Consider the following 56,709-nt stretch of genomic DNA (forward strand, 5'->3'; position numbering starts at 1 on the left):
AAAGAGAAAAGGCGCATACTCAACAATCCACGAGATGAAAACAAGGAGATAACATCCTATATATCAACAACAAAAATGCCAAAAAGTCAATTTTGTCAACGCTTTCCCTTAGGATGAGGGGCGCAGGGAAGGGGGCTGAAGGATCAACGTTTGTGGTTGGGGCAGTAGACGCAAAAAAACCAAAAAATAAGGACACACCTGTGTTTTTAAGGGGGGAAGAGGGGTGCGCGCCGGGGTGAACTAGAAAGGGCGCCGGGGCGTTTTTCTCATCATGTCCACGTAAGGGTGGCCCCAGCAAGGATTGTTGTTCTGTCAAGATGAAAAACGGGAAAAAAGAAAAATTTTTGGGCTTTTCTTCGGGGGAAAAGGGGCTAGTATCAAAGGTGATAAGGCGAGGTTGGGGATGTGTGTATGCGGGCCAGTGCAGAGGTTTCCTGTGCGTCGCCTATTGTGTTGACGCCTGATCCAGAGGCGGATGCACGCCTGACAGACTTTGGGAAAAAAACCCTCAAAAATCGCTATTTACTTCAGGGCGAATCCTATCAAGATCTTTTCATGCGTGTGGCCAGAACCTATGGTGATGATCAGGCCCATGCAGAGCGTCTTTATGGCTATATGGCTCGTCAGTGGTTTATGCCTGCCACGCCGGTGTTGGCCAATGGTGGGGCAGGGCGTGGGTTGCCCATTTCTTGTTTTTTGAATGAATCGTCTGATAGCCTGAGCGGTATTGTAGATTTATGGACAGAAAATGTGTGGCTGGCCTCTAAAGGCGGCGGCATTGGCAGTTATTGGGGCAATGTACGCTCTATTGGGGAAAAAATCCGGGGCTGTGGCGAAACGTCAGGGTTTATGCCGTTTATCAAGGTAATGGACATGCTGACGCTGGCCATTTCTCAAGGGGATTTGCGCCGCGGCTCAGGGGCGGCCTATGCGCCGATTTGGCATCCTGAGATTGAAGAGTTTATGGAAATGCGCAAGCCTTCGGGGGGGGATCACAACCGCAAGGCTCTCAACCTGCACCATGGGGTGGTGATTACGGATGCGTTTATGGAAGCGGTGGCCCAAGATGCCATGTTCCCCCTTAGAAGCCCCAAGGATGGGCGTGTGATTTCCAAGGTGTCGGCGCGCACGCTGTGGTCGCGTTTGTTGTCGGCGCGCGTTGAGACGGGTGAGCCCTATATTCTCTATATTGATACGGTGAATCGTGCGATTCCTGAGGCGCGCAAGGCGTTGGGGTTGTCAGTCAAAACCTCGAATTTGTGCAGTGAAATCACCCTGCCCACCGGGGTGGATCAATGGGGTGAGGAGCGCACGGCGGTGTGTTGTCTTTCGTCGCTCAATGTGGAGCATTTTTTGTCGTGGGAAAAGGATGATCGCATCATAGAAGATTGTTTGCGTTTTCTCGACAACGTCTTAGAAGATTTTATTGCGCGTGCTCCGGCGTCGATGTCGCGGGCTGTGTATGCGGCAAAGCGGGAGCGCTCTGTGGGGCTGGGCGTCATGGGCTTTCATGCTTTTTTGCAGGGGCAGAGTGTGCCTTTTGAAAGCGTGGTGGCCAAGGTGTGGAACAAACGTATTTTTAAGCACATTCGCACGCGCGCTGACAAAGCTTCCCTTGTGTTGGGGGCCGAGCGGGGGCCGTGTCCTGACCAAAAGGCGTGCGGCAGCCAAGAGCGCTTTTCTAATAAGTTGGCCATTGCGCCCACGGCCTCGATTTCTATCATTTGTGGTGGCACATCCCCCGGCATTGAGCCTATCGTGAGCAATGCCTATACGCATAAAACCTTAAATGGGTCTTTCCGGGTGCGTAATAAGCATTTGATGAAGGTTCTGGAAGAAAAGGGCAAAAATACCAGCAAAGTGTGGACGTCGATTGCGCAACATGAGGGCTCGGTGCAGCATCTTGATTTTCTGACTCATCATGAAAAGCATGTGTTTAAAACGGCTTTTGAGTTGGATCAAAAATGGTTGATTGAGTTGGCCAGTGACCGGCAGCCCTTTGTGTGTCAGGCGCAATCGTTGAATATTTTTCTCCCTAGTGATGTGCATAAGGCCGAGCTGCACCAGATTCATTGGTCTGCGTGGAAAAAGGGGGTCAAAAGCCTTTATTACCTCAGATCTAAAACCATTCAGCGTTCAGAGAATCACACATCCTCGCGCCGGGCACCCCCGGCTCAACTTCAGCCCGAACCCCCTTTGCCGTTAAAATATGATGAGTGCCTTTCATGTCAGTGAAGTTATAAGGGCATCAAGAGAACCTGGCGGGGTGGGGAAGATCCAGGCATGGAGAGCAGTTGTGTGCCGTTGTCCATAAGATGCGGGTGAGTTAAGGCATCTTTGTGCAAGATTTTGAAAATCAGAGTACAGGTCTAGCGTTGCATAATGCTATCCACAAGGTGGGTCACAAAAAAGGGGGCCTTGCTTTGACCCCCTCCTTTATCAGATATAGAGTGCTAGGGTTAGTTACATTTTTGTTTTATGTACTGGAATTTTGTCAGGCTCTCTTTATAAGGCGTTTTGTCTTTCATATACTTTTTTGCCAGTTCTTTTTTATCCCCTGCGTCGCGCCATTCAATGCACAGCGGGTCTTCTCGTCTTACATCGGGTTTTTCTTTGGGTGGTTCAGGGCTTGGTTGCGTGCCAGCAGCTGATGAAGCGGCCCCTGCCGCCCCTCCTGCGGCTGCACCAGCCGAGGCATGGCTCGAAGGCTCTTTTTTCGGTGGCGCAGAGCGAGCCTGCGCGCCAGCATGTTTCTCATGTTTGATGGGAAGGGGGACCGTGCCTTCGAGGTCCAAAGGGGCGGTATAGCGGGCAATTTGCTCTTTGCTGTGTTGCTTTTTGATATATTTCTTAACGCGCTTACGCTCTTCTAGACTGAGCTTGTTCCAAAAGCGGAGATAGGCCTCTTCTCCCTGATTCCATTTCTGTTGATATTTCCTTTCAAGATCCTTTTTTGTTTGTTTCTTCTGCTTTTGTTTGGCTGTGAGTGCAAACCTTTTAGTTTTCTTAATCTTAATTTCATGCCATTGTTTGGCTGCCTCTCTGGCCACAAGGGGTGCACAAAAGGCGGTGAACAGCATTAAGCAAATCATATGGCTAAGAGTGTACTTTTTGCTCATGATCCTAGGTTCCTTTTGTGCGTCTCTATGAAAAGTTTCCCAATCTTATTTTTTAGTAGGTGGATTGCTGTCATAGTACTGTTTGATGGCTTGGGTGATAGGGGCATCTGGGCCATGATGTTTTTGTGCATGGTCGAGAATAGCTTTTCTGTTTTTTTCTGATTTGATGGTGCCAAGATACTGGTTGAGGTTAGCTAGTCCTTTGTTCCAATGTTCTTGATACGCTTTGATCATATGGCGGTGTTTTCTTCCATAAAGCCGGCTTTTCTTTCCCTTAACCGTGCCCTTTTTGCTTTGCTTGACCTCTACTTTATGGTGCGTTCCATAGGGAACCACAGCACCACTGTGGCCGCTATGGGGTACCACGGGGCCACTGTGACCATGATGTTGTTGACTCACCTGGCTGTCAGCATGCGTTGCAACAGCGGTGCTGCCACTTTCAATCCCTTCTCCTTCAGCGTAAAGGGTGGGGCTTGCCAGGGTGAGGGATAAAAAGAGAAATCGGACAGTATGTTTCATGAAAAAACTCCGGGAGTTGTTTTCTCATGAGTATGGTCAAAAATGCTTTAGGTTTTATAAAAAAGATGTCTTTTCTAAGTTGGCTTGAATGCCTGTTATTTTGACAGTTTTTTATTGTGTCAAATATGCGATGAAAACGATGTGTTCTGGGCAAAGTCCATCAAAAAAGCAGGATCTAAACACGCCTTGCCCACCAGCACGCCGTCTATGGAAGGAAGTGCAAGGATGCTTTGTGCATTCGCAGAAGATACAGAGCCGCCATAAAGCACAAAGGTATCTTGGTGATGCGCGTGTATGCATTGTTGTAAAAAGTGGGTGACGCCGTGAATCTCTTGCAAGGTAGGCGTTTTGCCAGAGCCAATGGCCCACAAGGGTTCATATGCCAGCCCCATGGGTTTGTGAGGGGTTGCGGGTAAAATATGGCGGAGTTCATCGGCTAAAAAATCATGGGTTTTCCCTTGTTGATACACGTCATAGGGTTCACCCACGCACAGGATCGGGGTGAGGTCGTGATGCAAGGCTTGGTTTATTTTTTGTTGCAGGTGCGTGTATGACTCATGATGATGGGTTCTGCGTTCGCTGTGTCCAATCAACACATGGGATACTCCCATATCTACAAGCATGGCCGGCGTAACATCGCCCGTCACCACCGTTGTATTGTCATGCGGGCTGATATCTTGGGCGCCTAGTAAAAAATCTTTCGGCAACGCGTCACGGAAGAGGGAAAGGTAAGGCGCAGGGGGGCACAGAATGAGGGTGTAGGGTGTAGGCCCTAGAGGACTTAACACAGATAAATAGTGTGCAAAAAAGTCAACACGACCATGGGTTTTAAAGTTAGCTACAATGCGCTTGTGTTGGCTCATGCGCCCGCATGCTGTTTTTGCTGATGGTAGGCGGTGCACGCGCGTACAAAATGCTGAAAAATCTTTTTGTCTGCGTCTGACACCATATACTCTGGATGCCATTGAACACCCAAACAGAAGGGGTGGTCGCTCAGCTCAATGCCTTCAATGACTCCATCAGAAGCTTTGGCATTGACCACAACACCTGGGCCCACATCACGCACAGCCTGGTGATGGTGGCTGTTTACGGGGAAGGATTCAGTTTTCACGATGGCCTCAAGCTTTGTCCCAGACACCACGTCCACCACATGGCTAGATTCGGTTGGGGGCGCACTTTGCTCATGGGCCAGAGGGTGATCAATGTCATCAGGAATGTGTTGAAACAGTGTGCCTCCCAAGGCCACATTTAAGACTTGCTCTCCCCCACAAATGCCAAAGAGGGGCATCTTGAGGATCAGGGCGCTGCGTACGATGGCCAGCTCAAAAGAGGTGCGCGTGTGCTTCATCTGCACCGAAGGATGCACGTCGTCTTGGCCGTATAACTTAGGGGAGACGTCACAATCACCGCCCGAAATAATCAACCCGTCAACGTGCTCGAGGTAGGCACCAATCAGATGACTTTGGTGGGGCAGGGCGACGGGCAGCCCCCCCGCTTCTGTCAAGGCTTTTATATACGCACTGCACAGGGCATACCAAGGAAATTGGGAATAGGATTTCTTCTCTTGTAAATCGAGTGTAATGCCAACCAGGGGGTGCGTCATTGTTTCATGCGGTCCAAAAGGGTGTAGAGCGCTTCCTTTTCACTGGGCACCTGCCAATTTTGAAACCCTTCTCTCTTTTCAAGAATACGATTTTTCTTGTCAAGAAACAGAATGGTGGGTGTGCCCGTAACCTTCAGTGCTGAAAAAACGTTGCCTTCCATATCATAATAGGGAGTGAGATGCGGAAAAAGCACTTGCCACGTGGGTTGGGTGTATGTGTTTTTCTGAATTAACCGCGCAAGATAAACCACCGCATGCCCCCACAACACCTGCGGGCTGCTCACGTTATGGCTAATAAGAATGGGGATGATATCGATGCCCTTTTCTTTGAAGTCCATGGCCATTTTGTTGCATATCATTAAGAATTTAAGGCAGGGTACACACCCTAATGTCCACAAAATAACAATCTTGGGCTTCTTAAAGGAAGAGAGACGCACCAATGTATCTGAGGATTCCTTTTTTCCAAAATCATGACGTGCTATGGTGATGTCGAAATGGGGCGATGGGCGCAAAAGAGATTGACTGCCCACCCACACAGCCACAAGTGTGCCTAGCACAACAAGACTGAGGGCTGTATACTTCACAAAAGGAGAAGAGAGAAAATGTCGTTTCACAGACGCCGTGTGCAGGAAAAAGCCTTGATCGCAGACTATCGTAAACGTCTGCTTTTTGCAAGGATTCCCTGCGCCTCTTTTATCGGTATGTTGTTGGTTTTGTTTCTTCTGTGTGCATGTGGCCGAGAAGGGCCGCCCTCTGCGCCTGAAGGCAGCACGTTTCCAAGGCGTTATCCAAACATATCTCGATCTTAAGAGAAGGGAGCACCCACGCACCCTGTTATCACAAACACAGCTTGTGGCTGAGGTCCACGAAGAAGTAGGCCGCCGCAAGTTGGATGCGCAAAGGGTGCCCTTATGCCAAGAGGCTCAGAACACAAAGGAACACGCGCGCCATATTGCCAACGTGCAGGAAAAAGGGAAGGGTGCTCACGAAAGGATAAGCCCCCCGCATCTGCCAGCACATGCAAAAGGGGCTGTCCCCATCCCGATCAATGATGTTTTACGGTAAGGAAAAAGCGAAAGGCGGCCTAACCCTTATGACGGTCAAGCTTTTTTTCGCTCATCTTTTTTTCGATAATTTTGACGGCATCATCAAGGGTTTTGATGTTCTCAACCTCATCATCAAGGATACGGATGCCAAACATCGTTTCCATTTCCAGCGTAATTTCAGCCAAAGCCAAGCTATCTGCGTTAAGATCATCAACAAACCTTGAGTCAGGCTTGATGTCATCTTCACTGCAGTTTAAATTATTAGCTAAGATGCTTTTGATCTGATCTTGCATATCCATAAGTTAACCCTATTCATCGTTTTCCCAATTTTTTTAGTTTACAAGTTCAAAGTCAAGAGATTTGTTATTCTCGTGTGATGAGTTGTTCCGATTGGAGATCCAGTAAATACCAATCAAGGCACTCAAGCAGAGAAAGATAAGATAAAAAGCTGGCGCAATAGGCGAACCGATCAACCCTGTTAACTGGTTAGCGATGGCGGGCGTTGTACCTCCTAAGATGGCGGTACCCAATGTCGTGCTGAAGGCCACAGCCGAATAGCGGCAATTGGTGGGGAAGAACGTAGAAATGTAGGGCATCGTACACGCCACCACAAGCGTGTTGCCTGTGGAGATCATCAACATAAACGCATAGATGGCATAGATAGATTGATAATGAGACACCAGATAAAAACTTGGAATGGCTATCACCGACATCCATGTGCAACCCCAGATAATCTGACGTTTAAAGCCCGTACGATCGGCCAAGCGCCCATAGATAACAATCATTATACTGTCAAAAATCAAGGTGCTCATATTCAGTAAAAGACTTTCTGAAGAGGTGTAGCCAAAGGTTTTAAACATTTGGTTGCCAAACACGGTGACAAGATAAAGGGGTACATAGTTAAGGCTGCTGATCAAAAGGGCCGTGAGCATTTCCCCGCGATAGCGCCACAACGCCAAGGTGGGCATGCTGGAAATTTGCTTCTTCTTCTTAGCTTCTTGGAAGTGCTCTGTTTCCTGCATATAGCGCCTGAAGAGAAAAATCAAAAACGCCGCCACGCCACCAAAAATAAAGGGAATGCGCCACGCCTGGGCGGGCATGCCTTGCATGGTGAGAAAAGCGCCCATACCGGTGGCAAGAACGGCGCCCATGCTGCCTGAGGCCACCAAGATCCCCATTTTCTTGCCTAGCGTGTTGCTTTTGGTGTTGTTCTCATAGGTGTAAACCGTTACACCTGAAAATTCAGCGCCATAGAAAAAGCCTTGTGCCAGGCGGCACATAATCAGCGTGACGGTTGCCCACATGCCAATTTCTGAATAAGTTGGCAGTACACCAATCACAAGGGTTGGCACACCCACCAAGGCCATAGAGGCCAGCAGAGGTTTTTTACGACCAAAACGGTCACCGAGAAAGCCAAAAAAAATGGCCCCAAGAGGCCGTACAACAAATCCAGCTGCAAAAGCTAAGAACGACTGAGTTACCTGAGAAAAGGAAGGAGGAAAAAAGTAAGGAGCTAAAATAACAGCATAAAAACCATAGATGGTGGCGTCGAAACATTCGACCACATGACCGGCAATTAATGCATAATTAAGCTGCTTCTTCCTCATTTTTAACCTCTATCCCTATATTTCTTAAATGATTCACAAAAAAGTTATTAAATACTTGCACATTTCTTTCGAGTTTTCTACTTAAACCTTTTTTTGTTGAAAAGTGTATTTTAACTTCGGGTCCATTAATTTGGGGCAACACGCGCACCAACTTTCCGTTATAAAAAATGTTGGCTTCCGTGGCGCTTGAGCAAATACCAATGCTTTCAATGGCGGCTCTGTAAAGAGAGAGCGTGGAGTTAATGGTAACCTTAGGATGTAGCTTGGGAAACCCAGGCCAGCGACCCTTAAGATGCCAGTCAATTTCAGGGCAATAGCTGAACACATGTTCCCCGTACCCAATCATGGAATGATTGACCAAATCTTCGGGCGTTTCTGGGACCCCGTGGTTCTCAAGATAATCTGGGCTGGCAAAAAGCCCCAGACAATAAGAGAGATGCCAATGGCGAAGTAGAAAATCTTTGTCGGCAATCGGCCTGAAAATGATGTCAGAAATCATTTCTGTGGCTGTGTCAATCATGTCGCCTGCGATGATACGCAGCTTGATTTTAGGATAAAAAGCTTGAAACCCTTTGACGCTGGGCATAACCCAGCTATTGGCCATGGATGATGTGGTGGCAATGATGATTTCCCCTTCAGGCTCATCAGACTCAGACGTTTGTGCTTGCGCTACGCCTTCTTCAAAAAGCTTGATGAGGCGCTGGGCATAGGGCGCAAAATTTTTCCCTTCCTCAGTCAATACATTATTTTGCTTTTTGCGCAAAACCAGCTGAAGACCCGTTTCACGTTCCAAGTCATTAATGCATGACCACAGGGTGGATCTGGGGATACCCAGTTGGGTGTGAATGCCAAAATCACAGGCATTTTCTGAAAGACTGACAAAAGCTTTGAGGTTGCGAATATTGGGCATAGTCTATCTTAAATTTTATGAACTTTCTTATCCAAAAGCTAACATAAACGTAAGATAGTTAAAGGAAAAAATGGTCTTTACATTCTTTTTGGATAAGGTCTTTAAAAAAAACCAGATGCTTTGTATAGTCTTCGCGTGTGCGTCCTTCCCACCTCAGCACAAGGACGGGCTCTGTTTGCGAGGGTCTGACAATCCACCAATAATCTGGCGTGCACACCTTCAATCCATCACGGCGATCGATATCTTTTTCGTGGATAATATGGTTGTCTAAAGCCTTCATAATGTTTTTTTGGGCACAAGCCGACATGGGGATCCGATATTCTGGGCTTGAAAAGCGTTGGGGGAGGGTTTGATGCCACGCAGCAGGATCGATGTGCTTGTGCGCCACGTTTTCCAGAAAGCGTACGGCGGCATAAAACCCGTCATCAAATCCCAAAAAGCGATCACGGAAAAAGAAATGGCCGCTCATTTCCCCGCCTAGGGAGGCATCTTTCTCAGCCATCATCGATTTGACATGCACATGCCCTGTTTTGGCGATGCATAATTCACGTTTCTTTTGAAGAGGTTCCATCAGAAGGGGGCTTGATTTGATGTCAGCCACCACAGGGTGGCGCGTGTCTTCTTGAAAGGTGGCAAAAAACAGCAACAGCTCATCACCTTCCCACACATGACCACGTCCGTCTACCAGCACCATGCGGTCTCCATCCCCATCAAAGGCAATGCCAGCGTGTGCTTTCGTGGATGTAACCATAGCAATCAGTTCATCAAGGGCTCCGGGCGCCGTGGGATCAAAAGCGCGCACAGGCTGGGGCATGGGGCGATCATGCACATAAGTGTGGGTAAAGGGCAGGTGTTTTTGAATCAGCGGGGCCAGCAACGCCGCGGGGCCAGAGCCAAAATCCCACACAACGTGAAGAGGCGCAGAAGCCTCCCACACAAAGTCTTTCAACACAGCGCGGACATAGGCATCGATGCAGGGGGCGCTTACCCTCTTCCCTGGGGGTCTTGCGGGGTAGGCTAAAGAGTGCTGAAGCTCTGTTTTCAGGCCTTGGAGGTCTTCACCAAAGAAGGGTTTCTTGTGTAAGGAAAGCTTGAGGCCATTGCAATCAGGGGGTGTGTGGGATCCTGTGACCATCAGGCCGGCGTGGCACGACAGGTGATGTTCGGCCCAATACACAAGGGGCGTTGTCGCCAGGCCCAGCGCATGCACTGTGCATCCTGCCTCTTGCAATCCCTTCATCAGGGCCTGTGCCAGGGCGAAAGAGCTTTCCCGTGTGTCCCACCCCACACACACAGAAGAGTCCGGGGCAAGGTGATGCCCAAACGTGCGGCCGATAGCGTGATAAAGGGCGGGGGTCAGTGTGTCTTTGACGGGGCCTCGGATATCATAGGTCCGAAAGACGTGATCGGGGATAAGAGGTTTGTCAGCTGCGTGCGGGTTGGCCGATGGGGACATAGAAAAACCCTTTTTCTTTCATGAGGGGCGCTTGATAAAGATTACGCAGATCAATGATGCGTGGGTGGGCGAGGGTGTGCTTAAGCCGGTCAAGATCTGCGTTTTGAAAGAGCGGCCATTCGGTCAGAATCACCAGGGCATCTGCCCCGTGGGCAGCTTCATAAGGATCTGCACAGACCGTCAAGGCATCAAATTGGTTTTCAATATTTTTCTTGGCCTGTGGGTCAAAAAGAGCTAAGCGCGCACCTTGTTTTTCAAGGTAGGAAAGAATGGTCATGGCTGGACTCTCGCGCAGATCGTCTGTATTAGCCTTAAAGGTGATGCCCCAGGCGGCTATTGTTTTGCCCCGTACGTTATGATTCATATACGAGACAATGCGTTTGCCCATGGCCTCTTTTCTGCGGGTGTTGGCCTCAATGGCGGTGCGTACAAGGGATAAATCAACGCCACATTTTTGTGCAGTGGCCTCAAGCGCGCGGGTGTCTTTGGGAAAGCAAGAGCCGCCAAAACCGGGCCCCGGTTTCAAAAAATAAGGATTAATACGATGATCAAGGCCAATGCCTTGGGCCACATCTTCCACATTGCCCCCTGTTTGTTCGCAAAGGTCGGCCACCTGATTGATAAATGTGATTTTCATGGCCAGAAAACTGTTGGCGGCATATTTGATGGTTTCCGCCGTTTCAGGCTCTGTGGCCAGAAAGGGAACGTTTTGGTCAAGCAGAGGTTGGTACAGTTGGCGCATCAGTGTTTCATCCTCTGACACACGCACCCCCACCACCAAACGATCCGGTTTCATAAAATCGGGGATGGCTGAGCCTTCGCGCAAAAACTCAGGGTTAGAGATTACGCCCACATCGGGCCGCCCCAGGCGCGCCAAGGCATTATGTACGCGCTTGTTGGTGCCGATGGGGACAGTGGATTTCAATACAATCCGGGCGCCTTTTTTGAGCTGCGCGGCAAGATCTTCCACCACCAAAAATACAGCACTCACGTCGGCATCTCCGGTAGGTGTCTCGGGTGTGCCCACCGCCAGAAAAACGGCATCAGCATGGGCGACACAGGTGGTTTCATGGCTAAAAGAAAGGTGAGTTTTCACGATGTCTGTGTGAAGCAGTTTTTTAAGATCAGGTTCAAAAAACGGCAGGACGCCCCTGTTAAGGCGTTGAATGACGTCCACGTTTTTATCGATGCATGTGACATGGTGGCCAAAACTTGCAAAGCAAGCGCCTGAAATCAGCCCCACATACCCTGTGCCCACCACCGCAATATGCATTAGGCCTCCTTATTGTTAAGCAAAGATAACATATCAGGCCGCTCGCGTGCCAGGGCCAGGGTGGCTCTCAGCATGCCCTTTAAGTGGCCGCAATCAAAGCGACGGCCTGCCAACGGCAGACCCAACAAAGGGACCTCAGGGATCATGTGGCTCAGCGTTTCGGTGATCTGAACTTCTTGGTCTGTGGTGTGGCGTTTGATGAGGTCATCCAGGCGCTTTAGACACCCCGGATCCAAGATATAACGCCCTAAAATCGCGGTTTGCGAGGGCGCATGCTCAGGGGAGGGTTTTTCCACAAGATGGCGGATGTGCCAATCATGCTCAGGGTCTTGGGTGCCTTGGATGATGCCATATTTTTCCACATCTTCCTGCGGCACAGATTGAACGCTGATCCATTGGCCACCTTTTTCCCTGTGCTTCGCCATCAAGCGCCCTATTTCTGGGGTTTTTGACACAATCAAATCATCGGCTAAGATCACGGCAAAAGGTTCATCCAGCACATGCCGGGCACACCAAATCGCATGCCCCAAGCCCAGAGGCACGGGTTGACGAATAAACACAAAAGCCCCGGGTGCGATGCCTTCAATAGAAAGTTTGGCCAATGCCTCTTGGTTGCCCCGCTGTTTGAGGGTGTGTTCGCATTCAAAGGCCCGATCAAAATGATTTTCAATGGCGGTTTTGCCCTTACCGGTAACAAAGATAAAGCGCTCAATCCCCGCATCGCGTGCCTCTTCTACGGCATATTGAATGAGAGGTTTATCCAAGACAGGAAGCATCTCCTTGGGAATGGCTTTTGTGGCAGGTAAAAAGCGTGTTCCAAGGCCGCCAACAGGAAAAAGCGCTGTTTTGACAGAAATAGGAAAACTCGTCTCAATTCATCCAAAATGATGATACCAGCATAAAAAGCCTCTTGTGAAAGATCAAGGAAAAGAAGAGGACCGCGTTCAAAGATTGACAGTTGGAACCTAAACAAAATTCTGATAGAGAGATCACAATGGTTTTTCAAAAGGGGTGTGGGCGTCTGTGTTAGCGATGAAGTGGGTGCGCGAACACCCTGATCTTTTTGACCACAGCATGAAGGTGCGGGGGGTGTCGGCAAGGGCGCAAACCTTCATTGAGGCGGATAAAGAGCTGCGGGCGCTTCAGGCAGAGGTAGATGAGGGTCGGGCGCAAAGCAACCTTGTGGCCCGAAAAATGGGTCAGGCCAAGGCGCAGGGGCAAGAGGCGAAGGTGATTCACTCTCTTATGGAAGAAGGCACACGTCTGCGGGGGTATGTAGAGGCTCAAGAACGCATTTTTCATGAAAAAAAAGAGGCCCTGCATGCACAGCTGTCGCAGCTGCCCAATATCTTGGCAGAGGATGTGCCCCAAGGGAAGAGCGAGGCAGAAAACATATGCATTCGTACCGAAGGCACCTTGCCCATTTTTGATTTTGACCCCCGTCCCCATGAAGAGGTGGGGGCTTCTTTAGGGTTATCTCTGGAAGAGGGGGCCCGCCTTGCGGGGTCACGTTTTGTGGTGCTGAAGGGGGGGATGGCTCACCTTGAAAGGGCCTTGGCCAATTTTATGCTGGATATGCACACACAGCATTTTGGATATGAAGAAATTTCAGTGCCTTATTTGGTGACCGAAGAGGCGCTTTATGGGACAGGCCAGCTGCCTAAATTTGCGGCCGATAGCTTTCAAACCACCGATGGCCGGTGGTTAATCCCCACGTCAGAGGTGTCGCTGGCGAATCTGGTGCGCGGCATGACCCTTGAGGCGACGCAGCTCCCGCTCCGCTATACAGCCTATACGCCGTGTTTTCGCTCTGAAGCAGGGGCGGCGGGGAGAGACACCCGGGGCATCATTCGCCTGCACCAGTTTGCTAAGGTCGAGCTTGTCTCGGTAGTGAGGCCAGAAGAGGGCGTGCAAGAGCATGAACGGATGTTGTCCCATGCAGAGGCCATACTCACAAAACTGGGTTTGCCTTACCGTGTGATGCTTTTGTGTGCGGGGGACACGGGGTTTTCCGCCCAAAAAACCTATGACCTTGAGGTGTGGTTTCCTTCCCAACAAAAATATCGAGAAATTTCAAGCTGTTCTTTGTGTGGTGATTTTCAAGCGCGTCGCATGGGAGCAAAATGGAAGGACGGAAAGAACAAGGGGTTTGTCCACACGCTCAACGGGTCGGGATTGGCCGTGGGCAGAACATTAGCCGCCATGCTCGAGCATTACCAAAAAAAAGACGGTTTTGTACATCTTCCTTCTGTGCTAGAACCCTATATAAACACAAAAGTGTTGAGAGGGTAGGCAATGAAGGGTGCGTGGTTGTGTGTGATGTTGTTGGTTGTGTGTGGGTGTCAGATGTCACCCGACAAGGCGCCGCTTAAACTAAGAGAGGGCCAGGTTCAGGTTCAAGAGGGCGACACCATTTATACCCTCTCCCGTCAATATAACATTTCTCCGCGTCAATTGATGGAGATCAACAATCTGCCTTCTGCTGTGGTCACGCCGGGAGAGGTGTTGCTTGTTTCTTTGCCCAAGACGGCGCGCAGCGACCGCTATGCCCCACTTTCTGAGGGTGAGTCAGCGGTGGTCAAATCAGAAATTGACGCTGCGCCTGCCGTTGAGGTGGTGACGGCTGAAGCCGCTGTGTTGCCCGAGATTGCTGAAATTGAGAAGCGTCCTGTGGACTATTTATGGCCTTTGCGTGGAAGCGTGGTGGTGCCTTTTGGCAAGGCAAAAGGGGCGCAAGCGCTGGGGATTTTGGTGGAAGCCTCGTCGGGCACCGCTGTCAAGGCGGCTAAATCGGGGGAAGTGATTTATGCCGGTGGCGATTTGAAAGAATATGGTCAGATGGTTTTGATGCGTCATGAGGACGGTTCGGTGACAGCCTATGGACACCTTGAAGATGTGGATGTGAAGCAGGGCGACACCCTCAACCAAGGTCAACCCATGGGCACGCTGTCAGAGGTGAAACCTGGAAGTCATAAGGGGCGGCTCTATTTTGAGCTGCGTAAATCAAAGGAAGGAAGCACCCAAAAACCCAAGGCGGTGAATCCTTTGCCCCATCTTTCCAGCTGAGGGGCGGGTAGCCTTTTCCGGCCCATTGTGACAAATGCTTTGACTTTTTGAGCACGAATTTATAGAACCAAATAAGTCTTCTCAATAATATGAGCGTTTTTGTCCATGTCTAACCTTTTTCCTTCTCTTTGGGCAGCATCTGGCTCAGCGGGTGGTGCGGATTTGCTCCAGTTCCTGCCTTTGGTGCTGGTGTTTGTGTTGATGTATTTCTTCTTTATTCGTCCTCAGCAAAAAAAAGAGGCCCAGCAAAAAGAGTTGCTCGCATCGCTCAAGGTGGGGGATATGGTGCTGATGCAGGCGGGGTTGATCGGCAAAGTGCTGCGTCTTACAAGCGAGCATGAGATTTTGTTAACAGTGGCGCCTGATGTGGATGTGCGCGTGCTCAAGTCTTCTGTTGTCAAAGTGTTGGATGAGAAAGAGCCGCGACAGGTTCGTGTGGCCCAAAAAGAAAAAGCTATTGAGAAAAAGTCACGTCCTGTCAAGAAGAAGAGTTCTTAAGGGTTTATGTGGTCTTGGCGTCGCCTTTCGTTGTTGGTTGTGACCAGTGTGTGCTTGGTGTTATCTTTACCGGCATTGATGGGGCCGCATGTGGCGGCGCGCGTGTTACCGTCCTTCTTAAGGGGGCCTTTTTTGACGCTTGGCCTGGATTTGCAAGGGGGGGCGCACCTGCTGCTTGAGATTGATCAAAAGAAGATGGTGTCAGATCATTATTCTCTTTTGATGGGCAGTCTGCGTCGCAAGCTGCGCGATAAAGAATGTCGCTATGCAGCGTTTCGTGCCTCGCCTACGGGCATTTCCTTTGAGCTGCTTGATGACAAGCCGGATGCTTTTTTGTTAGAGCTTCTTCACAGTGTAGATGGTGCCTTGCGTATGCAGCGCACGGGTGAAACGGTGCACGTGACGCTCAGTGAAGAAAGTTTGGCCGCACTTTTTAAGCGGGCCCAAGAAAAATCCATCGAAACCATCCGTCGACGTGTGGATGAGACAGGCACAAAAGAGCCGGTGATTCAGGCGCAGGGTGATCGTATTTTATTGCAAGTGCCAGGGGCGGATGACCCTGAACGTGTGAAGGCGTTGGTGGGCAAGACGGCGCGCCTGACATTTCAATTGGTGCAAAATGTGCTGTCTTTGGATGAGATGCAGTCTTTTGTGCCCTCACCGGGTGATGAAATTTTGTTTTCCTTTGAATCAGAAGAGGGTGCTCAAGAGCGGCGAGGCCCCAATGTGGCCTATGTGGTGCAGAAAGAGGTGTTGTTAAGCGGCGATATGTTGGTGGACGCGCAGCCCTCTTTTGATGAATATGAACGGCCGCAAGTTTCCTTTCGCCTGAACGGGTTAGGGGCTGAGCTTTTTGCGGCAGTGACACAAAAAAATGTGGGGCGTCTTTTTGCCATTGTGCTTGATGGCAGTGTGGTCAGTGCGCCACAGATTCGTGGCCCCATTCCTGGCGGTCAAGGCGTGATTCAGGGGAATTTCTCGCTCAAAGAGGCCCAGGATCTTTCTTTGTTGATGCGCGCCGGGGCACTGCCAGCGCCGCTTAAGGTGTTGGAAGAGCGGCTCATTGGGCCGGGGTTGGGGGCGGATTCCATCCAAAAAGGCACGTTGTCTACGGTGTTGGCCATTGTGCTGGTGGTGATGATTATGTTTGCAGCCTATTCTGTGTTTGCGGGCTTTGCGAACGTGGCGCTCTTGGTGAACCTTGTATTGCTGATGGGCGGTATGGCGTACTTTGGGGCCACCCTTACGCTGCCGGGCATTGCTGGCATTGCGCTGACGCTGGGTATGGCCGTGGATGCCAATGTGTTGATTAATGAGCGTATTAAGGAAGAATTGCGTTTGGGGCGCAGTGTGCGTGGGGCCATTGATATGGGGTATCAGAGGGCCATGACCACCATTATTGATTCTAATCTGACAACGTTGATTGGGGCATTTATTCTCTACAGCTTTGGCACAGGACCTGTGCGCGGGTTTGCGGTAACCTTGTCCATGGGGATTTTGATTTCCATGTTTACGGCGGTGCTGTTGTCACGTGCGCTTGTTTTTCTGTGGTTTGCATACAAGCGTCCACAAACGCTTTGGTTATAGGTGAGGTCCTGACATGGGTTTTTTGAATCTGAAACATGTGCCCAGCATTAACTTCATGGGGAATCGCCGTGTGCCCTTTGGGATTTCAGGCGCCTTGGTGCTTTTTGTCTTGCTGGCGTTGTTGATCAAGGGTGTGCCCTATGGTGTCGATTTTAAGGGGGGCGCCATGGTGGAGGTGCGTGCACCTCATGCGGTCAAGCTTGATGATGTGCGGCCGGTGTTGGCCAAGGCGTTGGGAAGCAATGCCTCTGTCCAATCTTTAGACACCGCTGCTGATTTTTTGGTGCGCTTTGATGCTGAGGCCGTGGGAGATGACAAAGACGCCACCTTGAGCAAAATTACACAAGCATTCGGTGAGGGAAGCCGTGTGCGTCGCTTTGAGGCTGTGGGACCCAAAGTAAGTGCTGAGCTGTTGCAAAGTGGTCTTTATGCCATTTTCTTGGCGCTGTTGGCGATGCTGTTGTATATCTGGTTTCGCTTTGAGTGGCGTTATGGGTTGGCGGCGCTGATAGCGTTGCTCCATGATTGTGTGGCGGTGTTGGGGCTCTATGCCGTGGCGCGGATTGAGTTTAACGAAACGGCCATTGTGGCCTTGTTGATTACTGCCTCCTATTCCATTAACGATACAGTAGTGGTGTTTGATCGGGTGCGCGAAAATAAAGGGCGGTATACCACCATGCCGTTGCAAGAGCTGCTTAATCTCAGCGTGAATGAAACCCTGTCTCGCACCCTGTTAACATCCCTCACCACGCTGGCGGCTTTGTGGGTGCTTTATCTGTTTGGTGGGCCTGTGATTGCCATGTTCAGCTTGCCCATTTTGGTGGGTCTTTTTGTGGGGACGTATTCGTCCATTTGTTTGGCTACGCCGCTGTTGTATTTGTTGAGCCTTTCTTTTCATAAGACCGCGCTTGTGAACCAAAACAATCGGCACGAGCCCTAGCTCTTATGGCGTTTTCTCCTGCTTTCCTTATCACGCCATCGTTGTTAGCAGGTCTTTCTTTATCGCTCGTCGCAGGCCCTTTAGGGGCGCTCTTGGTGTGGCAGCGTATGGCTTATTTGGCGGACGCGTTGGCACATGCGGCCATTTTGGGAATGGTGTTTTCCTTTTGGATGCAGGTGCCGGCAGGATTGTCAGCTTTTCTCTTCTCTTGTGCCAGCGGCGCGCTGATCTGGCGGGGGCTTGCCCGTTTTCGCGGTCATGAAGACACGTTACTTATTCTTTTTTCTGGTGGCGCCATGTCTTTGGGGCTTTTTTTGATGACGCTGTGGGGGTTTTCGCGTGCCCACATCATGGGCTATCTTGCCGGTGATCTGGGCGCCATACAGCCAACAGAGAGCTGGATGGTCATGGGGTTTTGCCTAGGGCTGGCTGTGTTGCTCTTTGTGTTGCGGCGGCCGCTTCTCGCCGTGGTGGTGTCGCCTACGTTGGCTCAGATTGAGGGGCGCCCTGTGTCGTCTCTGTCCTTAGGCTTCTTGGTGACCACGTTTTTGTTTGTGCTTGTGGGTCTAAAGTGGGCTGGCTCTTTATTTATGGTGGTATGTATGGTGTGCCCGACCTTGATGGCGTCTTTCTGGGGGCGTACCCCTTATCATGTGATGATGGGGTCCTCTGTGTGTGGCGGGCTAAGTTTTATGCTTGGGTTTCACATTGTCAGCCTTTATCACACCCCGCTGGGGGCGTCTGTGGGGTTGGTGCTGGTGGGGGGCGTCGCTCTGAGTTGGGCGTTGGCACGTCTCTGGCCTGAAGGGGTCCAACAAAGAAAGGCAGCATTGTGAGCAGGGCCTCCTCCCTTCTTTTATCTGACCAGGGCCAAGCTTCTTTTGGTTATTACCAACATCCTGTGCTGGTGGGAGATCGTGTTTTTTTTGTGGCAGAGGGTGACCTTTGGCAAGCTGACATGGGCGCAAGTGGCATGGGTAAGGCCCAGCGTCTCACTTCATGTCAAGGCGCTATCACATCGCTGGCGATTCCACACCAGGGTGATGTGGCGTTTTATGCGGGCACCAACGAGGGCAATACCGAGCTTTACCAACTGTGCTTGTCATCTGGGGGTACACAACGTCTAACCTATCTTGGCGCACAGCTTGAGATTGTGGGTTGCACAGAGGCCGGGGATGTCATCGTGCGTTCTAACCACAAAACGGCCTTTGCGTGCCTCTTTCACCTCTATACCTTTGATCGAGCTTCTCAAACCTTACGCCTTATCGATGTGGGGCCGGCCAATTTTATCAGCACTGCTGGTGATGACACTGTGTTGGGCCGGCATGGTTATGGGTATGTCACGTGGAAGCGTTATCGCGGTGGCACGGCAGGTGAAATATGGGTGCAAAAAGGGTCATCGCCATGGCGACGTCTTTTTCCCGATCTGCGCAGCAATGTGTTGCGTCCCACATGCGTGGGCGGCCGTCTTTATTTTATGTCTGATCATGAGGGCATCGGTGCGCTTTATTCATCTACATTGGATGGTCAAGATCTGAAGCGCCACACGCATTTTGACGATTTTTATGTGCGCCACCTTTCCACAGACGGCACACGGCTTGTATATAGCAAGGGCGCAGATCTGTGGCTATTTGATCCGTCTACACAAAAAAATACCTGCATTTCTCCCCCCTTTGCCTCAGCGGGGATGGGTCGCACACGCGCGTTTGTGTCCGCCCAAAAAGATCTCTCCGCCTATGGGTTGAGCCCCAGTGGCCAGAAACTATGCCTTACAAGCCGGGGCCGTCTTTTCTGCGGCTCTCCGTTTGGTGGACCCATGATCCAGCTGGGTCAGCGGCATGGTGTTCGCTATCGGCTGGGCGTGTTTGTGGATGAAGATCACGTGATCGCCGTGCGTGATGAGGGCGCAAGAGAGGTGCTTGAAATCTTTGATGTGGGCACCCTTAAGGCCAGAGTCCTTCAGGGGGATTGGGGCCGCTTATTGTCTTTAACCCCATCTCCGCAAGGGCGTTTTGTGGTTGTTGCCAACCACACCCATGCATTGCTGAAGGTCGACCTCAAGACAGGGAAGGTGCACACCATTGACCAAAGCGCCTTTGGCGTTTATGCCGGCGTGAGCGTGTCGTTTGATGATACGTTTATTGCTTATGGGTTTGCGCGTTCTCATAAAATCCACGTGATTAAAATTTTCTCCGCCAAGACAGGAAAAACGGTGGAGGCGACACACCCGGTGCTGGGGGATGTGCATCCGGTGTTTGATCCTAAGGGCCGTTATCTTTATTTTTTATCCTGTCAAACCTATCGACCTGATGAGGTTGTCTATCAGCCTTGTTTGATCACCTTGTCTTCTGCGCTGACTTCACCCTTGATTTTGCCGGAGGAAAGCCTTGAGGAAGGCAAGGAAACCAAAGAAAGCGATAAGAAGAAAAAAACACCTTCGGTTGTCATTGACGTTAACAACATCCAATCGCGCACGTTGGCGTTGCCCATGGAGGCTTCGCATTTTGTGGGTGCTGCCGCTACCTCAGAAAAGGTTCTTTTTTTTAAGGATAAGGCGCCGCACAAGGCGGATAAAAAAAGTGAGGGCTTAAGCATTGTGACGTTTGACATGGCGCAACTCAAGGAAGAGGTGCTTTATGAGGGCGTTTTATATGCTGATCTGGCGCGTATGGGTGAGTGGTATGTTTTGTGCGACACGCAGGGGCGTTTGCGTGTGCTGCGGGTGTCAGAAAAGCCCGATGATGACGATACATCCTTTCGTGCGGGGGGGTGGTTTGATTTTGATCGCACCCTTTTTGAAGTGATTCCCCATGAAGAGTGGCGCTTTATGTTCACAGAAGCCTGGCGTCTTCAAAAAGATTTGTTTTGGTCTGAGGACATGGCAGGCACAGATTGGCAAGGGATCTATCACCGCTATGTGTCGCTGATCGACCGTGTGCACACACCTGCAGAGCTCATGGATCTCATTAGCGAAATGCAAGGCGAGCTGGGCGTTTCTCATGCCTACACCTGGGGATATGATGCAGGGCATGGTCCTTCTCATAGGCAAGGTCTTTTGGGGGGAGATCTTCACTATGATCACACTCATGACGTGTGGCGCTTTGTTGTGCTGGGGGATGGCTCGGGCGCAGAAGAAGAATCACGTGCCCCCCTCAAGGCGCCGGGGCTGAATCTCGCAGCGGGGGATGCCTTATTGGCAATTGATGGTCAGTGCCTCTCTAAGGACGTTTCGCCTGATCATCTGCTGGTGGGCAAGGCTGATGCCTGGGTGGCTCTCTGTGTGCGGCCCAAGGGGAAGAAAACCCCCCGCACGGTTTGGGTCAAACCAGTGGCCGATAGTCATGTATTAGCCTATCGCGCCTTTGTGGAGGAAAAAAGAGCGTTTGTGCACAAAGCGTCTAAGGGCAAGGTGGGTTATCTTCACATTCCCGATATGAGCGAATGGGGGTTGCAAGAGTTTTATAAGGCCTATGCTCACGAATTTGATCGCGAAGCCCTGATTCTTGATGTGCGGTTTAATCGCGGGGGGATGGTGTCCAGCGACATCTTGTCTCAATTGATGCACAAGCGTTTAGGGTATGACCAGAGTCGTCACGAAGGTCGTGTGCCATATATGTTGGACGCTCCCCGTGGGCCCATGGTGGCCTTGTGCAATGAATATACGGCCTCAGATGGCGATATGTTCGCCCACAGCTTCAAGCTATTGGGGTTGGGGCCCCTTATTGGGAAGAGAACCTGGGGCGGGGTGATTGGCATTTTCCCTAAACACCCGTTGTTGGATGGCTCATGGACATCACAGCCTGAATATGCCTTTTGGTTTCATGATATTGGTTGGCGCTTAGAGAACAAAGGCGCTGAACCTGACATTGTGGTGGATACCCCGCCTGCATCTCATGGGCGAGACCTTCAGCTTGAACGGGGCATTGCTGAGGCCATGAAACGTATCAAGAAGCATGAACAAAACGATGGGTGCCAATAATGTCATCTAAAAGAGGTTCGGATATCTTCCGCCTGAAAAAATATTTTTCAATCCTTTGGGAAAAAAGTGTTTAAAACCCATGCCTTGAACGCATGAAATAGAAAGATTTCCTCTTTCTTTATAAAAGGTTCCCTATACTTTTTGCAGAAGCCGTAAGACTCTTTTTGGTCTTCTGTCTTTTCTTGTTTTTTCTCTTTTTTTGTCAATTTATTAAAAAGTTGTTGTTTTTTTCTAGTGTATTTGTCACTTTATCAAAAAATGCGTTTTGTGCACAGGTATAGGATTACGTTCTTTTATGAAAAAAATATACGTTGCCGTTGTTTCTGTTTTTATGGGGCTGTCTGTGGGGCCGGTGTGGGCCAAGAAGGACACATCTCCAGTGAAGCGGACGCTTTCGTTTAGCTCAGGCTATCTCACCAATTCTTCAGGGTTGACGTATGCAAACAGTAACCGGGCGTTGTCAAACTTTTATGACGAGATTGGCATGGCCTATGGCGCGGGGTTTGATGCCGTGGCCGACACAGGCTGGGGCAGCCGCAACCGTGGATGGTTGGCCCTTTTAAACCTCATTCCTAACAGTATCGTCACGTATGTTCAAGGCACGGGCTATCATGAGTTTGGTCACTATTCACGCTTTAAGGCCTATGGGTATAGCCCTGTTTTTGCCAATGATCGTTACGCAAGCCAGGATCCTAGGCGCCGTACGGAAGGGTTTAAAAACCCCTTCACTTACACACTTTATCTCTTTACAAGGCCGGGTGCCGGTGCCGCCACCTATCAAGGCAAACCATTGTGGTTCGCGAAAGGAGCCTTGCTTGATGGTGTCGATGAAGCCACACAACAAGCCATGGAAAACGCCCTCAGAACAGGCGGCTATGCAGGTTTAGAAGCGTATATGATTGCGAATGCTGGTAACCCCAGTGTTGTCAATGTTGTGAGGAACCAGTTTGATAAGGAGATTATCATCTCTGCTGCGGGTGTCAACAACGCCATGCGCCTTTCGGGCGATTTGGTGGATCGTGCACGTCGAGGGGACGGCCACATCACCGATACTTTCATGTATATAGATGGACGGTTACAGTCACTGATGTACCCAAGCGAAGAGGGGGAACCCAATGCCTCTGCGGGCAATGATATGGACAGCTTGGTGGCCAGCTATCGCCTTAAAGAGTTTTCCATTCGCAAGTCCGATTTTAACACCGCCAATACGATTGCCTTGTTTTGCAGCTCTTCCACCTATGCTTATATGCTGGGGTGGTACCACTTTGTGGACAACGGCAACACGCGGGTCACACCGTTTACCTGGGGTGGGGTTTATGCACCGGATGTTGAAGCCTATCTCTTAGCGGAAGGTATTTCCTACAAGATCAAAACAGGCTATGCGGTGAACGATGTGTTGTCTTTCCCGGTGTCTGTAGAGTTTGTGAGTAAGGGCAAAAAAGGCGCAGAAGCCAGTGTGGGTGCGTGTTATCGCTTTGAGGCCTTGGGCAATATTGAGCTTTCGGGCAACGTGTTGTTTGGCCGCAAGTTGGGGGGAGATGTGCGTGTGCATGTGCCCGTGGATCGCTTCTTTGTGGAAGGCGTGGTGGAAAGCATGCACCAAAAAAGCTTCTATGGTCAGCGCAATATCCCCACCCTGAAGAAGAGCGTGCGCAGCACGGCCTTTCTTGTGCGGGCTGGCATCACCTATTAACCACAAGAAAAAAGAGGCGCGGGGGCTTCCTCATACCGCGCCGCCTCACTATACCAACCCCTCTTGCAAAGGCATTTCTATGCTGTCATAAGGGGGGTGAAAACAAGGATTCTTACCTTAAAAAAATCTCCTGCAACAAGCTAGGCTAGGCTCTCGATCCACTGAATCAGGTCTTTGATGTGCGTGATGGGTGTGCGGCGCAGGCCTTCTTTGGGGGGCGTGGAGGAAGCTGTCTTCTTTTTCTTGCTCACGGGCATCAGGGCTTGGGTGAAGCCCAATTTGGCGGCTTCTTTGAGACGCGCTTCCATTTGCGTTACAGGACGCACATCGCCGGAAAGGCTGAGCTCGCCAAAAATCACCACATCATTGGGCAGCGGTGTTTTTTTGATGCACGAAATCAGCGCAGCGGCTACGGCCAAATCAGCTGCAGGCTCACTCAGTTTAAGGCCGCCCACCACACTGAGATAAATGTCTTTCTGGCTTAAATGAAGGCCAGCCCTGGTTTCCAAAATGGCCACCACCATAGATAGGCGACCATGATCCCACCCCACTACCGAGCGACGGGGCGACGGCAGGTAAGACGGTGAGGCCAGCGTTTGGATTTCAGCCAAAAGCGGCCGGGTGCCCTCAATGCCGGGGAAAACCACAGAACCCGTGGCATTTTGGTCACGGTGGCTCAAAAAAAGCGCGGAAGGATTGGGTACTTCATGCAGACCTGTTTCCGTCATATCAAAAACGCCCAGCTCATCACTGGGTCCAAACCTATTTTTCTGGGCGCGCAAGATGCGAAACGGATGGCCGCGCTCCCCCTCAAAGTAAAGCACCGTATCCACCATGTGTTCAAGCAATTTGGGCCCCGCCAAGGCGCCGTCTTTTGTGACATGTCCCACCAAAATAAGAATGACACCATATTTTTTGGCTGCGCGGATCAATTCGTGAGAAGCGCTTCGAATTTGACTGACCGTGCCAGGCGGCGCATCATTATGCATGAGGCTCATGGTTTGAATCGAATCCACAACGGCCAAGGCCAGGTGCTCTTGCTCAAGCGATTGAATCACTTCTTCCACATAGGTGCTGGAGGCCAGCTTAAGCGGGGCATCAGAAAGTCCTAAACGTTGGCTCCGCATGCGTACCTGATCAAGCCCTTCTTCGCCGGAAATATAGCCGCACGGTAGCTCGCGGGACAAAGCCGCTGACACTTGAAGCAAAAGGGTGGATTTGCCAATGCCGGGGTCACCACCTAATAAGACAACACTGCCCGGCACAAGACCGCCACCGCAAACACGGTCAAACTCTTGAATATGTGTGCACATGCGCTGTAAAGGGTTTTGGGCCGTTTCTTTGAGGGAAGTGAAATGAAGCCTGGGCCCTTTTTTCTTGGTTTTGCTGATATCCGCCGTTTCTTCTACAAAGCTGTTCCACATGCCGCACCCTTCGCAGCGGCCCGCCCATTTAGGTGCAATAAAACCACAGCTTTGACACACATATTGCTTGGAGGCACCCATGACGTCTTTCTTTGACTCGACCAAAAAGCTCTATTCTACTCTGTTGAGAGGAAAAATCCAATCTTTTGCACTTTAGCGCTATGCCAGGCTCGGTTTTTGGGGGGGCGGTGCTAACTCATAGCGGTGTCTGCCGATTCTGCCACAAATTCTTTGTGTAAATTGGTGGAATGACATCGGCCGATGGCATCATAGTTTTTCTCAATCCAGGCTTTGCCCGATTTGCGTCCCTCTTCAAACAGAAAATGAATAAACCCCCAGTCTGGGTTAAGCGCGCTTGAGAGGTCAAGGTCATTAAAAAGACTTTCGTTTCGCACCAAGTGCATATTGAGACGCTTCATGGTACCTTCTTGGATGATGCCTTTTTGCATCAAGTCACCCACAAAATCAATCATGCGCATTTCACGCATCAGACAGGCGTTATAGGTGATTTCCTTGTGCCGCTCGATCACCTCATGGGCCGTGAGGGGTAGGCGCTTGCGATTCATCACCGTGAGCTGGATCACCATAATATCAGGGGTGTCACATGAATAGATGAGGGGATAAATGGCCGGGTTGCCCACAAATCCACCGTCCCAATAATTCTCGCCATCCACTTCCACGGCATGAAACAAAAAAGGCAAGCACGCGGAGGCTAACATTTTCTGGGGCGTGAGGGTGTCGAGTGTAAACAGCTTAAGCTTGCCCGTGTTCACATGGGTGGCGCACAAAAAAAGTTTCAGCTCTTTGGCAGAGCGGAGCAGCTCAAAATCAAAAAACGCTTCCACCATATCCCGCAAAATGTTGATGTTGAGCGGGTTGGTTTGATAGGGGGAGAACACATTTTGCATCAAGCTTGAAAAAAAGCGAAAGGGATCAAACTGCGGGGTGCGCATATCCAGAGATTGGGGAAAAAAAGCCCTGTGATAGGGGCTGAAGAGGCCGCCATCCGCAATTTTTTGCCAAAAGCGCCTCATTTCTTGGCGCCCTCCTTCAAGGCCTCCGCGCAGCAACCCTTGAGCCAAGGCCACAGCATTCATGCCGCCTGCAGAGGTGCCGCTCAAGCCTTCAATATCAAGGCGCCCATCTTCCAGCAAGCTGTCCAAAACGCCCCAGGTAAACGCTCCATGAGATCCGCCCCCTTGAAGCGCAATGGCAATTTTTTTGCGGGGCTGACCTTTATCACCCACGTTGCCGGTTTGTTGTGTTTGCTTTTTTTCTTCGGAAGCCGCCATGAAGGCACATCATACATCGTTCATATTCATGTTTATGCATAACGGGAGATGTAAAATTTTAAGTAAAAATCTGTGATGATATTGTGGATTTACATTGTAGCGGGATCTTTTATAATTTTTCTATGCAAAAAGAAATGAACGTTAGGTTGGTGGAAAGCGGCGATGTCAAGACAAGACTATTATGATGTACTTGGTGTGCAAAAGGGGGCCTCAGATGCCCAAATCAAAAGTGCATACCGGAAACTGGCGCTGAAACATCATCCTGATAAAAACAAGGGAGACAAAGCGGCAGAAGCCAAGTTTAAGGCGATCTCTGAGGCCTATGAAGTGCTGAAAGATAAGCAAAAGCGGGCGGCTTATGACCAAATGGGTCACCGTGCCTTTGAAGGCGGCATGGGCGGCGGTACAGGCGGCTTTGATCAAGGCGGGTTTAACTTCAACTTCAAATCCGGGGGGGCTGGGTTTGATATTTTTGAAGACATTTTTGAAGATTTTATGGGCGCCGGTGGCCGTGGTCAGCGAGGCGGGGGGCGTCGCCGCAGCGCTGAGGTGCGCGGCTCTGATTTGCGCTTTGATATGGAAATTTCGCTGGAAGAAGCTTTTAAGGGCCTGAAAACAGAAATTTCTATTCCCACATGGGTGGCGTGTGATACATGTCGTGGCACAGGTTCTGCCGGCGGCAAGCCGCCCAGCGTGTGCGGGGGATGTCAGGGGCAAGGCACCGTCACGGCGCGGCAAGGCTTTTTTGTGGTGGAACAGCCCTGCGGCCAGTGTCACGGCACGGGCCAAAAAATTGAAGATCCGTGTCGCACCTGTGGCGGGGAAGGGCGCAAGCGGCACAAATCCACCATTATGGTATCTATTCCTGCAGGCATTGAGTCAGAATCGCGGGTGCGCATTGCCGGCAAAGGTGAAGCGGGCGTGCGTGGGGGGAGCCCTGGAGATCTGTATATCTTTGTGACCATCCGTCCTCACCCATTGTTTCAACGTGAGGGGCGCGACATTCATTTTCAAGCACCCATTTCTATGGTGAAGGCTGCGCTGGGGGGATCGTTAGAGGTGCCCACCATTGATGGCAGCCGTGTGCGCGTCACCATCCCGGAAGGCACACAATCAGGGCATCGTCTGCGGGTACGCATGAAGGGTATGAGTATGCTTAAAAGCACGTTGCGTGGTGATCTTTATGTACAAACCATGGTGGAAACGCCGCAAAACTTGAGCACGGAAGAAAAAGACCTGCTGCGCGCCTTTGAAAAAAAGACTGATGAACGCAAGGCCCAACCCATGGTGGCCAAATTTCTGGACAAGATTGCGTCCTTTTTCCGTTAACGCCTCCCGCTAACTTCCTTGTTCTCGTTCAACAGACGTGGTGCGCATGATGGAGAAGAGGGTCTTTTTGTTGCCTTTGGCCGTCACTCAGTTCTGATCGCCTGGCACGCTCTTAGGGGGCGCGTTTGTGGTTTTTTTCTCGTTTTTCATGCATTTTTCCACAATTTCCTCAATACGACGTATGCCTTCATAACGATTGGGGGGGCTATCTTCTATCAGGATGCTTATGCCCTTGTCTTTTAGCATGCTCATGGCAGAGGGTTGTCCTGGATAGGCCATTTTTGTCTCAACGAAGGTACGAAGGTTTGTTTTGATGAGGCTGATAGAATGGGCGTGGGTGTTTGTGTGGAGCCATGTCAAAAAGGCGAGCCTTTTCCCCTTGTCAATATGCCAGGTGTTTGTGAAGTCAAGAAACACCGCTTTTCTAGGATCGTGTTCATAGTCTTTGAGATTCTCCTCTGAAAACCCTGTTAAGAAATGGTCCATGGCTTTTTCGACACGTTCTTTCCGACTGTTTTTAAAGTCAAGGGCACATCTTTGCTGATCCACAGAAAAGCTGGCTATGATATTGAAGAAGGTGGTATGACTTTTATGTCTGCCTATATGGGCAAGATAGGCTCTTACACAATCGCCCACAGCATCTGCATCAGGTGTGGGAGGCGGGTCAGCAAAAACATCGATGCCCTTGTCGTGAACAAGAAAGTCATAGAGAGATGCGCTGTGTAGATGGCCTCCTTCATCAAAGCTGTCAACGATATCTTCTGCCAACAGGGTAAGAACAGGGGGCGCTACTTTGATCATACAGAGGTTATGCCGTTGGCGCGTTGAGGCCATGGCCAGAAAAAGATCAAGCACGTTGTTTTTTTGTGCGGGGTCTGTGAGGTGCGGGTTTGCAGATAGATCGCATAGATGACACTGAGAAATCTTTTGCGTCCACTCTGTCCATGTCCTCATGGCATGCATCTCAGCAAAATCACGGGCAATGATCACGGGCTTTTTTCCTTTGATTATACAGCGCCCTACTTGCTGGCCTTTTATCATGTCATTCCAAACGCTGTGTGAAGGTTCGTGTGCTAATTTTTCGGCAATAAGGGTTTGTATCGCGTTTGAGGGGGTGTCTGTGGGTGTTGGTTCCTCTTTTTTGCGCTTGGGCTTAGAGGCAGGGGCGAGGCGCGCTGAGGGGGTAAATGCCTCTTGATCAGACGTTCGTTTGGGGACAGCTACCCGGTCAAAAGCCGCAGCTAAATTTCTTTGAGCCGTAGGTGGTGCAAAAAGTGGATGTGCAAGTGCCCAACACACACACACAGAAACGAACACACCATAAAAAGACATCCACATTACCTTTTCTCCATCGCACCATTCACATATCCACTCATCCCTAGCGTCGTCGCTTAATTGCTTTCCCACCCATCTTCATTCTTGGCTCTCTTAGAGGCAGAAGCAGGCCCAGCTGATTGCTCTTTTCTTTTGGAGGGGGGCGTGCGATCAGACGATGAATCAAAGTTGGGTTTGTAACGTGGCGTAGGTCGAGGCTCATCAGAGGGACTATGGATTGGCAAAGCAACATTTGAAGGTATGCTGTCTGCATCAGGGGACGCCATCATGTGGCCGACGCTTAAGGGGTTGGGTGACGGATACACAGGGCCATCACCACGGGCCTCATCTATCTTGAGAAACATCTGTCTCCTCAAAGGCTTTTTTTGAGGGGAGGGCGAACCCCCTGCGGCTTCGTCATCGTTTTCTGAGCCTTCTGCTTGAAGGAAGGAGTTGGTCAGACTCTCACCAGCAGCGCCTGCCTCTTCTGTTGCCTCATCCTTTGCTGTGCTTGTGGCTGAGGATAAGGAGGAGTCGGTTGCTTTCCTTGCAGGTTTTTGTGGCGTTCGTGGCGTTGTTGACGAAGCTGTGGCTGTGTGTGGAGGCGAAGCGTCTAAATCCACATTACGGGCGGGGCAAGAGGGACCGGCCATTAGCATGGTGCTGGCCCCTAAACATAAAGACACAAAAAGAGACACGTTTTTCACACAAAACCCTTTTATTTTCAATAAGTTAATGATCTCTGTTGTGCCTTTTTGTTGACTAAATGTCAATATAAGATCGATACATTATATCGAAAATAAAATTTCTTTAAATTCAAGAAGAAAATGATTTTTTTATGTAAAAAAATGATAAGTTTATCGTTTTTTTATTATCTAAGATTTTAATGAATATCTAGAAAAAATAAATCTATCTACGTGTCAGCTCTTGCCAAAGTGTGCGCTGCGAAAAAGCACGATGCCGGGGCGGACCTTCACACGCACATGGTGGTGGCCGCGGGCTTGGGTATGGGTCCCTTGGGGCGCAAGGATGCTTCCTGCCCGTTAAGAGGGTTTGGCAAAAGGGTAGGTGAATAACAACACATGCAATATGTTGAAAACGGCATGGGCGATGATAGAGGTTTCAAGGCGCCTGGTGCGGTGATAGGCCCAGCCATAAGCCAAGCTGGCAACACAGGCCATGGACGCATAGCCGTGATGAGGGAGGTGAGCCAGCCCAAAAATGGCGCTGGTAAGCACCAAGGCCCACCCCCAAGAGAGGTGATAACGCATCAATGCTTGGGTCAAAAACGTTTGGAGAAAAAGGCGGTAAAACACCTCTTCACTCAAGCTAGTCCACAAAACGTTTTTGAAGAGCCATAGGGGGAAATAGGTCGGCACTCCTGGCGCGAAGGCCACCACTTGAAACCACAAGGCCGGGGCCAGTAAAGCTCCTGCAAGCACAAGGCTGGTGCTGCCGCCCACAAATAAGCTCTGCTGCCAGATGGGCCATGATGCCCTTTCAAACAGGCATAGGTATAAAATAAACAAACTCACCACCACGCCCTCTGGCATAAAACACAAACAATAGGCTGTGGATTGCGGTTTGATGGCAAGTGGGGGCAAGCTGAGCACAGGCTGAATTCCTGAAAATGTATGCTTCATGAGAAAAAAACCTAAGAGGCTGGCCAGCATTCCCCAAAGCAGTTTTTGGCTTGATGTGCGTGCATGGCGATAAAACATCCACAAAAAGGCTCCTTCGACCAGCAGGCCATAAGGGCCTAGCCCTCCGTGGGTTCCCATCCAGACAAACCATCCCTTAAGGGTGCCCATAAGAAAGATCACCCCAAGGCACACGCGAATCTTTGACCGCCACGGCGTGAAAAAAGGCAGCAGCACGCCCAGAAACGCTGCAGGGCTTGTGTAATAAAGGGCGGCCACAGCGTAGAAGCTGGCGATCTTCAGCGAGGAGATAAAGCGGTCCAGGGCTTGGTGGAAGGATCTGAGGAAAGGGGTTAGAAAAACGATACTTGTGGCGCTTATGGTTGACATCAACGTGGATCTCGGCTTGAGTGGTTATTTTTGGGTAATGACCTTGACAGTGATTACATGCTCAGAAAATCAATTCTTTGCAGAGAATACGCCTCTAAGGTTTCATATAGTTGAAAACTTAGATAGATTTTTATCTATACGCGCAGCCCATAGGCGCTGCCAAAGAAGAGAGAAGGATCGAGGTTGGTTATGATGCTTTCGTGGGGACCTTTGAAGGGACGTATTCATCCAGCGGGCTGGTCTTTTATAACCTTAGGGGCGGGGCTGAGTATTCTGTTTTTGTTTGTGTGGCCTGTGGTGGGTGTTTTGGCCCTGGTGCTCACCTTGGGATGTGCTGCTTTTTTTCGTGACCCTGAGCGTGTAGGTCCAAAGAGCACGCAGGCCATTGTCAGCCCCGCTGATGGTGTGTTGGTGGATATCTGCCATGCCAAACCTCCTGCGGAAGTGGGTCGGTACCGTGAAGGGAATTGGGTGCGCCTTAGCATTTTTCTCAGCCTTTTTGATGCACACGTGACGCGCATGCCGCAAAAAGGACGTGTGTTGATGACCACCTATCACAAGGGGCAGTTTTTTAATGCCTCTCTAGACAAAGCCAGTCAGAAAAATGAACGCAACACCGTGGTGCTGGAGGCAGAAGGCACCACCATGATGATCACACAAATTGCAGGCCTGATTGCGCGGCGTATTGTGTGCGATGTGTCAATTGGTGATCAGGTTATGCGGGGGCAAGCTTTTGGCATCATTCGCTTTGGGAGCCGTGTTGACGTGTATTTGCCAGATGATGTAGAAATTTTTGTTCAAAAAGGGCAAAAAATGGTTTCAGGAGAAACGGTGCTCGCCAAAAGAGCATGAAACACCACAGGCTTCCTTTATAGGCTGAAGGCTTGCTTCAGCCCCTTGACTTGCCTCTTGGTTAGATATTCGGTAATGATCAAAGGAAGTTGTTTGTTTATTAGCCTGTCTTTGGCATTCTATGATGAGATCACCCCTTAAGGAGGCCATTTTGCGTAGCGAAAAAACGCGCCTGTCTTCAGCGCGCGCCCAAAATGCACCGTCGCTGGATATATTGCATCGTTTGTATCAAAAGATGCTTTTGATTCGGCGCTTTGAAGAGCGAGCCGGGCAATTGTATGGCCAAGGATCGATCGGTGGGTTTTGTCACCTTTATATTGGCCAAGAGGCCATCGCCGTGGGCACGTATGAAGCGAAAGAAGCGCAAGACACGATGGTTACGGCCTATCGGGATCATGGGCATATGTTGGTGTCAGGCATGGACCCACGTTTTGTGATGGCAGAACTTACCGGCAAAGCCGCGGGCAGCTCGCAAGGCAAGGGGGGGTCGATGCACATGTTTGATCCTGAGAAAGGCTTTTTGGGTGGGCATGGCATTGTGGGTGCGCAGGTGCCGCTGGGCACCGGCGTGGCGTTTGCCCATCAATATTTGAACAAAGACGCGGTGAGCCTTGTGTTTTTGGGTGATGGCGCGGCCAATCAGGGGCAAGTGTATGAGGCCTTTAACATGGCTTCCTTGTGGCGTCTGCCTGTGCTTTACATCATCGAAAATAACCGTTACGCCATGGGCACATCCGTGGAGCGAGCCTGCGCTAACAGTGAGGACCTTTATAGGCGGGGTGAGCCATGGGGCATTCCTGGCCAAAAAGTCAATGGCATGGATGTGTTGGAAGTGATAGAGGCCACCCGTTCTGCTCTGGCTCAGGTGCGCACGGGCCAGCCGATGTTGCTTGAGATGACCACCTATCGTTATCGGGGGCATTCCATGTCAGATCCTGCCTTGTATCGCACCAAGGAAGAGGTGGACAATGTCAAAACGAATGAAGATCCCCTGCTGTTTCTCAAAGAGCTCATCTTAACCCAGGGGCAAGGCGAAGAAGAGCCTCTGAAAACCATTGAAAAAGAGGTCAAAGAGATTGTGCTAGATGCTGTGGCCTTCGCAAAAGAGGCGCCCTTGCCGGATGATGCTGCACTTTACACAGACGTGATTAAGGAGGAGGCATAAAATGGCAGAGCTGGCGATTAGAGACGCGTTAAGAGACGCCATGGCCGAAGAAATGCGCCAAGACAGCCGTGTGTTTTTGATGGGCGAAGAGGTGGCGGAATATCAAGGGGCCTATAAAGTGAGCCGCGGCCTTTTAGAAGAATTTGGCCCTAAGCGCGTGGTGGATACCCCCATCACCGAAAGCGGGTTTGCAGGCCTGGGTGTGGGTGCAGCGATTGCAGGCCTGAGGCCGATTGTAGAGTTTATGACCTTCAATTTTGCCATGCAGGCCATTGACCATATCATTAACTCTGCGGCCAAAACCCATTATATGTCGGGGGGGCTCATGTCGTGTCCTATTGTGTTTCGTGGGCCTAATGGCTCAGCGGTGCAGGTGGGTGCGCAACATACGCAGTGTTTTGCCAGCTGGTATGCGCATTGCCCGGGATTGCGTGTGATTGCGCCTTATGATGCCGCCTCTGCCAAGGGCTTGCTCAAAGCGGCTATCCGTGACCCTAACCCGGTGGTGTTTTTAGAGCATGAATGCCTTTATGGCCACACTTTTGAGGTTGAGCCTGACAATGATAATGTGTTGCCCATTGGCCAAGCCCACGTGGCACGCGTTGGTCATGATGTGACGATTACGGCTTTTTCTTATGGCATGCTGTTGGCCACGCAGGCGTCCGAAGCGTTGGCAGAAAAAGGCATTCAGGCGGAGGTGATTGATTTGCGGACACTAAGGCCTTTGGATCGCGACACCATTCTCAACTCCGTGCGCAAGACCAACCGCCTTGTGAGCGTGGAAATGGGCTGGCCTCAGGGGGGTGTGGGCGCAGAGATTCATGCCATACTGAACGAAGAAGCCTTTGATGATCTCGACGCACCGCCTGTGCGTGTGACGGGCGTTGATGTGCCCATGCCTTATGCCACAAACTTGGAAGCGTTGGCCTTGCCTTGCGTTCAACAAATTGTTGAGGCCTGTTTGAAGGTGTGTTACAGAACGTAAGTAACGGTGATATCAGGCGCGCCTGTTAGGTGTGCGTTTTTTTCTGTCTTAAGGAGCCCTTATGTCCATTGAGGTTTTCATGCCTGCCCTTTCACCCACCATGAAAAAGGGCCACCTGGTGGCCTGGCACAAACAGGAGGGTGACACCGTTGAGGTGGGGGACTTACTGGCTGAAATTGAAACAGACAAAGCCACCATGGAAGTGGAGGCTGTGGATGATGGCGTGATGGGGTCTATTTTGGTGGCCGCGGGCACCAAAGATGTGGCGGTGGGCACACCCATTGCTGTGTTGCTGGAGGAAGGAGAAGAGGCCTCAGCTTTGACGGCGCCATCTCCTTCAAAAGAGGCAGCTGCCAACGCCCCCGCCCATCACGCGCCGGCTAACCATGATGAAACATCTCTATCCCTTTCGTCAGAAACCGTGGAAGGGGTGGAGACGTTTGATGTCCCCAACATGGTGCCTCATCCTGACAATGATGATCGGGGCGGGGTGCGTATTTCACCTCTGGCCCGAAAACTGGCTCGCGACCATGGTGTGGACACACGAGCTCTCAAGGGCTCAGGCCCACGGGGGCGCATTGTGAAGGCTGATATTGAGCAGGCCCTTGCAAGGCCTTCTGTTGCTCACGTATCTGGGGGAGGCTCAGCGCAGGCTCTGCCATCCTCACCGGCTGCCCCCGTGCCATCTTCAGCGCCTGTGCCTTCGTCACCTGAGGGGCTCTTTTCTGGCTATGAGCCTGCCTTTGAGGCTGTGCCGGTAAGCGGCATGCGTGAGGTGATTGCCCAGCGTTTGTGGCAATCAAAATATGAGATTCCTCATTTTTATGTGACCCGTGAGGTGGACATGGGCGGCGTAACGGCGTTGCGGCAAAAGCTGAAGGCGCGCGACATCAAGCTGTCAGTCAACGATTTTGTGCTGAAAGCCACGGCTCATGCGTTGCAAGCCTTTCCCTTTGTGAACAGTGCGTGGGCACAGGATACCATCCGGGTTTATCAAACGGTGGATCTGGCGGTGGCCGTGTCGGTGGCCGAAGGGTTGATTACGCCTGTGATTCGTGATGCGGCTTCGAAGGGCCTGAAGGCACTGGGCGCAGAGATGAAAGATCTGGCCGCGCGCGCGCGTGAGGGCAAGCTGAACCCGCAAGAGTTTCAAGGGGGCACCTTCACGGTCTCAAGTTTGGGCATGTTTGGGATTGACGCTTTTTCAGCCATTGTCAACCCCCCTCAGGCAGGCATCTTGGCCGTGGGCGCATTGAAGGACGTGCCTGTGGTGAAAGCAGGGCAGGTGGTGGTGGCGCCCCGCATGACCTTAACGCTGTCTGTGGATCACCGCGTGGTGGATGGTGTGCTGGCCGCCCACTTTTTGAATCAGATCAAGCAGTTTTTGGAAGACCCCGCCGCCATGCTCTTATAAAACCCGTGGTCACGACGCCCGTGGTGCCTAGCCATGGCGCGTTTTATCGAGGTGAATGGCTTGACAAAGAAGGGCCGCTGACTCACTTTTAATAAGCAGGGCGCTTAGCTCAGGGGGAGAGCGCTGCCTTCACACGGCAGAGGTCACTGGTTCAATCCCAGTAGCGCCCACCATCTTTACACATCCTGCCTTTTTTCCACTGAAAAAATCATGATGTAGTGCCTATTGTGAGTGTCTTGCGTCTTTTTACTCAAGGATTTTCTGCGGCCTGCGTTTGCCCCGTAAGCACACCCTCTCCTCACTTCCTATTTATTGACAAAAAAGAAAACAAAAGAAATAATGGGCGCGGGTTAGGTTATCGATTGTAAGGGGGGTTTATCTATGTCTTGGGGTCGTAGGGTTTGTGTGGGTGCGGTATTGTTAACGTGGGGGTCGTCTTTAGAAGCTATCTCGAGGGTGCATGTTTGGCATGGTTCGGACAAGCGTGCACTCGAGCGAAATCTACAGGATTTTGCGCGCAATCAAGAGGAACTTACAGGGAGAATAGGGGCACTTGAGGGGAGCAAGTGGAGCCACTCTTCCGCCAGGGATCTGTTCAATGGTCGGCCGAATGTACAAGACCTCAATCATAGGTTAGATAATCTTCGGGAAGAACTCGCTGTTTTTAAACAAGCGCAAAAAAGAACGCAAAGGGATCTTCAAAAAGAAAATAACAGTCTGCGCGCTAGGCTCATACAGTGTATGGCAGAGATACGGACGCTTCAGATCAGGCTAAAAGACCTGTCGCGACCCAAAGCTTTGGTCAAGAAAACGGTGACAAGGCCTGAGAGAAAGAGGGCGGAGGTTGTGCAAGAAAAGAAAGAGGTTACCTCAGGTTAAACAAGAGGCTCTCTGTGCGCTTAGAACCCTGCTCTGTGGATGAAGCTCTGCGGTTGCGCGCCCTCCATGAAGAGGGGGGTCGCAAGGGGGAGCATTTTGTTGACATATGGGCACAAAACAAGGAAGATTGCAGTTAAAGGCATTGTTTTTAAAGAACTTTATCATGATGGTTTCTTGTATGTCCTCTTTTGTGCGTATGGTTTGTGTGGGCGCGTCGTTGTTGATGTGTCATGGGTTATGGGCCGTGGGCCCGGGTGATGAGGTGCCGAGGGATGAACCGAGAGGCACGCTTTGCGCGCCATATGCCCAGGATCAAGCTTGTGAGGGTGAGGCGTTGTTGCCCAAGCAGGCAGGCACAGAGGCTGAAGTTAAAGAGTTAAGGGAGCTCGTTGCAGCGTTGACGGCTGAGGTTGAAGAGTCGCGTCAGAAGCAGGCAAGCATAGAGACGCGGGTTGACACGTTGGAGGCTGACGTTAAAGAGTTGAGGGGGGCCTTGTGGTTGCCCTAGAGCAGCTCGCCGTTATCACGCGGCCAGGGTATGTGCAACAGTGGTGGATCTATCTTTCTGCCGGTGCGACCTTTCTTTTTCAGGCTGCAACGACGCCTTTTGATCCCTTGGCCCTTTATCAGCATCATCTTGAAACATAAAGGTTCATGGGGGCTTTGACCCCTTTTGCATGGGGGATGGGCCAGCCTTTGCCCTCAGCAATGAAGCCAGCCAGGCACGATCTTATAGAATCATCTTTTGCGGGGATGGGCGTGTATCCCTTCTGTTGAAGCGCGAGGTCCATCTCGAGGTCCATCTTGTTGACATATGGGCACAAAAAAAGAGAGAATAACGATTATCATATTGTTTTTATGGAGTTTTTTATGCATTCATATTTTTTCTTGTCGTTGCGCACAGGGTTGGTGGGCGCGGTGTTGTTGTTGTCTTCATTTGTGCATGCAGGTGTTTCTGGCGCATCAGATGATGAGGGTGAATCTGTGGGGGCAGGTGCTCCTTTTGTAGAAGACCTGAAAGAAGAGCTAGAGCAGAAACATATGGGAAACGTTTCGTCAGCTGCGTACCATGAAGACCTGCTGGCAGAAGGAAGGAAGCTTGAAAAAGCTTTAGAAGCAGAAAACAAGGCTTTTCAGCAACAGAATGCCGCCCTGGAACAAAAGAATGCCGCCCTGGAACAACAGAAAGCCTTCCTGAAACAAAGAATAGCCGATCTGAAAGCCGCCCAGGAACAAGAGAAAGCCGCCGTGGAACAAGAGATTGGAAAAAATTACAGAGAGGGGTTGCAACAGGTGTGGGACAGTCTGCAAGGCCGTAAAGCACCATGGGCTGTGGCGATGTGTGAAGAGATAAAAAGTTTGATTCAATATCAATCTAACCCTGATGCTTTGAAAAAGCTGAAGGCGCGTTTGGTTGCGCATTTAGCTGAAGAAGAAGAAAAACAAGCGTGATCCGAAGCAAAGGAACAAAATGATTGACATATAGGCATGTGTTGTGGACCATAGGACTGAATTTCTGAGTGAATTTCTGAATGTTTTGCCTAAGGGGGTGCTGATGTTTTGTCGTATGTTTTCTTCTGTGCGCGCCCTGCTGATGGGGTCGGCACTTTTGTTATCCACCGTTGCCTATGCGGGCCACGGCGATCAGAATGCAGAAGATCGTCCAGAAGGCGCATCGTCAACGCCACGTATGTTTTCGCATGAAAGGTTTGCCACTGTTGAAGAAGCGTTAGGCGGGGTCAATCAAGAAATAACTGCGTTACATCAAGCGTTAGCTTCCTGTTCACAGGAAGAAAAAGAATCAGAGCAGAAAACCCGAGACCAGATAACATGCAGGCTAGAACGCTTACAAAAGGAGCATGCTGAACAAGTGGAAGAGGTGTCTCGTCTTAAGGAAGAGCGCAGATTGCTTGAGGAAAAGCGATGCATTTTGGAGAAGATGGAGAAGATGAAGTCTGATTCTCGTGCGTCTGACAAAAAGAGGGAAAACGATCCTGGGTCCACAGAAGCTTTGCAATATTCGCCTCTTTCTTCTGAAACTTTGACTCCAGAAGATGTCAGGGATGGGAGGGCTTCATTGCCTAAGCCGCCTGCTACCTTTGCAGATGAAGGTCAAGAGCTTGCTACCCCTGAAGATGACGGTCAAGAGCCTGCCTCCTCTGCAGATGACGGGCGGGGGCGTTGAGGCACCTTCTTCATGTGTGAAGCCGGGGGTGCTTGATGTTGACCTGTTTGGATGGTTGAGATATAAAGAATAGGAAGCAATCGATAGGTTTGGTCATGTCTCGTTTTTGTCCCGTTTCATCGCGGCGTTTGTTGTTTGGCAACAATGTGTCTCACGCGAATAATCGCACGCGGCGCACCTTTGCGCTGAATTTGCAGCCCTTTTCTTTTTTTAGCGAGGTGTTAGGCCAGGTGGTGTATTTGCGCCTTTCTACACGCGGTATGCGTTCGATTGAAAAAGCGGGCGGCTTAGATGCCTATCTTGAGGGTCACTCAAAAAGCACGCTGGATGAGGCCCTGCGCCCCCTTAAGCGTTCGTATGAGAAGGCCAAAAAGCGGGTGGGTTCTTCAGAAAAAGCGGCACAAAAAGCCTGAAAACCAAAGCCTCAGACATTGTGGTTATGGCTTTTGGCTGTGTGTTGGCTTTGTGCCCGTGAATCTTCAGCCTTTTTCTAGTGATTTCCGCTCTTGACAGGGCGGCCGTGAGGAGAGAGGCTAGGGAAGGTGCCCTTGTGTGAAAAGGGGGTGTAGCTCAGTTGGTTAGAGTGTCGGCTTGTCACGCCGAAGGTCGCGGGTTCGAGTCCCGTCATCCCCGCCATCCATCCCGCCTTTGTCATTGACCGTATCTGTGTGATGGCCATGAAGCCCGCCGCGTCTGTTGCACCTGCGTCCTTTGGCTCTCTTTCATTGAATCTCCATCACCCCTCGGCCTGCCCTCCTTTCTACTCCTGCACCTTTTTGCTCTCATGCCCTTTCATCGTGCTCCTTTTTGAATTATCGCTCTTTTTGGGGGTCGTTTTTCTTGTGGATAACAGCTCTATGCGTGTTGCTTGCCTTTCTTCCAGGTTGTAGGGTCCTGAGGTTTGTTTGGCTTAAGGTCCATCAACGCCTTTTTTAGGGTCTTTTGCTAGGGTGAGATCAGGGTTTCCTACCGGGTGGATCGAGTGTGCACACAATTCAATCACGATGTTTGTCTTGGGTGGCGTATGCCAGCTCTTTAGCCTTTCAGTCCACACCTTGTTTGCCAGGGTCTTTGTCGTCGTCGTGCGTGTTGGCGGTGGATCACAAGCTTGTGGGCCTTTCGTATGCTCACGATTTGCTGCGGCACTTTCGCGCATTGCAAATCAGGCTGATGAATGGGGAAAACATTCAAGATGAGCTGGCCCGTTTGCGCATCCAATGTGCCGATACGCCCATCCAAGACCCCCACCTGCACGATATCATCACTATGCTGGAAATCCGTCTTGACCTCATGGCTCATGGCCTCGAGAAGCCCTAAAAAAACAGGATCCACGGCCCTGCCCCCGTTAAAGCCCAGGGGCTTTATGTTAAGAGGGCGCGTTGTTCTGACTTTGATGAGAGATCATGTCATACCCTTCTAGGGTCAACCATTTGCGCACAAGCCCCATTAAGGTGTTTGGATCCATCGCTTCATCTGTGTGAATGAGCAGGCTATGTAGCATGGCCGTGGATGGCGTAAAGAGCTCTACGTGGGCATAGCCAATAATGGTGGTGCCGCGATAAAAGAGAAGATGTTTGTGCGCGGGGGACAGCAACGTTTCTAAGGCCTTAGATGCAGGCAGATCGCGTTTGCGGAAGGCCTTAACGGCTTCCCACTCAGCATCATGGGCCGCGATCACAAAGCGCAATCGCTTAAAGCCTGCTTTGTGCAAAATATCTTGGATGAACCCGTGCTTGCCCAAGGTATAGCCTTTGTATATGCCGCTTTGCACGTGAGACGACTTTTTTTTCACCAGGGCATATTTAAGGGCTGCGTACTGTGCGCACGTCTCAGGATGGGTGCGCAAATAGTCTCGAAAGCGCACGTTAAGCTCGACCTCTGGGTCATTGTGTTCAAAAACATGCAGATTCACATTCAGGTGAGGGGTTCGATACGTAAAACTTTTGCGCAAAGGCAGGCTAAACCCGCCTTGATATTCATACCCTAATTTTTCAAGCGGCGTGTGGGGAAACCTGAGATCCCTCACTTCGGCAATGATATCAATGTTTGGCTTGGCGGGCAGGCCGGGCACAGCCGTTGATCCCACGTGATGAATGGCCACACACGCGCCGCGCATAGCCTTTTTAAGCTTGTCTGCTTCTTGTAAAAAGTGCTGAGGCCACATCCGATCATAAGGGACGACATTCACTTTTTTCATAAGCTAGCGCATGCAAGTGTTTCTGATGATATCATCATGCACGTTACATACCTTTCGTCAACACGGAGCGGACTTTGGTAAAAATGCCTGTAGCTTTGTTTCTCTAGGGCTCTTCCTGAGTCTGTTCTTCCCGCCTTTCTCAACCTTCTTTGCCCCAGCTGATCCTGCCTGGTGGGGCATTGTGGGTTTGTTAATCATCTGGGCCTATGGTGTGCAGACCATGTTGTGTTGATCACCTATCCGTAAGGGAGGGCTTGTTGATGAAGCTTGTGGGTTTATCGCCTCGACATCGCCGGTTCATAGAAGATGTGCGCGATTGTTTGTATCACCTGGATCTTCAGTCTCAGCAAAGCTTTTATAAGGACGTGCGCTTTTTGTTTGCAAGCCACCCAGAGCACGCAGGTGTTTACTCACATGCGCGTGCCGTGAAAGCAAACGATGCAGGGGCGGGTCTTCACACGCACATGGTGGTGGGGGTGGGGTTTGATATGGATGCCCCTGAGGCGCTTCATGATTGGGAACAGGTGTTGGGTGACAGCACCTCCTTTCGTGATGTGTATGAGGGGCGTGTGGGGCTATCGCAAGAAGAGATACGGTTATTGTTTGACGAAAGGGCCCATGGGCGGCAGGTGTTTTTGTCTCAGCGCCTTTATGGTGATTGTTGGCAGCACTTGCGCGCCAATGAGCGGCTGGCCATAGAAGAGGCCTTTTTTCAAGGCGGTGAAGGGCTTGTGGGCCCCAAGACGCGGTTTTATCGGGGCATGCATCGCTATGGTGCGTCGGGCCATCTTGGAGAACTTGAGCGCGCTATGGCGGACATACGCCACCAGGGTCACCACCAAGGGTGCACCACATGGATGCGGCGCTGTATGGCGATTTCTGTCTTGATGGATTCACGGGCGTTTTTGGATGAAAAAACCCAAGCCGCCTATCGCAAAAAAGGCTAACGTTTTGGGCGGTGCGCGTGTGGCCGGTCGCTCCACGGGTGGCATTTCTTAAGGCGCCGCAGGGTGAGCCAGAGCCCTTTCAGGGGGCCAAACCGTGCAATAACCAGGCGGCTATAATCCGAGCACGTTGGGCTAAAGCGGCATTGCCCCACCCATAAATGTGATCGCAGCACACATTGATAAAACCCCAAGGCCAACAGCATCAACCACTTGATCACCCAAAACGCGGGGGAGAGCAGGCATGTGTAGAAAAAATGTCGCAAGCGCGGGTCAACAGGTGGGCGCATAAAGTATTTTTGTGTAGGTTGAAGGTAAGCACCTGGAACAAGAGAAGCCCATGTCTTTGATTGATGAGTATAAAAATCGTATTCAGTCTAGCCTAAGCCCAACATTTTTAGAAGTTGTGGACGGATCGGCGTCCCACCGGGCGCACGCGGGCGCCCAAAACGCTGGTCCCATCAGCCACCTGGGCATACGCATCAAGGCCAAGGCGCTCCAGGGCCTTTCGCCCGTGGAACAGCATCAAAAAATCTATGCGCTGTTTGCCGACGAGCTGGCCTCAGGCGCCATCCACGCTCTTCAAATTGAGGTGCTCTAGCGCGGCCCCTTCGCGTCACTGTTTATGGGATGCAAAGACGCCGTGCAAAGATGCCGCCTTAAAGCGCCTCTCCATCATCCGCTGCCCCGATTGCTAAAGAAGATTCCTCCTCTTTTTTTGCCTGCACGTCTCTCAACGCGCCAAGCAAAGGAAACAATAGCTTCTTTGTGATGTACCAGCTATTGTAGTAGTCTGCAAGCATCTCTTTTTTCTCTTCAGGGGTTGTTTCTTGGATAAAAGCAGCAGGGATCGCACATTTTTTTGCATGTTCACAAAAGAAGTGTAAGAAGGCCCCGAACTCCTGATACAAAGACATGGAAGCCTGATTATCGTTGTTATATGTAATAAACATAGGAAAGCCTGCTTCTAAGGTATTTGTTTCGAAATCTATGGGGACCTCTTCTTTCTTTGATAGGACAAAATAATCTTTTTCTTTGCCTTCGACGTACCTGGATAGATTGGCAATAGTTTGAGGCAGACTTACAAAGAAATCATACTGTTGTTTCAGGTTTGTGAGTTCTTGATTCAATGCCAACCAACGGGCTTTTTCTTCGAGCTTCTCTATAGCGAGGGCTTCTTCATGAACAGGGGTTTCATCTTGGCTGCTGGTTTGAGAACGTGAGGCTTGAGATGTTTGAGACTGTTCCACCACGGTTGTCGTGTCTTTAGCAAGCAGTTGCTCCATCAGCGCGTCGATGGCTTGTTGGGAATCACCTTTTGGAAACTGTGTCTCTAACTCTTGTTCAATCTTCTGCCTTTGTGTATTTAAGTTAGGCAGCCAGCGATTTTGAATCGAGAAGAGCGCCTCTTGAATGGCGGGAAAAACGATTGTTTCTGTTAAGGGCGCATCTGTAAAATCAACGTTAGAAAACGTTATGCCAAACGTTTCTTTAGATGCAGGATGTGTAAACCCAGGTGTGGCGGGCTGAGAAACATCTGTAGGGGAAAGAGAGGTCGCCGCGGGCGTTGTGCCAGTTGCGGGCGCGGCCTCTGCTAAAAGCCCGCTTACGGCAGGAGCATAAAGGGTTGAGCTTGCCAAGCTCTCGTCAGGGTCTGCGGCATACATGGGGACACTCAGCAGCAAAGCGCCCAAGAAAAAGGCACATGTTGCAAAGACATGGGTTGCATGTCGGGCGGGGCTCAAGGGATGGATCATAGGGGAAACCTCTTACTTATTATAAAAAACATAGGCGACAACATTTGCGAAAAAAGCAATTCTTGCCACAAAGGCAATATTAACCATAAATATCTGATTTGTCTGTATTTATTATTCTTTTTTCCGATACATGGTGGTGGATCTGATGCCTGGGGAAAGATGTTTGTGGGGGGAGGGTCCTCACGCTTTGCTGATGTGTTAAGGTGATGGATAACCGAAAAAGGGGGTCCTATGTATGCGTCTTGTGTGGTTGCGATCAGAGCTGCGGCTTGAGGATCATCCGGTGCTTTATGATGCCTGCCGTAAGGGCGGGCCGGTGCGCGCGCTGGTGTGCGCAACGCCTCAGCAGTGGGAAAAGCATGATGACGCGCCGTGTAAGATCGCCTTTCGGCAGGCGCTGGTGCATGGGTTGGCCCAAAAGCTAGCACATCGCGGCATCGCGCTGGATGTGATTGAGCGCCCCTTTTATCAGGACTTGCCTCAGGCGCTGACAGCCTATTGTCGCTCTCAGGGCGTGAAAGAGCTGTGGTACACAAAAGAGGTCCCAGTTTATGAGCAACAGCGGGACAAGGCTGTGGACAAGGCCATGGAAGCGCTTGGCGTTGTGGTGCATGCCTATGACCCGCCGTGGTTGGTGCCCTTGAAGGGGATGGTCAACAAGCAGGGCAAGCCTTATCGCGTGTTTACGCCATGGTATAAACACTGTATGAGCCAGATGGACGTGTTTTTGTCCACCCCCTTGCCACCGCCGCCTGCGGTGGGGCCTGCGTTGCCGCCCCCTGAGCTCCCTTGTTGGACAAAGGCGTCGTTTCGCGCAGATCTGTGGCCGGCAGATGAAGAAACAGCTCAGCAAACGCTGCATGATTTTCTAGTCCACCGTCTCACCACCTATGCACAAGAACGAGATGTGCCCGCCAAGCCTTCTACAAGCCTGCTTTCCCCCTATCTCTCCCACGGCGTGCTCAGCCTCAGACACTGTGTGTGGGCGGCATGGCAAGCTTGTGTGGCCAAAGGGATTGACCCCCATACCGATGGCTGGATTCGCCAGCTTTTTTGGCGCACCTTTTATCTGATGATCATGCAGTGTTTTCCGTGGGTCTCCAAAGGGCAACCGTTTCAGCGTGAGGCGGTGTATCCTTATGAGGCCTTGGATGAAGAGCGTCACCGCCTGTGGGCCACCGGGTGCACGGGGTTTCCCTTTGTGGATGCAGGGATGCGCCAGTTGCGCAAAACGGGGTGGATGCACAATCGCCTGCGCATGCTTACCGCCAATTTTTATTGCAAACTGATGGGAATGCCGTGGTGGGAGGGCGAGCGTTTTTTTATGCAACACCTCATCGATGGTGATTTTCCTGCCAACAATGGCGGGTGGCAATGGTGCGCCTCTGTGGGGTGCGATGCCTCACCGTGGTTTCGCATGTTTAACCCCCTCACACAATCGGAAAGATGGGACCCAGACGGCACCTATATCACAACCTTTGTGCCCGAGCTGGCGGGATTGGCGGCCAAGGATATCCACAATCCGCCCGACGATGTGCGCCAAAAGGTGGGGTATCCCCCGGCCATGCTGGATGCAAAAGCGGCGCGCCGCCACACCCTTACCCGCTATCAACAGGCCCGCGCGCTTTCACGCCTCTGAAACGTATCTGAATGCCCCTTGACACGTGCATCCTTTGAGGGGGCCTGGCGCCCCCCGGGAAGACTTGTGTATCAGCGCTTTCCCCTAACAATCACCTTCTTTTGACACATCCGGGTTTTTTGAAGACGCGGGTGGTGGCCCTTGTGTGGGCGCCCTGTCAGTGCCTTCAGCCACATCATCCTCAGCCGACGCTTCTTCCCCGCCTGGTCCTTCAGCAGATGTTGTTTCTGAAGAGATCTCATAGGGTTTGGGGAGCCAAGCATTCAGACTCTCCATGGCCAGGTGGTTGGCCACCTGGATCAACCAAGCTTCGGCATCTTCTTGAGTAACAGGTCTCGGGTAGATGTAGGTTGCCTCTTCCTCTGTGAGGTCGGGGAGGGTGATCATGTCTTTGGCATAATAATGCGGTCGCGTTTCTGCCTCCAGGTCACAGCGCACATAAAAGGGCCCGGCCGTAAAGGGGCGAAAGGGGATATCCTTGCTTACACTATTCTCAAGATCCCACATGACGGTCAGGGCAAAGGCTTTGACTGCTTCAGAGTCTGGGTCCAAAACCTTGGCGACGTTAAGAGTCGCCTGGATTTTTTGAGCAGAGCAGGTTTCTTGATGACCCAAAACAATCAGAGACTTGAGGGGCTTGTTTGTGGCACCCAAGCAAGCCGCTTTCAGCATGGGGAACGAGGCGTGTAATTCTGTATCAATATCTATGCCCTCATCTTCCCAACCCTGGCCTTCAGGGATTTTCCGTGTGCTGTGTATATGAAGTGAAAACAAGGTATTTTTGAGATAGGCTGCAAAACTTGGGTATCCCGCCACAAAGCGCCAGCGATCTTTCGGAGGCATGTGATTCAAAATCTTGGTACACATCTCAACGGGCAATGCCTCATTCATGATTTGTGCAAGCCGCAAGTCAAATGGAAGCTTTGGCGTGGGTGAAGGGTTTTGTTGAGGGCTGCTCACCGTCTTTGTCTCTTCCTGATCAAGGCATGTCAGGGTATAGGGCTGAAGACCCTGAATGTCTGACCAAAGCTGGCCGATGTCGTCTGCGGCAAAACTGGCAACGGGGAACTGGTTATTCAGCTTTTGTTCGTAGCCAAAATCCTCGCCGTTCAAAGGTGGCGCTGGAAAAAAGTGGTTCTGCTTAAGATGCTTGTCTTGGTCGTAAAAAGCGCCCCACCCACATTGCCCTTGAAGATGGGTGTGCTCAAGAAGCAAGGCATGGGATAAAAAAACACCTTTGTGCGCCATCCATGCAGGCACGGTGCTTGGGTAGGTGGCAGAGGCTGCAAAATCAACATATGTGAGGCAAGGAAAGTCTGTCTCACCATGGGGGGTGTGCGGAAACGTGAAGATGGGAGATTTTGTTGTCCTTTTTTCTGTGCCATCCGGCATTTCTTGGCTGCCATATCTCACCGACAGGTCCAGCCTTTGAAGGGCAGGCAAGGCGCCCAATATGAGGCATGGCATATGAGATTTGGAAGCGGTGATAGAAACCTCAGTGAGGTATTGGCTCTCTAGACGAAGGGGGTTCACAGGTGCAAACATCATAGAGAGTGCCATACATTTATTTTTTGCAGCATTTCTTCCGATACATAGACTCCACAGACGTGTAATAGGTTTATGTTCAGCATCAGTACAAATCTGTATTCCTCGTGGCGGATAATGTTCTTCGGGTAGGGAAAGTGCATACGCAACCCCCCTATTCAGGGAGGTGGACTCTGACGCAGAAGGCCTAGGGGCGGCTGAAAAGGGGCTTGGCGGTGCGTCATCTGGTAGGGTGGCGGGGTCTGCGGCCCATACCAAGGGCGTCCACAGCAAAAGGCAAGCCGTCAAAATATTTTTCATAACTCATTCTCTTTTCAAGCAAAATATTGCCAATTATGCAAAAAAAAAACAAAAAATCAATGATTTACGCTATTTTTTGACAAAAAAACTATTTTTAGCTGCCAGGAGGAGGGAAATACAGAAACGTTCACGCATCCCCCCTGCCCAGAGAAAAGGCGCCACGGATAGGGACGGTGGCCAAAAAGCGCACGTGGGGGGCAGAGAAAGAAAACCATGGATCGATAAAGGGGGGGGCGCGTAAGCGCTGGGAGATAAACTTTGCTTATGGCCCTTCACGAAAGGTCGGTGGGCATTCAATAAGGAAGGCGAGGGCGCTTTGTGTCACAGCAAAGGGTTGATGGCGGATGGGGTGGGATTCGAACCCACGAAACGCGCAAACGTTTGCCGGTTTTCAAGACCGGTGCCTTCAACCACTCGGCCACCCATCCATTATGACGCCGTTTTGGCAGAAAAGTTCCGACTCTCAGAAGGGATCGTCACCTCAAGGCCATCTAAGGCATCGGTCATGATAATCTGGCACCCCAGGCGCGAGGTTTCCGTGAGGCCAAAGGCCAGATCCAGCATGTCATCTTCTTCTTCAGTGGTGTCGTCTAATTGTCCAAACCACTGGGGATCCACCACGACATGACAGGTGGAACAAGCAAGCGAGCCTTCACAGGCCCCTTCAAGGTCGTCTTTTAAGCCGTGTTGATGTGCAATTTCAAGCAAAGAGAGGCCGGCCTCTGCCTCAATGGCCACACGTTCTCCGCCGGGTTTAATAAAGGTTACCTTGGGCACAATCATGATCCTATCTTCTGCACATGTGCCCATCATTATAGAAAATATATAGGCAAGAGCCATCTTTTTTTTTATGATGACCCCATAGATTGTGTTGAGGACATGAGTTATGCGACGTGTGGTGGTGACAGGAATGGGCCTGGTGTGCCCGTTGGGGTCGGGTGTTTCCTTTGTGTGGGATCGGCTTGTGGCCGGCGCCTCTGGTATTGTGCCCATCAACACGTTTCCCACAGAAGATTTGTCATGTAAAATTGCGGGCCTGGTACCCCATGGCAAGGCGCCAGGGGAGCTTGATTTTGAGGGGATGTTTTCTCCGGCAGAGCGCAAACGCAATGACCGCTTTATTCCCTATGCCTTGGCGGCCAGTGATGAGGCGGTGAAAGACGCAGGGCTGGTGCTGGAGGACGAACGCTTGCAAGAGCGCAGCGGGGTGTTGATCGGCTCGGGCATTGGGGGCTTGGGCTATATCTATGACACATCGGTGGCGCTTCATGAAGGGGGGCCGCGGCGGGTGAGCCCTTTCTTTATTCCGTCGTGTTTAATCAATTTAGCCACCGGTCAGGTGTCGATTCGTCATAAAATGAAGGGGCCGAACCAAGCGGTTGTGACGGCTTGTGCCACAGGCACCCATGCCATTGGAGATGGGGCACGGTTGATTGCCGATGATAAGGCGGATGTCATGCTTGTAGGCGGTGCTGAGGCGGCTGTGTGTTATCTGGGCGTGGCGGGGTTTGCCTCGATGCGCGCTTTATCTACAGGATTTAATGATCGACCTCAGGCAGCATCGCGCCCTTGGGATAAAGATCGTGATGGGTTTGTGATGGGCGAGGGGGCTGGCCTGTTGGTGTTAGAAGAGCTAGAACATGCCAAGGCCCGTGGCGCCAAGATTTATGGGGAAGTGATGGGCTATGGGTTGTCGGGCGATGCCTATCACATTGCTGCCCCTGACGGAAAAGGGGCGGTGCGCGCCATGCAAGAGGCGATTGAGGAAGCGGGCATTGATCATGAGCAGGTGGGGTATATCAACGCCCATGGCACCTCGACCCCGCAAGGCGATAAGGCCGAGCTTGAGGCGATCCACAAGGTGTTTGGCAGCCATACAAGCAGGTTGTCTGTGTCATCCACCAAATCATCCATTGGCCACCTTTTGGGGGCGGCCGGCGGTGTGGAAGCGATCTTTACTATGATGGCGCTTAAGACCGGTGTGTTGCCGCCCACCCTCAACCTTGATCATTGTTCAGAGGAAACCGACATTGACCTGGTGCCTCACAGGGCCAAGGAAAAAAAGATCTCCTGGGCGGTGTCCAATTCCTTTGGGTTTGGAGGCACCAATGCCTCTTTGGTGATGCGTCGGTGGGATGATTAGGCTTTTGGCCACGGGGGCCTTAAAGAAATGTCGGGCTTGATCTTGTGACAGGCCTTGAAAAACGGTTATAACAAGAAAGGGCCCCCCTGGGCAGCCGTCGCGGCAGAACCTGGTCAGATCCGGAAGGAAGCAGCCATAGACGCGAAGGCTGGGTCAGGGTGTGGCCTTTTTCATGAATGCAAGCTGTGGCGCCGATGTCTTACCAATATATCTATGTTTTAAAAGAATTAACAAAAATTTTGCCTCAGGGCAAAACGCTGTTTCAAGATATTTCTCTGTCGTTTTTTCCGGGCGCTAAGATTGGCATTTTGGGCGTCAATGGTACGGGCAAGAGCACCTTGCTTAAGGTGATGGCAGGCTTGGATAAAGATTTTTCAGGCGAAGCCTTTGCCGCTGATGGCGTGTCGGTGGGGTATCTGCCGCAAGAGCCTGTCTTAGACCCCGCGCTTTCGGTGGATGAGCATGTGTTACAAGGGTTGGGGCCTGTCAAAAAGCTGCGTGATGATTTTGATGCGTTAAGCGCCCGTTTTGCCGAGCCATTGTCTGACGATGAGATGACCGCGCTTTTGGAGAAGCAGGCCCAGCTTCAAGAGCAAATTGATGCCCTGGATGGGTGGTCTCTTGAGCGGCGCGTGGATATGGCCAAAACGGCGCTGCGCTTGCCGCCAGGCGATGCATCCGTGGCCACCCTTTCAGGGGGTGAGGTGCGGCGCGTGGCCTTATGTAAACTGTTGTTGTCTGAGCCTGACCTGTTGCTGTTAGACGAGCCCACCAACCATCTGGATGCTGAATCGGTGGCGTGGCTGCAACGTTTTTTGAAAGATTATAAAGGCACAGTGGTGTTGGTGACCCATGATCGCTATTTCTTAGATGAGGTGGTGGGGTGGATCCTCGAGCTTGATCGCGGTGCGGGCTTTCCCTTTGAGGGTAACTATTCTGACTGGTTGCAGGCCAAGCAAAAGCGTCTGGCTCAGGAGGGACGCGAGCAGGTGCAGCGCGATAAGGCCATTGCTCGTGAGCTTGAATGGGTGCGAACCGCGCCTAAAGGGCGACACAGCCAAAGCAAAGCCCGGCTCAAAGCCTATGATCGCTTGGTGGCTGAGCAAGGGAAAGGTGCTGCCAGCACGTGCGCGATGCGTATCCCTGAAGCGCCTCGTTTAGGGAGCAACGTGTTATCTATTAAGGGCGTACAAAAAAGCCACGGCGAAAAGCGTTTATTTGATGATCTGTCCTTCACGGTGCCGCAAGGGGCCTTGGTGGGCGTGATTGGCGCTAATGGGGCAGGCAAAACCAGTTTATTTCGGTTGATTGTGGGGCATGATGCCCCGGATGGCGGTGAGATTGCGGTGGGCGATACCGTGGTGATGGGATACGTTGATCAAACCCGCGCGCACTTGGATGATGAGAAAACGGTGTGGCACGAAATTGCTGACGGACGCGAAGAGGTGGCGCTGGGTAAAAGCACCATGGCCTCTCGGGCCTATGTGTCGCAATTTGGGTTTCGTGGCTCTGACCAGCAAAAACCTGTGGGTGTGTTGTCTGGGGGGGAGCGCAACCGGTTGCATTTGGCCAAGCTTTTGAAAGTGGGTGCGAATGTATTGCTATTAGACGAGCCCACCAATGACCTGGATGTGGACACCTTACGGTCGCTAGAAGAGGCGTTGCTTTCCTTTGCGGGCAGCGCCCTTATTATCAGCCATGATCGCTGGTTCCTAGACCGTTTGGCCACACACATTTTGGCGTTTGAGGGGGAAGGCCGGGTTGTGTTTTTTGAAGGCAACTATGCCGCCTATGAGCAAGACAAGAAAAAGCGCCTAGGCACGGCTGATGTTGTGCCCTTTAAGTATAAGCCGCTTACCAAAAATCCATAAATTTGCGGTGCCACAGGCCTCTTTGAAGTCATAGAGAATCGATGATGCGAGGCAACAAGCGCGCGCGATGGGCAAGAAGCAATCGCCTGCTGCGCACCGTCTTTTTGCAGACGCTCTTCCAAAAACGTGACCTTGCTGTCACTTATTTTCTGCGGAAGCTCTCCAAAGAAATGACCTTGCCGTCACTGTCTTCTTTTTTGGCTTTCTTAGAAAACGTGGTGGCCTTGGCAGACGCATCAGGTTTCGTTTCAGAAGCTGGGGGCGGCGTAAAATGAAGGCCAAAGCGAACCCCTGGGTCCATAAAACTAAGCAGCGCATGAAAGGGCACATACACAGTTTGAGGAATGTCTTGAAAGGTGAGCACCACAGAAAAACCATCTTCATCCACCTTGAGGTCCCAAAACTGGTGCTGCAAAACAATGGTGATTTCTTTGGGGTTGGCTTTTTTGACGGCTTCAGGAAACTGCACCCCAGGATAATTGGTGCGCAAGGAAATATAAAAGTGATGAGGGTCGGGGAGCCCTTTGCTGGCGGCTTCCTCCAACACTTCGCGCACAACGCGCCTTAGCGCCTCTTGAACACGGCTTTCATATTGAAATTCCATACACTCCCTCCTGCGATGGACAAAACCTGTCAACGTTTTTCAACGTGCGCAAACCAATCCATAACCCTTAAGATAAGCTTAACACATCTCTTGCCTGTTGGCTATCCTTCTTTCTGTGGCCAAAGCGCAGGGCGCGCTTTTGGTGGTGATATAACTTTTATCAACAGAGGCATTAACCGATCATATATCAAAAGATAGGTGTGTTTTTGGTATGTTTTGAGGTGGGCGTGAAAAAGGGGGGCTTCTGTTGCCCGGCGCCCCCCAAGCCGCGCTTTTCACAAGACTACTAGGCGGCCCAATTAGGCAGCGGCAGCAGCCAACCCGTTGCTATTAACGGTGTTCAAAGCGAGTGTATTAACATTACTGTTCACACTTATAAAGCGGCCCGATAACGACGGTACCATACCGAGCAAAAACACTGTCTTTACCACGTACGTCGATCCTCAATTCGCCCCCACCTGGAAAAAGCTGTGATGCCCCGCCCAGGTGGAGGCGCCGGGTTCCGCCCCCGGGTCCGCTCCGCTTATTGCACAGCGTGTTTATTGCCATAGCTATAAAAGCACAGTCATGATAACACATAAGGTGAAAAAAACGAAGCCCTTGGGAAGTGTGAGCCACGACGTATGCATAGCCAAGGGTTGATGACAGCTGACCAAACGCCGGCGACTAGGGCGCCGTGACAACCCATAGGGCGCTCTCACATTTGGCTGTTTTCACGCTGTATGTGCTGGAGGTGCTTTTGATAGGCATTAAGATCCTCCAAAGGGTGAGAGGCCACACCCGTATCCATGGCCGCTTGCGCTACGGCAGGGGCTAAGGTGGGCAAAAGCCTTTCATCAAAGGTGTTGGGAAGAATGTTGTCAGGGCCCAAGGTTTCTAGGGCTTTTGCAGGATCCTGGGAAGAGAACGCTGGCTCTGAAAGCACCCGCGTCAATGCATCAGCGCACGCTTTTTTCATGGCAACATTGATTTTTGTGGCACCCACATCAAGGGCACCTCTAAAAATATAGGGAAAACACAACACATTATTGACCTGGTTGGGATAATCCGATCGTCCCGTGGCGATGATGGCATCAGGACGCTCGCGCTTGGCATCTTCTGGCAATATTTCAGGCACTGGATTGGCCAATGCCAGTACAAGGGGTTTGGCGGCCATCAAGCTGAGGTGGCCTGGCAGGAGGAGCCCCCCTTTTGACAGACCCAAAAACACATCCGCCTCTTCCAAACTTTCCTCAAAGGTGCGGGGGGTTTGTTGACACCACTTCTCTTTATAACTGTCAAGAGAGCGGCTTTCGGTTAATAGCCCTTGGCTGTCAAAGACAAAAGTATTTTCCTGTTGCAGGCCATAGTGTTGAAGCAAGTGAAGGCACGCCAAAGCCGCTGCCCCCGCGCCGCTGACTACAAGCTTCATGTCACGGATGTCTTTGCCCACCAAGGTGAGCCCATTTTGAATGGCCGCCACCACCACCACGGCTGTACCGTGCTGATCATCGTGAAAAACAGGAATACCCAAATCTTGAAGCGCTTCTTCCACCAGGAAACAATCAGGCGCCTTGAGATCTTCAAGATTGATGCCGCCAAAGGTGGGAGCCAGGGCGGCAATATGCTCCTTAAGTTTTTGTGGGTTGTTTTCATGAAGCTCAATATCAAAGGCATCAAGATCAGCAAATTTTTTGAATAAAACAGCTTTGCCTTCCATCACAGGTTTGGCGGCTAAAGGGCCAATATCCCCCAAACCCAGGACTGCCGTGCCATTAGAGATGACGCCCACAAGGTGGCCGCGACTGGTGAACAGGCGAGCCGCTTTAGGATCTTCTTGAATAGCTTGGCATGCATACGCCACACCCGGTGAATAGGCCAAGGTGAGGTCTTCTTTAGAAGCCAAAGGTTTGGTGGCGTAGGTGCCCAATTTTCCGGGGGCTGGATGTTGATGATAGCGTAGGGCTGCATTCTTCAATGCCTGGCTCATGGTATTCCTTCTGGTTTTTACAGAAAATCAAACAAACATGGTGCGGTCGAGAAGACTCGAACTTCCACGGGATATATCCCACAGCGACCTCAACGCTGCGCGTCTACCAGTTCCGCCACGACCGCTCACGAGCCCATTCTAGGGCAAAAATGATTTTCATCAAAGAGAATCTTTTCATCACATATGTATTGATCTTTTTTATTTTATCTATAATAGATAAATGGTTCTTTTGAGGCATGATTTCTGTGGATGGGGGGTGTTGTTTTGTTGTCGTTGGTTTTTTCTTTGCCTGTGTGGTTGTGTAGTTGGATGGTGCTGTTGTCGTGTGGTTTGCCGCACGTGTCGTTGTCGATGTTTCGCGTTCACAGTGATTCCATCTTGTATGATACATGTCTTGAGGATGAACGGCGTCAAGAAACGATCAAGTGCGTCTCTGTTCATGTGGTGCCCAATTTGCCCTTTGAAGAGGGTGAGGTTGGGGGCGCTTTGTCTATGCGTCCGTGTGCGGTGGCTCATGCTCATGGTGCGCACACCCTTTTTCCCTTTTGCCCTAGAGATCGTTTGTCTGATCATGCATACAGCTATGGAAAGCTGTGGGGTCACAAACAAGACTGGTGGGAAGGTGTGATGGACTTGACGCAAGATGAATTATTGGAAGATGAACACCCCTGGGATGCACGGGAACAAGATAGGGCGGGGCTATGGATGCCCCTTGATGATGAGATGAGGTCGTCTTCCTCCTCACTGTGGTGGGAAAGATCCAGCTTGTCTAGTGCTGGCAAGGAGTGTAGCTCTTCTATTGGCGATCTCTTTTCTTTGATTGATGATATGCAGGTGGGTGGGGAAAGCAGCGACACAGACAATGCCCCTTACAACATCACACAAGAGACACTATATGAAGAAGAAGAGGAGGCGTGCACACCTTCACCACACAATCAAGACCGCGGTGTGATTTTGCAAGATTATGAAGAGGTCGTCACCTGGTGAAACACCTGGCGTTTGGCAAGTTCTTGATCAAAGGTGTTAATGGCCCGCTCAATCAGAGATGTCCACACTTTCTGGCGCTCAAAAAGAGAGAGACTTTCCGATTCTTGGGATTGAGAACGCGCGGTGATATGAAACACATTTGTTGGCTCTGTGGGGCTTTTGTAGACAGAAACGGTCACAAAAAGCGTGGCTTCAAAGGTTACGCGGGGAGAGAGAAAGATGTTAGCGGGTTTTTCGTGGGGCGTTTCTTTGATGTGAATATCGTGCACAATAAATTTTACACGTCCCTTCTGGCCAGAGGCCTTAAAACGATCCTGGAACCACCATGTTAGGATGGTTTGGGGTGTGGGATCTTTAAATCCGGCAATATTTTTTTCACGCAATTCATAAACCACATCAATGTTTTCAACATCTAACTCAATGGGGGCCTCTTTAAGGCTGTAAAGGCCGGCGGGCGCGGCGTTAGCCGTGCTTGCTTGGATGGGCAACAAGGCGAGGATCAGCAAAAGAGAAAACGGGTGCATAAGAGAGATGACAGGAAAAAAGTCTGAGGCATTCTATATTTTTTTTGCTAAAACGCCAACGATTGTAGTTTTTTTTTCCAAAAAGGGTTAGAATGGGGGGTGTATAGGTTTATAAGCAGGGTGATCAGCATCTTTTTGTGGGGGTCACGCTTTTGAGGGGAAGTTCAGAAAAAATGGTTTCTTGGCGTAAAATTCAGTCGTTTATTGACACAAACAAACCCCTGTCCATTGCGATTGCCGCCCTCTTTTTGCTGGGGGTGTTGGCCCTTCTTTTTCTACTGTGGCCACGTGGTACAGGCGGGGGGTCAAAGGTGCGGCCGTTTCTTGTGGAGACCGCGGTGGCCAAGCGTGGTCCCATTACGCGCGTGTATAACACTAACGGTATCTTGGCGGCAGTGAAAACCGTTCAACTCTATCCTGAGTTGGATGGTCGCATTCAAAAAATACATATCAAGCAGGGTTTGCCTGTCAAAGAGGGGCAATTGTTGGTCCAGCTTGACGATCGCTTGATGTGTGCCCAGTTGCAAGAGGCGGAAGCTAAACTGAGCTTGGCGGAAAGTGAATACGAACGCACGCGGAATTTGTGGAAGCAAAAATTTGTGGCCAAGGCGGTGTTGGATGAAAAAAAATCACGGCTTAATGTGGCCAAAGCTGAGGTGCAAATTGCCAAGGTGCGTGTGGATCAGGCGAAGGTTGTGGCGCCGTTTGATGGGATGATTGGGCTGACAAAGGTGAGTGAAGGGGCCATGGTAAACCGCAATCAAGAGCTGGGCATCATTTCGATGCTGGATCCTTTGTATGTGGATTTCTCTGTGCCTGAGTCTTTCCTCAAAGATATATCTGTGGGCAGCTTGGTGTATGTGACGGTGGAAGGGTCTAATGATTTGCCCATGGAAGCGGTGATTGATGCCATCGACAGTCGCGCTCAGCCAGGAACGCACAGCATTCAGATGCGTGCACTTTTGGAAAACAGCGGCAACCTCATGCGTCCTGGCCAATTTGCTCGTGTGGCTGTGGATTTGGGCAAGGATGACAATGCCGTTCTTGTGCCTATGAAGGCCATTCATCAGTCAGGCACGCGTTTCTTTGTCTATATCGTGCTGGATAATACGGCTATAGAGAAAGAGGTGGTGCTGGGCACCCGTGAGGGGGATGTGGTGCAGATCAAAGAAGGGCTTCAGGGGGGGGAACCCGTGGTGACCGTGGGTCAAGTGAACATTCACGATGGCGCGTTTGTGAAAACAGATGCGGGGCCGACCCCTGATGAATCCTCATAATCCCTGAATAGTATGCGTTCATGAAAAAATCGTCTCTTTCGTTGATCCAAAAGTTTATCGATCGCCCTGTGTTGGCGTGGGTGGCCCATATTGTGATTGTGCTGTTGGGTGTGGTTGCCTATTTTGGCTTGCCGGTGCGACAGTTCCCGCAGGTGGAATACCCCGTGTTGACGGTGACCACCCAATATGACGGCGCAAACCCTGAAGTGATGGAAATGCAGGTGACCCGGCCTCTAGAAGAGGTGTTTTCAGGGTTGGAGGGGCTGGATCAAATGCGCTCGGTGAGCATGGCTGAACAGAGTAGGATTGTGATGCGGTTTAAGGAAAGCCGGCCCATCGATGCGGCGGCGTCGGATGTGCGGGATAAGCTGTCGCGGCTGGAAACATTGCCGCGCGAAGCCACCACGCCGCGTATTACCAAAGCGGATATTGATGCGGGGTCTGTGATGTCGCTGGCGCTTTATAGTGATAAACACTCTCTCGAAGATCTTCATGACTACACCATCCGTTCGCTAAAAAGTGAGATCGAATCTGTCCAGGGCGTGGCTTATGTTGAAAATTATGGCGGCATTTCCTATGAAATTCACATCATTCTTGACCCTGTGAAAATGGCGTCGGTGGGTGTGTCGCCTGCCGAGGTGTCTGAGGCGCTCAAGCAACAAAACTTTAACAAACCTGCTGGGCGTGTGGGCGACCAAAACCAAGAATTTTTGATGATCACCAAGGCGCGATTGTCTAACTTGCAAGACTTCAATGATCTCGCGCTGTTTGAGAAAGACAATTACGT

General features: G+C 51.0%; 52 protein-coding genes, 4 tRNA genes, 2 other RNA genes and 2 pseudogenes (2 of these 60 only partly in view). 32 read left to right on the top strand and 28 right to left on the bottom strand.

The annotated features are described in order from the left end of the window. Positions 1-17, bottom strand: the 5' end (the start) of a protein-coding gene (locus IG82_RS0105395) for an F-box protein (RefSeq protein ID WP_031934529.1). Its footprint begins 1,807 nt before the window's first position; 17 of the gene's 1,824 nt are visible here — the first part of the coding sequence; its start codon is at positions 15-17; its stop codon lies beyond the left edge, outside the window. Between the two features lie 394 nt (positions 18-411). Here IG82_RS0105395 and IG82_RS0105405 point away from each other — a divergent pair, with 394 nt between their 5' ends. Next, complete coding sequence (locus tag IG82_RS0105405; protein WP_082192089.1) at positions 412-2,235, top strand: ribonucleoside-diphosphate reductase subunit alpha; 1,824 nt, start codon at positions 412-414, stop codon at positions 2,233-2,235. A gap of 224 nt (positions 2,236-2,459) precedes the next feature. Here IG82_RS0105405 and IG82_RS0105410 read toward each other — a convergent pair whose 3' ends face one another. The 11 genes from IG82_RS0105410 to IG82_RS0105470 all read right to left on the bottom strand — a co-directional run bounded on the left by IG82_RS0105410 (position 2,460) and on the right by IG82_RS0105470 (position 12,408). Next, the gene (locus tag IG82_RS0105410; RefSeq protein WP_156095402.1) at positions 2,460-3,092 is read right to left on the bottom strand and encodes a hypothetical protein; all 633 of its coding nucleotides are present in this window, start codon (positions 3,090-3,092) and stop codon (positions 2,460-2,462) included. A 72-nt stretch (positions 3,093-3,164) separates the two neighbouring features. Then, positions 3,165-3,638, bottom strand: a complete 474-nt coding sequence (locus tag IG82_RS0105415) for a hypothetical protein (RefSeq protein WP_031934533.1) — start codon at positions 3,636-3,638, stop codon at positions 3,165-3,167. A gap of 119 nt (positions 3,639-3,757) precedes the next feature. Next, a complete protein-coding gene (locus IG82_RS0105425) occupies positions 3,758-4,501 on the bottom strand; it encodes a triose-phosphate isomerase (RefSeq protein ID WP_052545742.1) in 744 nt (247 codons plus the stop codon). Then, a complete protein-coding gene (locus IG82_RS0105430) occupies positions 4,498-5,241 on the bottom strand; it encodes a gamma-glutamyl-gamma-aminobutyrate hydrolase family protein (protein WP_031934535.1) in 744 nt (247 codons plus the stop codon). Before IG82_RS0105430 ends, IG82_RS0105425 begins: the two co-directional genes overlap by 4 nt. After that, complete coding sequence (locus IG82_RS0105435; protein WP_031934536.1) at positions 5,238-5,855, bottom strand: thioredoxin domain-containing protein; 618 nt, start codon at positions 5,853-5,855, stop codon at positions 5,238-5,240. Before IG82_RS0105435 ends, IG82_RS0105430 begins: the two co-directional genes overlap by 4 nt. 470 nt (positions 5,856-6,325) lie before the next feature. Continuing rightward, positions 6,326-6,586, bottom strand: coding sequence for an acyl carrier protein (locus IG82_RS0105445; RefSeq protein ID WP_031934538.1), 261 nt, complete (start codon positions 6,584-6,586; stop codon positions 6,326-6,328). A gap of 33 nt (positions 6,587-6,619) precedes the next feature. After that, complete coding sequence (locus tag IG82_RS0105450) at positions 6,620-7,894, bottom strand: MFS transporter (protein WP_082192091.1); 1,275 nt, start codon at positions 7,892-7,894, stop codon at positions 6,620-6,622. Continuing rightward, entirely contained in the window at positions 7,875-8,804 is a 930-nt protein-coding gene (locus IG82_RS0105455) for a LysR family transcriptional regulator (protein WP_031934540.1), read from the bottom strand. Before IG82_RS0105455 ends, IG82_RS0105450 begins: the two co-directional genes overlap by 20 nt. Before the next feature lie 58 nt (positions 8,805-8,862). Next, on the bottom strand, positions 8,863-10,260 hold the full coding sequence (locus tag IG82_RS0105460; protein WP_031934541.1) for a phosphomannomutase/phosphoglucomutase: 1,398 nt from the start codon (positions 10,258-10,260) through the stop codon (positions 8,863-8,865). Continuing rightward, a complete protein-coding gene (locus IG82_RS0105465; RefSeq protein WP_031934542.1) occupies positions 10,229-11,533 on the bottom strand; it encodes a UDP-glucose dehydrogenase family protein in 1,305 nt (434 codons plus the stop codon). Before IG82_RS0105465 ends, IG82_RS0105460 begins: the two co-directional genes overlap by 32 nt. Next, positions 11,533-12,408, bottom strand: coding sequence for a UTP--glucose-1-phosphate uridylyltransferase (locus IG82_RS0105470; protein ID WP_031934543.1), 876 nt, complete (start codon positions 12,406-12,408; stop codon positions 11,533-11,535). Before IG82_RS0105470 ends, IG82_RS0105465 begins: the two co-directional genes overlap by 1 nt. 157 nt (positions 12,409-12,565) lie before the next feature. Between IG82_RS0105470 and serS the strand changes: the two genes are divergently transcribed. The 8 genes from serS (at position 12,566) to IG82_RS0105515 (ending at position 23,296) form a co-directional block, all read left to right on the top strand. Continuing rightward, positions 12,566-13,825 carry a serine--tRNA ligase gene (serS, locus tag IG82_RS0105475; protein WP_031934544.1) on the top strand — a complete coding sequence of 420 codons (1,260 nt, stop codon included), beginning with the start codon at positions 12,566-12,568 and terminating at the stop codon, positions 13,823-13,825. A gap of 27 nt (positions 13,826-13,852) precedes the next feature. Continuing rightward, entirely contained in the window at positions 13,853-14,599 is a 747-nt protein-coding gene (locus IG82_RS0105480; RefSeq protein ID WP_245591064.1) for a M23 family metallopeptidase, read from the top strand. Positions 14,600-14,704: 105 nt separating this feature from the next. Continuing rightward, positions 14,705-15,097 carry a preprotein translocase subunit YajC gene (yajC, locus tag IG82_RS0105485; RefSeq protein WP_031934546.1) on the top strand — a complete coding sequence of 131 codons (393 nt, stop codon included), beginning with the start codon at positions 14,705-14,707 and terminating at the stop codon, positions 15,095-15,097. 6 nt (positions 15,098-15,103) lie between these two features. Further along, positions 15,104-16,684, top strand: a complete 1,581-nt coding sequence (secD, locus tag IG82_RS0105490; RefSeq protein ID WP_031934547.1) for a protein translocase subunit SecD — start codon at positions 15,104-15,106, stop codon at positions 16,682-16,684. A 13-nt stretch (positions 16,685-16,697) separates the two neighbouring features. Continuing rightward, complete coding sequence (secF, locus tag IG82_RS0105495) at positions 16,698-17,624, top strand: protein translocase subunit SecF (protein WP_052545743.1); 927 nt, start codon at positions 16,698-16,700, stop codon at positions 17,622-17,624. Positions 17,625-17,629: 5 nt separating this feature from the next. Beyond that, positions 17,630-18,460 carry a metal ABC transporter permease gene (locus IG82_RS0105500; protein WP_031934549.1) on the top strand — a complete coding sequence of 277 codons (831 nt, stop codon included), beginning with the start codon at positions 17,630-17,632 and terminating at the stop codon, positions 18,458-18,460. After that, positions 18,457-21,603, top strand: coding sequence for a S41 family peptidase (locus IG82_RS0105505; RefSeq protein ID WP_052545744.1), 3,147 nt, complete (start codon positions 18,457-18,459; stop codon positions 21,601-21,603). Before IG82_RS0105500 ends, IG82_RS0105505 begins: the two co-directional genes overlap by 4 nt. A 295-nt stretch (positions 21,604-21,898) precedes the next feature. Then, a complete protein-coding gene (locus IG82_RS0105515; RefSeq protein ID WP_031934551.1) occupies positions 21,899-23,296 on the top strand; it encodes a hypothetical protein in 1,398 nt (465 codons plus the stop codon). A 140-nt stretch (positions 23,297-23,436) separates the two neighbouring features. On the opposite strand, the gene radA is transcribed toward IG82_RS0105515, so the two are convergent. Both radA and IG82_RS0105525 read right to left on the bottom strand, forming a co-directional pair. Further along, positions 23,437-24,801 (bottom strand): DNA repair protein RadA, encoded by a 1,365-nt coding sequence (gene radA / locus IG82_RS0105520; RefSeq protein ID WP_031934552.1) that lies wholly within the window; start codon positions 24,799-24,801, stop codon positions 23,437-23,439. A 110-nt stretch (positions 24,802-24,911) separates the two neighbouring features. Next, positions 24,912-26,012, bottom strand: coding sequence for a patatin-like phospholipase family protein (locus tag IG82_RS0105525; protein WP_052545745.1), 1,101 nt, complete (start codon positions 26,010-26,012; stop codon positions 24,912-24,914). A 162-nt stretch (positions 26,013-26,174) separates the two neighbouring features. Between IG82_RS0105525 and dnaJ the strand changes: the two genes are divergently transcribed. Beyond that, the gene (gene dnaJ, locus IG82_RS0105530) at positions 26,175-27,341 is read left to right on the top strand and encodes a molecular chaperone DnaJ (RefSeq protein WP_031934554.1); all 1,167 of its coding nucleotides are present in this window, start codon (positions 26,175-26,177) and stop codon (positions 27,339-27,341) included. An 87-nt stretch (positions 27,342-27,428) separates the two neighbouring features. Here dnaJ and IG82_RS0105535 read toward each other — a convergent pair whose 3' ends face one another. From IG82_RS0105535 to IG82_RS0105545, 3 genes are all read right to left on the bottom strand, one after another. After that, a complete protein-coding gene (locus tag IG82_RS0105535; protein WP_031934555.1) occupies positions 27,429-28,673 on the bottom strand; it encodes a hypothetical protein in 1,245 nt (414 codons plus the stop codon). Between the two features lie 59 nt (positions 28,674-28,732). Beyond that, positions 28,733-29,362 (bottom strand): hypothetical protein, encoded by a 630-nt coding sequence (locus IG82_RS0105540; RefSeq protein ID WP_135958313.1) that lies wholly within the window; start codon positions 29,360-29,362, stop codon positions 28,733-28,735. Positions 29,363-29,698: 336 nt separating this feature from the next. Next, entirely contained in the window at positions 29,699-30,685 is a 987-nt protein-coding gene (locus IG82_RS0105545) for a CPBP family intramembrane glutamic endopeptidase (RefSeq protein WP_156095404.1), read from the bottom strand. Positions 30,686-30,874: 189 nt separating this feature from the next. On the opposite strand from IG82_RS0105545, the gene IG82_RS0105550 reads away from it, so the two are divergent. The 13 genes and pseudogenes from IG82_RS0105550 to IG82_RS0105625 all read left to right on the top strand — a co-directional run bounded on the left by IG82_RS0105550 (position 30,875) and on the right by IG82_RS0105625 (position 39,482). After that, complete coding sequence (locus tag IG82_RS0105550) at positions 30,875-31,537, top strand: phosphatidylserine decarboxylase (protein WP_031934558.1); 663 nt, start codon at positions 30,875-30,877, stop codon at positions 31,535-31,537. A gap of 121 nt (positions 31,538-31,658) precedes the next feature. Continuing rightward, positions 31,659-32,702 (top strand): pyruvate dehydrogenase (acetyl-transferring) E1 component subunit alpha, encoded by a 1,044-nt coding sequence (gene pdhA / locus IG82_RS0105555; RefSeq protein WP_031934559.1) that lies wholly within the window; start codon positions 31,659-31,661, stop codon positions 32,700-32,702. Positions 32,703-32,718: 16 nt separating this feature from the next. Continuing rightward, positions 32,719-33,687, top strand: a pseudogene (locus IG82_RS0105560) (pyruvate dehydrogenase complex E1 component subunit beta); the annotation flags it as partial. A gap of 61 nt (positions 33,688-33,748) precedes the next feature. Next, on the top strand, positions 33,749-35,101 hold the full coding sequence (locus IG82_RS0105565) for a pyruvate dehydrogenase complex dihydrolipoamide acetyltransferase (protein ID WP_031934561.1): 1,353 nt from the start codon (positions 33,749-33,751) through the stop codon (positions 35,099-35,101). A gap of 98 nt (positions 35,102-35,199) precedes the next feature. Further along, a tRNA-Val gene (locus tag IG82_RS0105570) sits at positions 35,200-35,274 on the top strand. A 208-nt stretch (positions 35,275-35,482) separates the two neighbouring features. Continuing rightward, positions 35,483-35,980: a hypothetical protein gene (locus tag IG82_RS0105575; protein ID WP_156095405.1), complete on the top strand. Its 498-nt coding sequence runs from the start codon at positions 35,483-35,485 to the stop codon at positions 35,978-35,980. Positions 35,981-36,143: 163 nt separating this feature from the next. Beyond that, entirely contained in the window at positions 36,144-36,488 is a 345-nt protein-coding gene (locus IG82_RS0105585) for a hypothetical protein (protein WP_156095406.1), read from the top strand. After that, positions 36,476-36,628 (top strand): hypothetical protein, encoded by a 153-nt coding sequence (locus IG82_RS07185; RefSeq protein ID WP_156095407.1) that lies wholly within the window; start codon positions 36,476-36,478, stop codon positions 36,626-36,628. The genes IG82_RS0105585 and IG82_RS07185 overlap by 13 nt, the downstream gene beginning before the upstream one ends. Positions 36,629-36,850: 222 nt before the next feature. Then, positions 36,851-37,432: an Atg14 domain-containing protein gene (locus tag IG82_RS0105600; protein ID WP_156095408.1), complete on the top strand. Its 582-nt coding sequence runs from the start codon at positions 36,851-36,853 to the stop codon at positions 37,430-37,432. A gap of 43 nt (positions 37,433-37,475) precedes the next feature. Then, positions 37,476-38,165 carry a hypothetical protein gene (locus IG82_RS0105605; protein WP_156095409.1) on the top strand — a complete coding sequence of 230 codons (690 nt, stop codon included), beginning with the start codon at positions 37,476-37,478 and terminating at the stop codon, positions 38,163-38,165. 95 nt (positions 38,166-38,260) lie between these two features. Continuing rightward, positions 38,261-38,578, top strand: coding sequence for a 50S ribosomal protein L28 (rpmB, locus tag IG82_RS07420; protein ID WP_031934566.1), 318 nt, complete (start codon positions 38,261-38,263; stop codon positions 38,576-38,578). Between the two features lie 146 nt (positions 38,579-38,724). Then, positions 38,725-38,801, top strand: a tRNA-Asp gene (locus IG82_RS0105615). Positions 38,802-39,149: 348 nt separating this feature from the next. After that, positions 39,150-39,482, top strand: a complete 333-nt coding sequence (locus tag IG82_RS0105625; protein WP_156095410.1) for a hypothetical protein — start codon at positions 39,150-39,152, stop codon at positions 39,480-39,482. Positions 39,483-39,531: 49 nt separating this feature from the next. Here the strand turns inward: IG82_RS0105625 and IG82_RS07005 are convergent, their stop codons facing one another. Beyond that, complete coding sequence (locus IG82_RS07005; RefSeq protein ID WP_082192095.1) at positions 39,532-40,362, bottom strand: GrpB family protein; 831 nt, start codon at positions 40,360-40,362, stop codon at positions 39,532-39,534. 260 nt (positions 40,363-40,622) lie between these two features. Here IG82_RS07005 and IG82_RS0105640 point away from each other — a divergent pair, with 260 nt between their 5' ends. Beyond that, positions 40,623-41,309 carry a hypothetical protein gene (locus IG82_RS0105640; protein WP_031934571.1) on the top strand — a complete coding sequence of 229 codons (687 nt, stop codon included), beginning with the start codon at positions 40,623-40,625 and terminating at the stop codon, positions 41,307-41,309. On the opposite strand, the gene yidD is transcribed toward IG82_RS0105640, so the two are convergent. Beyond that, positions 41,306-41,596, bottom strand: a complete 291-nt coding sequence (yidD, locus tag IG82_RS0105645) for a membrane protein insertion efficiency factor YidD (protein WP_082192096.1) — start codon at positions 41,594-41,596, stop codon at positions 41,306-41,308. The genes IG82_RS0105640 and yidD overlap by 4 nt on opposite strands. Before the next feature lie 50 nt (positions 41,597-41,646). Between yidD and IG82_RS0105650 the strand changes: the two genes are divergently transcribed. Next, the gene (locus tag IG82_RS0105650; RefSeq protein WP_031934573.1) at positions 41,647-41,907 is read left to right on the top strand and encodes a BolA family protein; all 261 of its coding nucleotides are present in this window, start codon (positions 41,647-41,649) and stop codon (positions 41,905-41,907) included. Positions 41,908-41,965: 58 nt separating this feature from the next. Here IG82_RS0105650 and IG82_RS0105655 read toward each other — a convergent pair whose 3' ends face one another. Beyond that, entirely contained in the window at positions 41,966-42,973 is a 1,008-nt protein-coding gene (locus IG82_RS0105655) for a hypothetical protein (RefSeq protein WP_156095411.1), read from the bottom strand. Between the two features lie 325 nt (positions 42,974-43,298). On the opposite strand from IG82_RS0105655, the gene IG82_RS0105660 reads away from it, so the two are divergent. Beyond that, positions 43,299-44,702, top strand: a complete 1,404-nt coding sequence (locus IG82_RS0105660; RefSeq protein WP_031934575.1) for a cryptochrome/photolyase family protein — start codon at positions 43,299-43,301, stop codon at positions 44,700-44,702. Positions 44,703-44,786: 84 nt separating this feature from the next. Here the strand turns inward: IG82_RS0105660 and IG82_RS0105665 are convergent, their stop codons facing one another. The 3 genes from IG82_RS0105665 to IG82_RS0105680 form a co-directional block, all read right to left on the bottom strand. Continuing rightward, positions 44,787-46,250 carry a hypothetical protein gene (locus IG82_RS0105665; RefSeq protein WP_172642911.1) on the bottom strand — a complete coding sequence of 488 codons (1,464 nt, stop codon included), beginning with the start codon at positions 46,248-46,250 and terminating at the stop codon, positions 44,787-44,789. A 635-nt stretch (positions 46,251-46,885) separates the two neighbouring features. Then, positions 46,886-46,975 (bottom strand) — tRNA-Ser (locus IG82_RS0105675). Between the two features lies 1 nt (position 46,976). Beyond that, a complete protein-coding gene (locus IG82_RS0105680) occupies positions 46,977-47,324 on the bottom strand; it encodes a ferredoxin family 2Fe-2S iron-sulfur cluster binding protein (RefSeq protein WP_031934578.1) in 348 nt (115 codons plus the stop codon). Positions 47,325-47,433: 109 nt separating this feature from the next. On the opposite strand from IG82_RS0105680, the gene fabF reads away from it, so the two are divergent. The 3 genes from fabF (at position 47,434) to ettA (ending at position 50,561) form a co-directional block, all read left to right on the top strand. Next, complete coding sequence (fabF, locus tag IG82_RS0105685; RefSeq protein WP_031934579.1) at positions 47,434-48,690, top strand: beta-ketoacyl-ACP synthase II; 1,257 nt, start codon at positions 47,434-47,436, stop codon at positions 48,688-48,690. A 76-nt stretch (positions 48,691-48,766) separates the two neighbouring features. Then, an RNA gene (gene ffs, locus IG82_RS07110) (signal recognition particle sRNA small type) lies at positions 48,767-48,862 on the top strand. A 22-nt stretch (positions 48,863-48,884) separates the two neighbouring features. Continuing rightward, positions 48,885-50,561 carry an energy-dependent translational throttle protein EttA gene (ettA, locus tag IG82_RS0105690; RefSeq protein WP_031934580.1) on the top strand — a complete coding sequence of 559 codons (1,677 nt, stop codon included), beginning with the start codon at positions 48,885-48,887 and terminating at the stop codon, positions 50,559-50,561. Between the two features lie 142 nt (positions 50,562-50,703). On the opposite strand, the gene IG82_RS0105695 is transcribed toward ettA, so the two are convergent. The 4 genes and pseudogenes from IG82_RS0105695 to IG82_RS0105715 all read right to left on the bottom strand — a co-directional run bounded on the left by IG82_RS0105695 (position 50,704) and on the right by IG82_RS0105715 (position 53,259). After that, positions 50,704-51,165, bottom strand: a complete 462-nt coding sequence (locus IG82_RS0105695) for a ClpXP protease specificity-enhancing factor SspB (RefSeq protein WP_031934581.1) — start codon at positions 51,163-51,165, stop codon at positions 50,704-50,706. A 233-nt stretch (positions 51,166-51,398) separates the two neighbouring features. After that, positions 51,399-51,765, bottom strand: a transfer-messenger RNA (tmRNA) gene (gene ssrA, locus IG82_RS07115). 130 nt (positions 51,766-51,895) lie between these two features. Beyond that, positions 51,896-53,134 (bottom strand): annotated as a pseudogene (locus IG82_RS0105710) (malic enzyme-like NAD(P)-binding protein); the annotation flags it as partial. A 38-nt stretch (positions 53,135-53,172) separates the two neighbouring features. Further along, positions 53,173-53,259, bottom strand: a tRNA-Leu gene (locus IG82_RS0105715). 124 nt (positions 53,260-53,383) lie between these two features. On the opposite strand from IG82_RS0105715, the gene IG82_RS0105720 reads away from it, so the two are divergent. Beyond that, positions 53,384-54,121 carry a hypothetical protein gene (locus tag IG82_RS0105720; RefSeq protein ID WP_031934585.1) on the top strand — a complete coding sequence of 246 codons (738 nt, stop codon included), beginning with the start codon at positions 53,384-53,386 and terminating at the stop codon, positions 54,119-54,121. On the opposite strand, the gene IG82_RS0105725 is transcribed toward IG82_RS0105720, so the two are convergent. Beyond that, on the bottom strand, positions 54,097-54,645 hold the full coding sequence (locus IG82_RS0105725) for a hypothetical protein (RefSeq protein ID WP_031934586.1): 549 nt from the start codon (positions 54,643-54,645) through the stop codon (positions 54,097-54,099). The two genes, IG82_RS0105720 and IG82_RS0105725, sit on opposite strands and share 25 nt — an antisense overlap. Positions 54,646-54,818: 173 nt before the next feature. Between IG82_RS0105725 and IG82_RS0105730 the strand changes: the two genes are divergently transcribed. After that, entirely contained in the window at positions 54,819-55,922 is a 1,104-nt protein-coding gene (locus IG82_RS0105730) for an efflux RND transporter periplasmic adaptor subunit (RefSeq protein WP_156095414.1), read from the top strand. Between the two features lie 20 nt (positions 55,923-55,942). After that, on the top strand, positions 55,943-56,709 hold the start of the coding sequence (locus IG82_RS0105735; protein ID WP_052545750.1) for an efflux RND transporter permease subunit. It continues 2,407 nt past the right edge of the window; the window shows 767 of its 3,174 coding nt (coding positions 1-767); the start codon lies at positions 55,943-55,945; its stop codon lies off the right edge, out of view.

The sequence above is a fragment of the Candidatus Hepatobacter penaei genome (assembly GCF_000742475.1).
Classification (GTDB): Bacteria; Pseudomonadota; Alphaproteobacteria; order Holosporales; family Hepatobacteraceae; genus Hepatobacter; species Hepatobacter penaei.

Excerpts from the sequence above, each read along its gene's own strand:
- IG82_RS0105405 (WP_082192089.1), top strand. The coding sequence starts at position 412 with ATGCGGGCCAGTGCAGAGGTTTCCTGTGCGTCGCCTATTGTGTTGACG.
- IG82_RS0105410 (WP_156095402.1), bottom strand. The coding sequence starts at position 3,092 with ATGATTTGCTTAATGCTGTTCACCGCCTTTTGTGCACCCCTTGTGGCC.
- IG82_RS0105415 (WP_031934533.1), bottom strand. The coding sequence starts at position 3,638 with ATGAAACATACTGTCCGATTTCTCTTTTTATCCCTCACCCTGGCAAGC.
- IG82_RS0105425 (WP_052545742.1), bottom strand. The coding sequence starts at position 4,501 with ATGAGCCAACACAAGCGCATTGTAGCTAACTTTAAAACCCATGGTCGT.
- IG82_RS0105430 (WP_031934535.1), bottom strand. The coding sequence starts at position 5,241 with ATGACGCACCCCCTGGTTGGCATTACACTCGATTTACAAGAGAAGAAA.
- IG82_RS0105445 (WP_031934538.1), bottom strand. The coding sequence starts at position 6,586 with ATGGATATGCAAGATCAGATCAAAAGCATCTTAGCTAATAATTTAAAC.
- IG82_RS0105450 (WP_082192091.1), bottom strand. The coding sequence starts at position 7,894 with ATGAGGAAGAAGCAGCTTAATTATGCATTAATTGCCGGTCATGTGGTC.
- IG82_RS0105455 (WP_031934540.1), bottom strand. The coding sequence starts at position 8,804 with ATGCCCAATATTCGCAACCTCAAAGCTTTTGTCAGTCTTTCAGAAAAT.
- IG82_RS0105460 (WP_031934541.1), bottom strand. The coding sequence starts at position 10,260 with ATGTCCCCATCGGCCAACCCGCACGCAGCTGACAAACCTCTTATCCCC.
- IG82_RS0105465 (WP_031934542.1), bottom strand. The coding sequence starts at position 11,533 with ATGCATATTGCGGTGGTGGGCACAGGGTATGTGGGGCTGATTTCAGGC.
- serS (WP_031934544.1), top strand. The coding sequence starts at position 12,566 with ATGAAGTGGGTGCGCGAACACCCTGATCTTTTTGACCACAGCATGAAG.
- IG82_RS0105480 (WP_245591064.1), top strand. The coding sequence starts at position 13,853 with ATGTTGTTGGTTGTGTGTGGGTGTCAGATGTCACCCGACAAGGCGCCG.
- yajC (WP_031934546.1), top strand. The coding sequence starts at position 14,705 with ATGTCTAACCTTTTTCCTTCTCTTTGGGCAGCATCTGGCTCAGCGGGT.
- secD (WP_031934547.1), top strand. The coding sequence starts at position 15,104 with ATGTGGTCTTGGCGTCGCCTTTCGTTGTTGGTTGTGACCAGTGTGTGC.
- secF (WP_052545743.1), top strand. The coding sequence starts at position 16,698 with ATGGGTTTTTTGAATCTGAAACATGTGCCCAGCATTAACTTCATGGGG.
- IG82_RS0105500 (WP_031934549.1), top strand. The coding sequence starts at position 17,630 with ATGGCGTTTTCTCCTGCTTTCCTTATCACGCCATCGTTGTTAGCAGGT.
- IG82_RS0105515 (WP_031934551.1), top strand. The coding sequence starts at position 21,899 with ATGAAAAAAATATACGTTGCCGTTGTTTCTGTTTTTATGGGGCTGTCT.
- radA (WP_031934552.1), bottom strand. The coding sequence starts at position 24,801 with ATGGGTGCCTCCAAGCAATATGTGTGTCAAAGCTGTGGTTTTATTGCA.
- IG82_RS0105525 (WP_052545745.1), bottom strand. The coding sequence starts at position 26,012 with ATGGCGGCTTCCGAAGAAAAAAAGCAAACACAACAAACCGGCAACGTG.
- dnaJ (WP_031934554.1), top strand. The coding sequence starts at position 26,175 with ATGTCAAGACAAGACTATTATGATGTACTTGGTGTGCAAAAGGGGGCC.
- IG82_RS0105535 (WP_031934555.1), bottom strand. The coding sequence starts at position 28,673 with ATGTCTTTTTATGGTGTGTTCGTTTCTGTGTGTGTGTGTTGGGCACTT.
- IG82_RS0105545 (WP_156095404.1), bottom strand. The coding sequence starts at position 30,685 with ATGTCAACCATAAGCGCCACAAGTATCGTTTTTCTAACCCCTTTCCTC.
- IG82_RS0105550 (WP_031934558.1), top strand. The coding sequence starts at position 30,875 with ATGATGCTTTCGTGGGGACCTTTGAAGGGACGTATTCATCCAGCGGGC.
- pdhA (WP_031934559.1), top strand. The coding sequence starts at position 31,659 with ATGATGAGATCACCCCTTAAGGAGGCCATTTTGCGTAGCGAAAAAACG.
- IG82_RS0105565 (WP_031934561.1), top strand. The coding sequence starts at position 33,749 with ATGTCCATTGAGGTTTTCATGCCTGCCCTTTCACCCACCATGAAAAAG.
- IG82_RS0105575 (WP_156095405.1), top strand. The coding sequence starts at position 35,483 with ATGTCTTGGGGTCGTAGGGTTTGTGTGGGTGCGGTATTGTTAACGTGG.
- IG82_RS0105585 (WP_156095406.1), top strand. The coding sequence starts at position 36,144 with ATGATGGTTTCTTGTATGTCCTCTTTTGTGCGTATGGTTTGTGTGGGC.
- IG82_RS0105600 (WP_156095408.1), top strand. The coding sequence starts at position 36,851 with ATGCATTCATATTTTTTCTTGTCGTTGCGCACAGGGTTGGTGGGCGCG.
- rpmB (WP_031934566.1), top strand. The coding sequence starts at position 38,261 with ATGTCTCGTTTTTGTCCCGTTTCATCGCGGCGTTTGTTGTTTGGCAAC.
- IG82_RS07005 (WP_082192095.1), bottom strand. The coding sequence starts at position 40,362 with ATGAAAAAAGTGAATGTCGTCCCTTATGATCGGATGTGGCCTCAGCAC.
- IG82_RS0105640 (WP_031934571.1), top strand. The coding sequence starts at position 40,623 with ATGAAGCTTGTGGGTTTATCGCCTCGACATCGCCGGTTCATAGAAGAT.
- yidD (WP_082192096.1), bottom strand. The coding sequence starts at position 41,596 with ATGCGCCCACCTGTTGACCCGCGCTTGCGACATTTTTTCTACACATGC.
- IG82_RS0105650 (WP_031934573.1), top strand. The coding sequence starts at position 41,647 with ATGTCTTTGATTGATGAGTATAAAAATCGTATTCAGTCTAGCCTAAGC.
- IG82_RS0105655 (WP_156095411.1), bottom strand. The coding sequence starts at position 42,973 with ATGTATGCCGCAGACCCTGACGAGAGCTTGGCAAGCTCAACCCTTTAT.
- IG82_RS0105660 (WP_031934575.1), top strand. The coding sequence starts at position 43,299 with ATGCGTCTTGTGTGGTTGCGATCAGAGCTGCGGCTTGAGGATCATCCG.
- IG82_RS0105665 (WP_172642911.1), bottom strand. The coding sequence starts at position 46,250 with ATGATGTTTGCACCTGTGAACCCCCTTCGTCTAGAGAGCCAATACCTC.
- fabF (WP_031934579.1), top strand. The coding sequence starts at position 47,434 with ATGCGACGTGTGGTGGTGACAGGAATGGGCCTGGTGTGCCCGTTGGGG.
- ettA (WP_031934580.1), top strand. The coding sequence starts at position 48,885 with ATGTCTTACCAATATATCTATGTTTTAAAAGAATTAACAAAAATTTTG.
- IG82_RS0105695 (WP_031934581.1), bottom strand. The coding sequence starts at position 51,165 with ATGGAATTTCAATATGAAAGCCGTGTTCAAGAGGCGCTAAGGCGCGTT.
- IG82_RS0105720 (WP_031934585.1), top strand. The coding sequence starts at position 53,384 with ATGGGGGGTGTTGTTTTGTTGTCGTTGGTTTTTTCTTTGCCTGTGTGG.
- IG82_RS0105725 (WP_031934586.1), bottom strand. The coding sequence starts at position 54,645 with ATGCACCCGTTTTCTCTTTTGCTGATCCTCGCCTTGTTGCCCATCCAA.
- IG82_RS0105730 (WP_156095414.1), top strand. The coding sequence starts at position 54,819 with ATGGTTTCTTGGCGTAAAATTCAGTCGTTTATTGACACAAACAAACCC.